This is a genomic window from Gordonia hankookensis (assembly GCF_014673215.1).
GTDB classification, from domain to species: Bacteria; Actinomycetota; Actinomycetes; order Mycobacteriales; family Mycobacteriaceae; genus Gordonia; species Gordonia hankookensis.
On the sequence record NZ_JACWMS010000002.1, the window covers coordinates 1,373,866 to 1,430,890 of the forward strand.

The 57,025-nt window shown below is 64.8% G+C and carries 57 protein-coding genes (2 of these 57 running past the window's edge); 27 read left to right on the forward strand and 30 right to left on the reverse strand.

All coding sequences use genetic code 11. The features are described from left to right. From IDF66_RS13445 to IDF66_RS23820, 5 genes are all read right to left on the reverse strand, one after another. Positions 1-43 carry the 5' portion of a hypothetical protein gene (locus IDF66_RS13445; protein WP_190267209.1) on the reverse strand. It extends 575 nt beyond the left edge of the window, so only the first 43 of its 618 coding nucleotides appear in the window; it begins with the start codon at positions 41-43; the stop codon falls past the left edge of the window. A gap of 1,049 nt (positions 44-1,092) precedes the next feature. Next, entirely contained in the window at positions 1,093-1,509 is a 417-nt protein-coding gene (locus IDF66_RS13450; protein ID WP_317628687.1) for a DUF6054 family protein, read from the reverse strand. Beyond that, positions 1,494-1,877: a hypothetical protein gene (locus IDF66_RS23815; RefSeq protein ID WP_223309446.1), complete on the reverse strand. Its 384-nt coding sequence runs from the start codon at positions 1,875-1,877 to the stop codon at positions 1,494-1,496. Before IDF66_RS23815 ends, IDF66_RS13450 begins: the two co-directional genes overlap by 16 nt. 477 nt (positions 1,878-2,354) lie before the next feature. Then, positions 2,355-4,733, reverse strand: a complete 2,379-nt coding sequence (locus IDF66_RS13460; protein ID WP_223309447.1) for a TPR repeat region-containing protein — start codon at positions 4,731-4,733, stop codon at positions 2,355-2,357. Next, on the reverse strand, positions 4,730-5,053 hold the full coding sequence (locus tag IDF66_RS23820) for an invasin (RefSeq protein ID WP_223309448.1): 324 nt from the start codon (positions 5,051-5,053) through the stop codon (positions 4,730-4,732). The genes IDF66_RS13460 and IDF66_RS23820 overlap by 4 nt, the downstream gene beginning before the upstream one ends. A gap of 855 nt (positions 5,054-5,908) precedes the next feature. Here IDF66_RS23820 and IDF66_RS13465 point away from each other — a divergent pair. Further along, positions 5,909-6,253, forward strand: a complete 345-nt coding sequence (locus tag IDF66_RS13465) for a hypothetical protein (protein ID WP_190267211.1) — start codon at positions 5,909-5,911, stop codon at positions 6,251-6,253. 61 nt (positions 6,254-6,314) lie between these two features. Here IDF66_RS13465 and IDF66_RS13470 read toward each other — a convergent pair whose 3' ends face one another. Further along, positions 6,315-8,123 carry a serpin family protein gene (locus tag IDF66_RS13470; RefSeq protein ID WP_190267212.1) on the reverse strand — a complete coding sequence of 603 codons (1,809 nt, stop codon included), beginning with the start codon at positions 8,121-8,123 and terminating at the stop codon, positions 6,315-6,317. Positions 8,124-8,400: 277 nt separating this feature from the next. On the opposite strand from IDF66_RS13470, the gene IDF66_RS13475 reads away from it, so the two are divergent. Both IDF66_RS13475 and IDF66_RS13480 read left to right on the forward strand, forming a co-directional pair. Beyond that, positions 8,401-9,744 (forward strand): vWA domain-containing protein, encoded by a 1,344-nt coding sequence (locus tag IDF66_RS13475; RefSeq protein WP_190267213.1) that lies wholly within the window; start codon positions 8,401-8,403, stop codon positions 9,742-9,744. 110 nt (positions 9,745-9,854) lie between these two features. Continuing rightward, the gene (locus IDF66_RS13480) at positions 9,855-10,661 is read left to right on the forward strand and encodes a cutinase family protein (RefSeq protein ID WP_190267214.1); all 807 of its coding nucleotides are present in this window, start codon (positions 9,855-9,857) and stop codon (positions 10,659-10,661) included. 183 nt (positions 10,662-10,844) lie between these two features. Here IDF66_RS13480 and IDF66_RS13485 read toward each other — a convergent pair whose 3' ends face one another. The 9 genes from IDF66_RS13485 to IDF66_RS13525 form a co-directional block, all read right to left on the reverse strand. Further along, complete coding sequence (locus IDF66_RS13485; protein ID WP_317628688.1) at positions 10,845-12,335, reverse strand: serine hydrolase domain-containing protein; 1,491 nt, start codon at positions 12,333-12,335, stop codon at positions 10,845-10,847. 70 nt (positions 12,336-12,405) lie between these two features. Beyond that, positions 12,406-13,215 (reverse strand): alpha/beta fold hydrolase, encoded by an 810-nt coding sequence (locus tag IDF66_RS13490; protein WP_223309449.1) that lies wholly within the window; start codon positions 13,213-13,215, stop codon positions 12,406-12,408. Between the two features lie 27 nt (positions 13,216-13,242). Beyond that, on the reverse strand, positions 13,243-14,061 hold the full coding sequence (locus IDF66_RS13495) for an alpha/beta hydrolase (RefSeq protein WP_190267215.1): 819 nt from the start codon (positions 14,059-14,061) through the stop codon (positions 13,243-13,245). Positions 14,062-14,182: 121 nt separating this feature from the next. After that, entirely contained in the window at positions 14,183-15,892 is a 1,710-nt protein-coding gene (atzF, locus tag IDF66_RS13500; protein WP_190267216.1) for an allophanate hydrolase, read from the reverse strand. Further along, complete coding sequence (locus tag IDF66_RS13505) at positions 15,889-16,560, reverse strand: alpha/beta hydrolase (protein ID WP_190267217.1); 672 nt, start codon at positions 16,558-16,560, stop codon at positions 15,889-15,891. The genes atzF and IDF66_RS13505 overlap by 4 nt, the downstream gene beginning before the upstream one ends. Further along, positions 16,557-17,264 (reverse strand): biuret amidohydrolase, encoded by a 708-nt coding sequence (biuH, locus tag IDF66_RS13510; RefSeq protein ID WP_190267218.1) that lies wholly within the window; start codon positions 17,262-17,264, stop codon positions 16,557-16,559. The genes IDF66_RS13505 and biuH overlap by 4 nt, the downstream gene beginning before the upstream one ends. Continuing rightward, positions 17,261-18,304: a cyanuric acid amidohydrolase gene (gene atzD / locus IDF66_RS13515; RefSeq protein ID WP_190267219.1), complete on the reverse strand. Its 1,044-nt coding sequence runs from the start codon at positions 18,302-18,304 to the stop codon at positions 17,261-17,263. The genes biuH and atzD overlap by 4 nt, the downstream gene beginning before the upstream one ends. Next, positions 18,301-19,659 carry a nucleobase:cation symporter-2 family protein gene (locus tag IDF66_RS13520; protein ID WP_190267220.1) on the reverse strand — a complete coding sequence of 453 codons (1,359 nt, stop codon included), beginning with the start codon at positions 19,657-19,659 and terminating at the stop codon, positions 18,301-18,303. The genes atzD and IDF66_RS13520 overlap by 4 nt, the downstream gene beginning before the upstream one ends. Positions 19,660-19,771: 112 nt before the next feature. Continuing rightward, positions 19,772-20,419: a GntR family transcriptional regulator gene (locus IDF66_RS13525; protein WP_317628689.1), complete on the reverse strand. Its 648-nt coding sequence runs from the start codon at positions 20,417-20,419 to the stop codon at positions 19,772-19,774. A 207-nt stretch (positions 20,420-20,626) separates the two neighbouring features. On the opposite strand from IDF66_RS13525, the gene IDF66_RS13530 reads away from it, so the two are divergent. The 5 genes from IDF66_RS13530 to IDF66_RS13550 are packed head-to-tail and all read left to right on the forward strand — an operon-like array spanning position 20,627 to position 26,323. Next, positions 20,627-22,804: an amidase family protein gene (locus tag IDF66_RS13530; protein WP_317628690.1), complete on the forward strand. Its 2,178-nt coding sequence runs from the start codon at positions 20,627-20,629 to the stop codon at positions 22,802-22,804. A 3-nt stretch (positions 22,805-22,807) separates the two neighbouring features. Then, a complete protein-coding gene (locus IDF66_RS13535; RefSeq protein WP_190267223.1) occupies positions 22,808-23,596 on the forward strand; it encodes a 5-oxoprolinase subunit PxpA in 789 nt (262 codons plus the stop codon). Then, positions 23,593-24,975 (forward strand): cytosine permease, encoded by a 1,383-nt coding sequence (locus IDF66_RS13540; RefSeq protein ID WP_190267224.1) that lies wholly within the window; start codon positions 23,593-23,595, stop codon positions 24,973-24,975. The genes IDF66_RS13535 and IDF66_RS13540 overlap by 4 nt, the downstream gene beginning before the upstream one ends. After that, a complete protein-coding gene (locus IDF66_RS13545) occupies positions 24,972-25,325 on the forward strand; it encodes an amidase family protein (protein WP_317628691.1) in 354 nt (117 codons plus the stop codon). Before IDF66_RS13540 ends, IDF66_RS13545 begins: the two co-directional genes overlap by 4 nt. Beyond that, positions 25,322-26,323, forward strand: a complete 1,002-nt coding sequence (locus IDF66_RS13550) for a formamidase (protein ID WP_190267225.1) — start codon at positions 25,322-25,324, stop codon at positions 26,321-26,323. Before IDF66_RS13545 ends, IDF66_RS13550 begins: the two co-directional genes overlap by 4 nt. 216 nt (positions 26,324-26,539) lie before the next feature. Here the strand turns inward: IDF66_RS13550 and IDF66_RS13555 are convergent, their stop codons facing one another. Together IDF66_RS13555 and IDF66_RS13560 are read right to left on the reverse strand one after the other, a co-directional pair. Then, positions 26,540-26,911: a hypothetical protein gene (locus tag IDF66_RS13555; RefSeq protein ID WP_190267226.1), complete on the reverse strand. Its 372-nt coding sequence runs from the start codon at positions 26,909-26,911 to the stop codon at positions 26,540-26,542. Between the two features lie 277 nt (positions 26,912-27,188). Then, positions 27,189-28,019: a DUF1214 domain-containing protein gene (locus IDF66_RS13560; RefSeq protein ID WP_190267227.1), complete on the reverse strand. Its 831-nt coding sequence runs from the start codon at positions 28,017-28,019 to the stop codon at positions 27,189-27,191. Between the two features lie 2 nt (positions 28,020-28,021). Between IDF66_RS13560 and IDF66_RS13565 the strand changes: the two genes are divergently transcribed. Further along, entirely contained in the window at positions 28,022-28,255 is a 234-nt protein-coding gene (locus IDF66_RS13565; RefSeq protein ID WP_190267228.1) for a DUF1214 domain-containing protein, read from the forward strand. Between the two features lie 238 nt (positions 28,256-28,493). Here IDF66_RS13565 and IDF66_RS13570 read toward each other — a convergent pair whose 3' ends face one another. After that, positions 28,494-29,759 carry a vWA domain-containing protein gene (locus IDF66_RS13570; protein WP_190267229.1) on the reverse strand — a complete coding sequence of 422 codons (1,266 nt, stop codon included), beginning with the start codon at positions 29,757-29,759 and terminating at the stop codon, positions 28,494-28,496. A 97-nt stretch (positions 29,760-29,856) separates the two neighbouring features. Between IDF66_RS13570 and IDF66_RS13575 the strand changes: the two genes are divergently transcribed. Beyond that, positions 29,857-30,567, forward strand: coding sequence for an NUDIX hydrolase (locus IDF66_RS13575; RefSeq protein ID WP_190267230.1), 711 nt, complete (start codon positions 29,857-29,859; stop codon positions 30,565-30,567). 90 nt (positions 30,568-30,657) lie between these two features. Here IDF66_RS13575 and IDF66_RS13580 read toward each other — a convergent pair whose 3' ends face one another. The 10 genes from IDF66_RS13580 to IDF66_RS13625 all read right to left on the reverse strand — a co-directional run bounded on the left by IDF66_RS13580 (position 30,658) and on the right by IDF66_RS13625 (position 37,822). After that, complete coding sequence (locus IDF66_RS13580; protein WP_190267231.1) at positions 30,658-30,993, reverse strand: hypothetical protein; 336 nt, start codon at positions 30,991-30,993, stop codon at positions 30,658-30,660. A 156-nt stretch (positions 30,994-31,149) separates the two neighbouring features. Next, positions 31,150-31,395, reverse strand: a complete 246-nt coding sequence (locus IDF66_RS13585) for a YrhB domain-containing protein (RefSeq protein WP_190267232.1) — start codon at positions 31,393-31,395, stop codon at positions 31,150-31,152. After that, positions 31,392-32,789: a toxin glutamine deamidase domain-containing protein gene (locus IDF66_RS24050; protein WP_190267233.1), complete on the reverse strand. Its 1,398-nt coding sequence runs from the start codon at positions 32,787-32,789 to the stop codon at positions 31,392-31,394. Before IDF66_RS24050 ends, IDF66_RS13585 begins: the two co-directional genes overlap by 4 nt. After that, positions 32,786-33,073: a WXG100 family type VII secretion target gene (locus tag IDF66_RS13595; protein WP_190267234.1), complete on the reverse strand. Its 288-nt coding sequence runs from the start codon at positions 33,071-33,073 to the stop codon at positions 32,786-32,788. The genes IDF66_RS24050 and IDF66_RS13595 overlap by 4 nt, the downstream gene beginning before the upstream one ends. Before the next feature lie 18 nt (positions 33,074-33,091). Further along, the gene (locus IDF66_RS24140) at positions 33,092-33,409 is read right to left on the reverse strand and encodes a WXG100 family type VII secretion target (RefSeq protein ID WP_190267235.1); all 318 of its coding nucleotides are present in this window, start codon (positions 33,407-33,409) and stop codon (positions 33,092-33,094) included. A 494-nt stretch (positions 33,410-33,903) separates the two neighbouring features. Continuing rightward, positions 33,904-34,191 carry a hypothetical protein gene (locus IDF66_RS13605; protein ID WP_190267236.1) on the reverse strand — a complete coding sequence of 96 codons (288 nt, stop codon included), beginning with the start codon at positions 34,189-34,191 and terminating at the stop codon, positions 33,904-33,906. Positions 34,192-34,201: 10 nt separating this feature from the next. Beyond that, positions 34,202-34,738, reverse strand: coding sequence for an LpqN/LpqT family lipoprotein (locus IDF66_RS13610; protein ID WP_223309450.1), 537 nt, complete (start codon positions 34,736-34,738; stop codon positions 34,202-34,204). 184 nt (positions 34,739-34,922) lie between these two features. Then, complete coding sequence (locus IDF66_RS13615) at positions 34,923-36,065, reverse strand: hypothetical protein (protein WP_190267237.1); 1,143 nt, start codon at positions 36,063-36,065, stop codon at positions 34,923-34,925. Between the two features lie 132 nt (positions 36,066-36,197). Further along, complete coding sequence (locus IDF66_RS13620) at positions 36,198-36,350, reverse strand: hypothetical protein (RefSeq protein WP_190267238.1); 153 nt, start codon at positions 36,348-36,350, stop codon at positions 36,198-36,200. After that, positions 36,347-37,822 carry an HNH endonuclease signature motif containing protein gene (locus IDF66_RS13625; RefSeq protein ID WP_317628692.1) on the reverse strand — a complete coding sequence of 492 codons (1,476 nt, stop codon included), beginning with the start codon at positions 37,820-37,822 and terminating at the stop codon, positions 36,347-36,349. Before IDF66_RS13625 ends, IDF66_RS13620 begins: the two co-directional genes overlap by 4 nt. Before the next feature lie 274 nt (positions 37,823-38,096). On the opposite strand from IDF66_RS13625, the gene IDF66_RS13630 reads away from it, so the two are divergent. The 13 genes from IDF66_RS13630 (at position 38,097) to IDF66_RS13690 (ending at position 51,915) form a co-directional block, all read left to right on the forward strand. Beyond that, a complete protein-coding gene (locus tag IDF66_RS13630; RefSeq protein WP_164310235.1) occupies positions 38,097-38,867 on the forward strand; it encodes a FadR/GntR family transcriptional regulator in 771 nt (256 codons plus the stop codon). Positions 38,868-39,022: 155 nt separating this feature from the next. Further along, positions 39,023-40,066: an ABC transporter substrate-binding protein gene (locus tag IDF66_RS13635; RefSeq protein WP_190267239.1), complete on the forward strand. Its 1,044-nt coding sequence runs from the start codon at positions 39,023-39,025 to the stop codon at positions 40,064-40,066. An 8-nt stretch (positions 40,067-40,074) separates the two neighbouring features. After that, a complete protein-coding gene (locus tag IDF66_RS13640; RefSeq protein WP_190267240.1) occupies positions 40,075-40,959 on the forward strand; it encodes an ABC transporter permease in 885 nt (294 codons plus the stop codon). Further along, the gene (locus tag IDF66_RS13645; RefSeq protein ID WP_190267241.1) at positions 40,956-41,747 is read left to right on the forward strand and encodes an ABC transporter ATP-binding protein; all 792 of its coding nucleotides are present in this window, start codon (positions 40,956-40,958) and stop codon (positions 41,745-41,747) included. Before IDF66_RS13640 ends, IDF66_RS13645 begins: the two co-directional genes overlap by 4 nt. Beyond that, a complete protein-coding gene (locus IDF66_RS13650) occupies positions 41,744-43,081 on the forward strand; it encodes an amidase (protein ID WP_190267242.1) in 1,338 nt (445 codons plus the stop codon). The genes IDF66_RS13645 and IDF66_RS13650 overlap by 4 nt, the downstream gene beginning before the upstream one ends. Then, positions 43,078-43,773 (forward strand): aspartate racemase/maleate isomerase family protein, encoded by a 696-nt coding sequence (locus IDF66_RS13655; protein ID WP_190267243.1) that lies wholly within the window; start codon positions 43,078-43,080, stop codon positions 43,771-43,773. Before IDF66_RS13650 ends, IDF66_RS13655 begins: the two co-directional genes overlap by 4 nt. Then, positions 43,766-44,716, forward strand: coding sequence for an allantoinase PuuE (locus tag IDF66_RS13660; RefSeq protein WP_190267244.1), 951 nt, complete (start codon positions 43,766-43,768; stop codon positions 44,714-44,716). Before IDF66_RS13655 ends, IDF66_RS13660 begins: the two co-directional genes overlap by 8 nt. A 35-nt stretch (positions 44,717-44,751) precedes the next feature. Next, on the forward strand, positions 44,752-45,216 hold the full coding sequence (locus IDF66_RS13665) for a hypothetical protein (protein WP_164310242.1): 465 nt from the start codon (positions 44,752-44,754) through the stop codon (positions 45,214-45,216). Between the two features lie 86 nt (positions 45,217-45,302). Continuing rightward, a complete protein-coding gene (locus IDF66_RS13670) occupies positions 45,303-46,343 on the forward strand; it encodes a LacI family DNA-binding transcriptional regulator (RefSeq protein WP_317628693.1) in 1,041 nt (346 codons plus the stop codon). Positions 46,344-46,455: 112 nt separating this feature from the next. After that, positions 46,456-47,964, forward strand: coding sequence for an L-fucose/L-arabinose isomerase family protein (locus IDF66_RS13675; RefSeq protein WP_223309451.1), 1,509 nt, complete (start codon positions 46,456-46,458; stop codon positions 47,962-47,964). Further along, positions 47,961-49,457, forward strand: coding sequence for an arabinose isomerase (locus IDF66_RS13680; protein ID WP_223309452.1), 1,497 nt, complete (start codon positions 47,961-47,963; stop codon positions 49,455-49,457). Before IDF66_RS13675 ends, IDF66_RS13680 begins: the two co-directional genes overlap by 4 nt. Continuing rightward, a complete protein-coding gene (locus IDF66_RS13685) occupies positions 49,454-50,902 on the forward strand; it encodes a sugar porter family MFS transporter (protein ID WP_190267245.1) in 1,449 nt (482 codons plus the stop codon). The genes IDF66_RS13680 and IDF66_RS13685 overlap by 4 nt, the downstream gene beginning before the upstream one ends. Further along, positions 50,899-51,915, forward strand: coding sequence for an alcohol dehydrogenase catalytic domain-containing protein (locus IDF66_RS13690; protein WP_190267246.1), 1,017 nt, complete (start codon positions 50,899-50,901; stop codon positions 51,913-51,915). Before IDF66_RS13685 ends, IDF66_RS13690 begins: the two co-directional genes overlap by 4 nt. A gap of 93 nt (positions 51,916-52,008) precedes the next feature. On the opposite strand, the gene IDF66_RS13695 is transcribed toward IDF66_RS13690, so the two are convergent. Further along, positions 52,009-52,653, reverse strand: coding sequence for a fumarylacetoacetate hydrolase family protein (locus IDF66_RS13695; protein WP_190267247.1), 645 nt, complete (start codon positions 52,651-52,653; stop codon positions 52,009-52,011). Positions 52,654-52,778: 125 nt separating this feature from the next. On the opposite strand from IDF66_RS13695, the gene IDF66_RS13700 reads away from it, so the two are divergent. The 4 genes from IDF66_RS13700 to IDF66_RS13715 are packed head-to-tail and all read left to right on the forward strand — an operon-like array spanning position 52,779 to position 56,868. After that, positions 52,779-54,083 (forward strand): MFS transporter, encoded by a 1,305-nt coding sequence (locus tag IDF66_RS13700; RefSeq protein WP_190267248.1) that lies wholly within the window; start codon positions 52,779-52,781, stop codon positions 54,081-54,083. Continuing rightward, on the forward strand, positions 54,080-55,225 hold the full coding sequence (locus tag IDF66_RS13705; RefSeq protein ID WP_190267249.1) for a maleate cis-trans isomerase family protein: 1,146 nt from the start codon (positions 54,080-54,082) through the stop codon (positions 55,223-55,225). The genes IDF66_RS13700 and IDF66_RS13705 overlap by 4 nt, the downstream gene beginning before the upstream one ends. A gap of 19 nt (positions 55,226-55,244) precedes the next feature. Beyond that, positions 55,245-56,156 carry a polysaccharide deacetylase family protein gene (locus IDF66_RS13710; protein ID WP_190267250.1) on the forward strand — a complete coding sequence of 304 codons (912 nt, stop codon included), beginning with the start codon at positions 55,245-55,247 and terminating at the stop codon, positions 56,154-56,156. Between the two features lie 46 nt (positions 56,157-56,202). Beyond that, positions 56,203-56,868 carry a GntR family transcriptional regulator gene (locus tag IDF66_RS13715; RefSeq protein WP_223309453.1) on the forward strand — a complete coding sequence of 222 codons (666 nt, stop codon included), beginning with the start codon at positions 56,203-56,205 and terminating at the stop codon, positions 56,866-56,868. A gap of 63 nt (positions 56,869-56,931) precedes the next feature. Here IDF66_RS13715 and IDF66_RS13720 read toward each other — a convergent pair whose 3' ends face one another. Continuing rightward, positions 56,932-57,025 carry the final stretch of a hypothetical protein gene (locus tag IDF66_RS13720; RefSeq protein WP_190267252.1) on the reverse strand. It continues 533 nt past the right edge of the window, so 94 of the gene's 627 nt are visible here — the last part of the coding sequence; its start codon lies beyond the right edge, outside the window; its stop codon occupies positions 56,932-56,934.

Consider the following 57,025-nt stretch of genomic DNA (forward strand, 5'->3'; position numbering starts at 1 on the left):
GTGTGCTGGTGATGTAGCTGTCCAGCGTTTCAACCTGGTCCACGAGATCTCTCCTCAACCGCTTGTGGGCGTCCGCAGTGTGATCGCGGACACGGGGGAGACTGTTACCGTCTGACCTTGCGGAACCGACGGCGGCCAACAAGTGACTTCCAGCTTGTCAGGGGGCGATACTCTTCCTGCCGTCTGCCGGGCGATCCTGGTCATCGGCCTGATGGAAACGATGCGAACAAGTCAGTCTTTGGAGAGACACCATGGGCGAGGTCGTTGAGCTCGGCGGCACTGCAGCGATTCTGGCCGTGGCGGTGAACCAGAGGCAGTCCCCCTGCCGACATCTCCCGGCGCACCGATCTTCGACCCTCATTCGTCCGTTCGAAATGTCGGTGCCCTGACACCGTTGACCTGGTCGCGATCAACGAAGCGTCCTGCGGTGTCATTCGCGTGAATGGAGGGTCCTGGACGTGTCGGAGGTCGTTCGCATCGTTGTTAGGATCTGACCGCAGAAGAGAACGGCTGAGCCTGGGGGAGCGAATGCTGGTTGATCCTGAGATCCTGCGTGTCAGCGATCACGTAATTCCCCAGGTTGACGGGGTTGTCCGTCACGTAATTCCCCACCCTGAGGCGTGTCTGCCGGAGTTGGGGTGCTGCTACAGGTTCGCTCCTGACATCTGAGGTGTGTCTGAGTTAATCCGGCCCGATGCCGAATTAAGTCAGACGCAGAACACACGGGTGGGGAACTTCGGTGAGCACACCTGGGGAACTTTCTTGAGCCTCGTCATAAGCAAGCAGCGCGTAAACACCGGCGGTGGCTGCGGCGTCCCTACACCAACGATCGGCATCCAGAAGAAGATCAACCCCGCGCCGTTGACGGTTTAGAGCGGGTCGCAGGCGGAGCCGACCTTCTGCTGCTGACATACTCGACGCAGTCGCGGCCGACGGATCGTTCTGTAGTGTCATCCGCGTGAATGGACCGTCTTCGGGTTCTCTGTTCAATCTCGTGCCAGGCGAATAACACTCGCGTTGCACCACGAGGCGGAGGCTGCACGAGCAGTGGCACCTAGGTTCAAGCAACGCTTCTGTTTGCCCAGGTTGCGGCTAGGAGGACTGGCGTTCGACGATTGTGTCCACAAGTCGAATGAACTGCGACAGGAACGCGTCTTCGCCGTAGGAGTTGACCTTCCAGAAGATCGCCTGGCTGCCGCCGGACGTAATAGCGACGAGGCCAAGATCTCGTTCGTGTCCCACCAGTGTCACTGTGAGACTCAGGCGGTTGGCGCCGACCATGCTGTAGCGCTCGAAGACCATTGTCGAACAACGAACGTCACCGACGTTTAGGTCGCTCGAGTCCTCGAAGCTCGCCGACGAACTACCGGAGAGGACGCCTCGGTGGATTGCGCGTGCGACTTCGTCGAAGTCGCCGGTGAATGTGCGCTCGTGTTTAGCCATGTGCTCTGTCTCCGGGTCAGCGTGGTGCTGTTTCGGCAGGTTGCAAGCGGTCAGGGTGCGGGCCACGCCGGCGATTGGGGCAGAGTGGGAAATCCTTCATCGCCGAACAGCTTCGGGATCAACACTGCGACATCACCATCAGGCGCAATAGGATTCTGGCCGCGGTATGCCGGGATCTGATCGAGCATGCCTGCTGCCCATATCGTGCAGGGTTGCTCGCTGACGGGCGGTTCGGGCGTGCGGGTTGTGGCCCATGGCACTGCGTCGAACTTCCACGGATAGAACACGTCGAATTGCGGTGCACGCGTGCCTGTTCCCGTTGCGGCTTCGCGTTGAACGTTCGCACGCGGATCTACCGCTTGTGGAGGGAGTTTGGCGGTGAAGCTGAATTCGTAGGCACTGAGGTAGTCGCTCTCTGGTTCCGAAGTGGCCACCTCAGCTCTACCGCTGCCCAGGTAACATCCGCGTGCAGACACCTCTGCGTGCGAAGCCCGAATCTGCGCGATATGCGCGTACATGGTGCCGAAGAGAGCGGGAAACGTACCCTCAGGCCCTTTCGGTGGGTAGAGACAACCTATCCTGTTCTCGACGCTTGGCTGTGGAGCGGCGTTGAGAGCGCCGGGGTAGGTGGCCTTCCTCCCATACACAGATAGCTGACAGGACTCCAGATAAGCCCGTGCGAGCTCGGCAGGTCTGCTGTACAGATCAATTCCATCGGTAGCTGACCAGACGACATTGTATGGACCTGCGATGTCAGTGGGGTAGCGGTAATCCTGCGGCGAGACAGGAGTAGGTGCGGTCCTCGAGCTGATCGTGAGCGATTGTTCAGCGGGTGAATCCGGAGTCGCACAAGCGGTCCCAGTAGCCAAAGCCATGATGACTAGCGCCGCTGCGACGCACTTCAACTTCATCTAGCTCGAACCGTTCAGAATAATGTCGTCGTAGTTGTCGGGGTCAGTGGGATCGAAATTCATTGTTCCCTGGTGGTTTCCAGTGCTGGTGCCCGCCCGAAGCGATGCCAACAGCTTCTCGTTTCCTAGTGCGCTCTCCATCGCGCTCAAGAGTTCACCTCGGTCCCCCTTGTGCTCTGAAAGGATATCTGCGAGTGGCTTGAGTTGCCCATCGTCGCTGAACCACTCCGCGGGCGCTCCGGCATCTGGTGTTGCTTGGACTCCTTCGAGAGCGCCGTACACGAGGTGGATCTCGTCCTCAGCTGCCGTGCCGCCGGTTCCGGCAGGCGTCGGGGGTCGGAATTCAAGGTCTCCCGCGGATTCGTCGGGCAAAAGCCAGGGACCCGCGACTGCCCCTGCAGTTCCCGCTGTCATCGCGGCTGGATGCGGGACACTAGTCAATCCGGCAGATGCCGAACTGACTATGTCCCTGATTCGTTTGCTGGCTGCGTTCTCCGCATCCGTGCTCGCATTCTCGTCAATCTGGAGATCGTATTCGGCTCCGTAGAGTCCAGACTGACCTAGTGCGCGAAGATTTGCACTGAGCTCCGCCAACGATCGCGCTCGGTGTGGTTCTGAGGACGCCAGTTCGCCCGCGGCAGTGCCGTTGCGAACTGTCTGATCAAGGATGTCCCGGTAGAGATCCGCGCCCGCGCCAGTGCCGTCTGGGTTCTCCGGTGTCGCGGCGCCGTAGGTGTTGTCGCTCGCGATAAGCGTGAAGAGCCTTGCGGCGCGGCGCTGCAGTTCCTCGGACGGTACGGCCGGATCGAATCCTGGATGGCCATGGGGTCCTGACTCGCCTCCGGCGAGGATGTTCAGATACGGCAGGGATGCCTCGCGGAGGGATTGCGCAATATGTGGATTTATCTTCCCGATGGCATCGCCAGAAGTGTTGGCGTTCATCAGATCTGAAAAATTATTGGAGTCCGCGGTGGAGGTGGTGTAGTCGAATAGTCCACTGAATGCGCGATCTGCGAGCGCGATCTTGGTAGGGTCACCGCTCCCGCCATCATCGCGAATCCAATCGATGAGATCCCCCGCGGCGTCGCCCCCATCATCCCAATCGTGTTTGAGCGCGTACCCGACCATTGTGTCCCTGTCATAGTCGGCAAGCTTCTCGCCGGTGGAGTATTCGCCGGTGAGGATGGCAGCTGACGCCTCGTGGTTTCTGGTACCCACCTCCATGAAGGTCCGAATCGTCGACTCGTAGTTGCGTTTCAACGCGTCCGGGTCATCCCTGCCCGTTCCGTAGACCATTTCGGGATGCTCGATACCCTCCACCGTTCGGCCGGCGCCCCCAACGCTCTTTCGGATGAGTTCGGTGCCGAATCGTTCTCCCGGCGGCGTCGATCCGGAATTGCTCAACAGACCGGCGAGCGGAACGTCGAGGCTCGCGATGCGCCGGTTGTCCATCGAGTTGTGGTTACCCGCCCAGTCCTGCGCCCACCCAGGTAGGTACTGATACCCGGTATTTGCGCCGACGTCCTCGTTCGACAGGGTGAGCAGACCCTGGCCGAGCGCCTTCGACCAGGCGTCTCCGGCGGGTGTCTGCATGCCATCGAACTTGGACTGCAAGTCGAACAGACCGTCTGAACCCACCGAACCGTAGAACATGTGTAGGTACTCCTGGGCGCCGCGCGGGACGTCGTCCAGCTTCTCGCCGTTCAACAGCCGGGCGATCTGCTCGTCGCTCAGACCAGCGGCGCGCAAACTGCGTCCGACCTCGGCGGCTTCTTCGTCCGTCCATCCATCGGCGGCCATCTGGCCGTGGCGTCGACCATCTTGCGCGCTGAGGGTAAGCGCCGGCGGTGCGATGGAATGTAGATTCCCGACGGCAGTCCGTATGTGAGCGGCGTGATCGGACGCGGTGGTCGCCAGCTCGTCAGCCCTGCCCTTCACGAAGTCGGTCATCTCGCGTTCCATATCGGCGATCTGCCCCGGAGTCAGGTCCTCGTCCTCCTTCGGGACGTACCGCATCTTCCACGAGGGGTCGGATTCGCTGACCAGCACGAAGCGCTGCGAGGTGGCTCCAAGAAGGGCGCCGTTCACCGAGGTCTTCGATGAGTCGATAGCCGCGGCGGCGCTGTTCAACGCGGTCTGGAGATCATCGACTTTGCCGGCGACTCTCTTCGCCCATCCGTTCTGGTCACTTGCGCGAACGTTGGCCGCTGACCTGGCATCACCGGCCCAGGACGTGGTGGGCACCTGGTCGACCACGCGTTCAGCGGCTTCGGAGTTCTCTCGTATGGCGTCTGCGAGGTCGGTCAGTTGTACCGCCGCCAGCTCCCATGGCCGCCACGAATCCATGATCGCCTTGGTGAGGGGTGGGTGCCCACTCATCGGGGTGACTCGTTCTCCGGGAGAGTGGACAGGGTGCGAAACTTGGTCGCGTTCTCGTCGTCTGCGTCGACCGAGATCGCCCGAGCGGCGCGTACAGCGGAAGCGAACGTCTCCCACTGTCCGGACACCGCAGTCTGAGCCTGAGTCAGTTTCGTCGTTGCGTCGGAACCGGCGCCGACGAGTGGTGAGTTCGGCATCGCCGCGTTGATGGTTGCGGTGACATCGGGTCTAGGTGCAGATTCGATGAAGTGCCCCATCCCCTCCAAAGCGCCCGCGATGCCGTCCATGGCGCCTGGATTGACGGTGAATTCCCCGCTCATCGTTCCCCCCGATGGTCGTTGTGAGCACGTGGCTTGGTGCGCATTCTACGTCGCCTATCTCGCTCACCGATCATCGGGACGGATCAGTCGCATCCATCTCGGAGGTGGCTTGCACCAGGTCTCCGTCCAGGTCGAAGCCGGTACGCAGCGCCAACATGCTTGGCAAGGCAGCGTGTGGTCGCATCGCCGAACTCCTCCACTTGAACGAACCGATCGAGTCGAATATGCGCATCAGTGTCTGGACGCGAACTGCCGGACGCGGTGGTGGGCGGAACCAAGAGTTGGTCGACCGCCTCGCATCTGAGGCCCGCTCTGAGGGTTCTGTTGAACCGGAGGAGACAGGCTGCCAAGTATGCCGGCCTTGCCTGTGGCGTCGGGGATGTCGTCACTGCTGGCAGTGGTGCAGACGCTTGCCGCGCCACGATTGCCGGTTTGGGTAGTGTCGCCGGCGGGTGGGGATGCGGTGCAGCAGGTGCCGCGATACCGATGCCCGGCGTCAATGTGGTGGCAGCGGCGTTCTCGGCGCGGGTGGCGCGTGGGCGTTCGGTTGAGTTGGTTCTGAGATAGGTAAGGCGGTCTGCTATTGAGTCGCGCTCATGTCACTGACGACGCCGGCTGGGACAACGTGCGAAGGAAGACCGGCGCGCTTGGTATCGTCATCGCGCTGCTCGCTGCCTTCGGAGTGTTCTGGGCGGGTGGTCGGGGCCGTGCTACTCGGCTCCCTGCAGCCCCTCATTGCCGTCGGCACCTGGGGGATCGGCGCGATGCTGGTAGTTGTGGCGCCGGTTACTCTCCTGGCAGTGGCGAAGAACCGAAGGTTCTGGACGTCGGTCCTCTGGGGCGAGGTGGCTGTCTGTGTCGTCGGCGGAATCTGGGCGTGGTCGCTGTGGTGAGGGAGGAAACGCCGAACTTCAGGCACGACCAACCGTCTGGTGGTTCGCTCCGGAGGTCGCGTTCGGCATCGCGATCGTTGTCAGCGTGTCGTTTCAGCAAACAGTTTGCCGAGACAGCCTTGTCCCGCCGGTGATCGCGCTCCTGGCACTCGCTGGGGTGGGACCGCTTGCGTGGCTTGATCAGTCATGTCGTCGTGAGTTCGGATCGATTGCTCGCGCTGGCATCTGGATCGCGGCGACCTCGTCTTTGGTGGTGGAGGTGCTGATCCCGCTGGGGCTGGTGATGTGCGGTTTCAGCGAGCTTTGAGGTTCGGAGAATGCCAGCGAGTACTGTCCGCGCGGTCTGGCATTCTCGACGATCGGCACTCTCAACTCTGCTTTCGAGGAAAGTCGATGGGCCAGCACCAGATTCTTGCACCCTCCTCCGTCAGTCGAGTGTGCTCATTGACGCGGATCAGAAGGTCTGCGTCGTGGCTCCGCCGCACCCGGTACGCAAAGCCCCCATGAGGCGAGAGCCCCGCCAGAGGCGGGAGATTCGGATCGAACTCGACCACGAGGTTCTCGTCGTCCAGCTTTCGCCACCAGGATCGAAGTCTCTTGAGTGCGTCGGCGCTCATGCCCTTCCCCGAAGTCGCCATGTACTCACCATGATCACGAAGCCTTCGGCACGGCACCGACTTGCCGTGGCCGCTCGTCGTCTGCCACGGCCAGCTCTTGTTGACAATCTGACGTGGTGACAGCTGGGCGTCGTAGGTCTTCAAGTGCCACGAAACGGCCTGTCGGGTTACACCAAACATTGCCGCTATCTGAGATTGGTTGTAGCCCTTGGTCTTCAACTCCTCGATCACAGCTTTGCTCAGCCCGCCTTTGCAGTTGCTCGGCAGATCAACCTCGCTGCACACAGTGCTCTGATCGAACGGACTGCAGACCCAACCCGCGACGACCGCGAGACGACTGGGTCGATGCACTGCGAGGAAGCCGAATGGACGCTCGAAACTGACCTCAGCAACCTTGATCGCGTACCGGTCCCGGCTGGGCGCGCCGGTGGGCATGAGAGCAAACGCAGAGACGGCGGCGGCCTCGAACCCGCCACTGTAGAACCGTGCCAACACACTCTGTGCGCCGCGAGAGACGTATAGCGGGACGGCACTCAGCAAGGGAAGGTGTGACGTGGCCGGGTTTGTCACGGACTGCAACCCGAAGAGGTCGGTGTAGTCCAGCAGGTCGTGCCGGGAATTGATGTCAAACGCAGGGAGGCGCAGCCGAAGCTGATTCTCCGGGGTGCTCGCCTGTACCTCCTTGACCGTCAGGCCGGGGGCATCACCGACGAAATCGCTCGCTAGGTCGACCTGGGCCTCACCCGCCAGTTCTCGCAACCCGGCGGATAGCACGTCGCCCGCTGGGAGTGCGCCAACGAGTAAGTGGACGTCGACGTCGCCGTCTCCCTCCACCACAACTCGAGTCACGCCGCCGTCGAGAACAGCGGCAGTCTTGATTTCGGGCGTGGTGCGGTCGAGCCAGTGCTGCTCGGGGGCGTCTCCGTCATCGTCGTGTCGTTTGCGTTGATAGCTGTCGAACGGCGTACGCCATTGCACCCGTGTGACCAGAGCAGAGGCCATCACGAGTTTGCTCTGGGGGCTGACGTCGAGGGGGAAGCGACGGATGAGCCCGTCTGTCTGGTCGGCTGCCCACTGATCGAGCGGCGCCTGTTCGGTCAGCTGACCGAACACACCCTCAGGTAGCTGCGATGTCCACTCGTCACGTAGCGGGATTCCGTTGCGTGCCCAGATGCCGACAGCGGCGTTGGTCGAGGAGCCCGACCTGAGAATGTCGACCAGTTCAAGCGCGTCACGTTGGGCGGAATCTGACGGGCGCTCGATCGCTTCGGCAAGTTCAGTGCTCGCCGGTTCATCGGCAGCTGAGGCAAGGAGTGCCAGCAGTGGCCAGACTCCGGCCCCCGAAACGACGTAGTCGTCATCAGACTGGGACGCGCACCAACGAGCGGTCAGCGTATTCACCGCAGCAACGACCGGGCTGATCCGCGGCGAGTGTGTCGAGTCGGCCGAAGGTGCCGAGTCGCGGCGTGCCTCTTCCGACAGAGCTTGCGAGGGGTGAGACAGTTCAGGACCGTGCTCGATGATCGTGTCCGACAGACTTTGTCGGTGTGCATTGCGCATGGCCGGAATCATTACATGAGCAGGTGACACTGACACGACGTCATGTGCAATTCGCTCGGCAGGTTCAAGAGCTGTCCAGTCCTAGCAGGCGTGACGATTTCAAGGAGTGAAGGGCAGCCGCCTGGGGCGTCCATTGATCGCCAGGCGTTGCCAACGGCTGGTCCGCAGGAGCACGAGGTAAGTAGTGTGCGTAGCCAATTGGTACGAGTGGGCTACAGACATCGCCGCTGAGCTGTCGCTAATGTCCGGTTTCGTGTCTCCTTACCGGCGCTTGGCCGTGGCCGCCGCCATCGGCGTGATTGGTGCAACGTTCGTCGCGTGTGGTTCAAGTGATGGGATGCCAGGGACGACCTCGGCGTCGAATTCAGCTGTCGCAACGAGTCCGACGCCCACGGTGGTAGTGCTTGATGCATCGGATTCGATGAACACAGACGACGCGCCGGGTCTGCGCATCGATGCCGCGAAATCGGCGGTGACCGCGCTGGTGGACTCGCTGCCGGACACCGCAAAGATCGGGGTGACCGTGTTCGGTGGAAGCGTCCCATCCGAGCGGGGCCCGAGAAGGGGCTGCACTGATGTGCAGACTGTGTCGCAGTTGGCGGCGCTCGACACTCGGGATCCGCGACCCGAGATCGCCGCGGTGACGGCTCAGGGATGGTCGCCGGTAGGCGGTGCGTTGCTGGCGGCTGCCCAACCTCTGGCAGGTGCAGAGGGGGCAATTGTCCTTGTCTCCGACGGAGAAGCAACTTGTCCGCCAGATCCATGCGTGACCGCCGAGCAGATCCGGTCAGCGAATCCAGAAATCACGATCAGTGCGATCGGACTGAAGACGGACTCCGAGCAACTCCGTTGCATCGCGAATGCCGGAGGTGGAGTGTTCGTCACGGCTGATAACACCGAACAGTTGACAGCACGATTGTCTACGGTGCAGTCCGTCGACGCAGCGGAAAGCCTGAGTGCCGAGGGGCTGTACGGCATATCGCTGGGAGAGTCGCTCGGCGACATTCAGAAGTCTCATGCCGACTTCCCGTCCGGAGGCGGGGCGGCAGTGGTCGAGTGGCGAGAGTGCAGATGGCACTTCGAAGGCGGGACTCTGACGCAGATCGAGCCGATCAACGATACCGTGACCATCGACGGCGTGAGGCGTGGAACGCCGATGTCACGGCTTGTGGAACTCTTCGGCGCACCGATCCAGGTCGATGAAACCGTCAAGCGTGCGTACTTCACCGCAAATGAGGCACTGGGAACAGCGTTCGTGGTCGACTACGACGGCGACACAAGCAACGGGACGGTACGCGCGATCAGCCTCTGTAAGTGCCTGCCGGAACAGAAGACTCCGGAACTCACGGCGCCGGTGCAGGAGAAGAACTGCGGCCCCACAGCCGCTTTCCCGAAACTGCGGGTCATCTCTTCCGGCGTGAGCTGTCAGGAGGGCCTGCGTCTGATCGAGAGGTACGTGGCCGATCCGAGGACCCAGGCCGGCGACCGGGGTGCGCAGGTAGGCGAATGGGCGTGCAACATTTTCGGCGCAGCGCAGACAGATGCCGGTGAGCCCGTCGTGAAGTGTGAACGCCCAGACGGGGCAACCGTCGACGTGCGAGCTCCACGTGCTCCCGGCTGACATGGACGGGAACTGAGTAACACGCGTCCAATAAGACGGTCCGTCGCGTATTGCGCAGACCACGGGCGGCAAGGACATGAACGGGAACTCCGTTCGGAGAGTGGTGAATGATGGCTGATGACCGCGTTCGACGTGGCCGCCCGAACCTTCGCATGGTGGCTGTGTGCTTTGCCGCCTGCTTGGGAGTGATCGTGCACAGTTCTGCGGAAGCAGCAGCGGCGCTGACGACCAAGCAAACGCAGTGCACCAATCTGGTTGTGCTCGGTGCCCGCGGTTCGGGGCAGGGGATGAATGAAGGCAAGGCGCCGGGCTTCGGGCCGCAGGCATCGGGCGCGGCTCGAGCGGCGGTCGCCCGCGTCACACGCAGCGGTTCGGTCCGCTTCGCGAAGCTTCCTTACGACGCGGTCAAGCTCGGCACAGTCTTTCAGAACATGGCCAACGGAAAATACAACGGGAGCGTCCAGAGTGGAGCGAAACTCCTTCGCTCGGTGTTGACGAGCATTAAGAAGTCGTGTGGCACCAGGACTGCTTTCCTGCTTGTCGGGTACAGCCAGGGTGCCGAAGTCATCAGAACTGCGGTGGCGAGCGGTCTTGCCCGTGACGTGCGTGACCGAATCGCTGGGATCGGACTCATCGGCGATCCCACCTATCGAGGTCTCGCCCGGTCACCCATCGATGCCGGTACACACGACAACTTCGGTGGTCTCGTCGTCGGCAAGGGGCGCCGGAGTGGGGGTGCGATCCCTGCCGATCTGAGCGCCAACACAGTGCATCTGTGTCAACCCCGTGATCCTGTGTGCAACAACGTAGCCGCGCTCAAAGAGGTAGAACACACGCAGTACTATGTCTCAACTGCTTCGCAAGGTCGAATTGGTGCGTCCATCTACAACAGGCTGGCGGCCAACGGTTTCCGTTGACCTGCTCTCCGGAGGGTCGGTGCGATTACTTGCTGAAGCCCATGGCGGACGCCGTCAGCCCATCAGTGGCGGTGGAGGGAATAGCCCGGGCTCTAGTGGATCGGCCGGATCAGTCGAGTCGACCGACGCGCTCCACAGACTGCGACAAGGATTTTGTTGATAGCGGGAGCGTGCGCGAGTGAGTCACCCATCTCTCCTCCCCGGCGAACCGGGCAACCCCGGAACACACGTCACCGCAAAGCAACCCGGATTCCCCTGCAGTGGCGCCCGGAGCGGCTTCGACCCGCATGCGATCACCGTGCAGTCCTTCGGCGCATACGGTCCGACGCCGAGCGCACCCAGCGCCACATTCGGGTCGGCGAACTGCACAGGATCGAAGTTCAGGTTCATCGTCGGCTGATACGGACCAAGAGCTGGGAGTCGAGGCGATCGGAATGCGGCGGCGAGTCGTCGGAAGAACTCATGGTAGAGCTCGCTGTTGAGGCTCGCGCTCAGCACGGTGCCCGGGTCGGGGGAGACGTCGCCGAGGAAGCCGTTCCAGCTCACCAGCAGGCCGAGACTCGGCACGATGAAGTTGTTCTGCTGCAGGAACCCGACCATCGCGTAGGCGTCCGACGGGAGCCCGGCGAGGGGTGCGAGGTTGGACGTCTGTCGCGACGGGAACGACGGCCCGGTACACGGAGAGCTGTTGACCCAGAACAGATATCCGTAGCAGCGATTCGCCGACGACGGCGACCGCAACTGCCGGATGTACCCCGAATCGATGATTCGCTTGCCGTGCCACACGCCGTCGTTGACCATCAGCAGGCCGAGTCGCGAGTAGTCGGCGGGCGGCATGAACAGAAAGGCGTAGCCGTAGGTGTTGCCGCTGCGATCGCGGGTCCAGAAGTAGTCACTTTTCTTGATGCCCAACGGGCCAAACAAGTTTCGCTGCGCGAATGCCTGCAGATCCTCGCCGACGGCATGCTGCACCACATAGGCGAGCAGGTCCGGGCCGTGCTGGGTGTACTCGAAGAACGTGCCCGGACGGTGCTCGACCGGCAGCGCGAGCGCTTCTCTGCCGATGTTGGGGTCGACGTCGAGGCCGGCGGTCAGCGCCTCGCTGATGATCGACTGCCGCAGACCCGACGTCTGCGTGAGCAGATCCCGGACAGTGATCGCGGCGTGCGCCTTGTCGACCTCACCGGCCGGGAGGTAGCGCGCGATCGAGGCACCCAGGTCGAGTTTGCCCTGCGTGTACGCGATCCCCGCCAGCATGGACACGACGCTCTTGGTGGAGCTGAACAGATTCCACGGGGTGTTCCCGGTCAGCGAGTTGAGCGGCCCCGTCCCGACCAGACAGTTGTTACGGAACACCTGGATGTGGGTGCGCATCCGCGATGCGGCGAACGCGATGGCGTCGTCGAGGCGGCGTTTGTCCAAGCCGACCGCCGATGGGGCAGCGGTCTGCGGATTACCGGAGCCGGACGGTTCGGCGCACTGCTGCTGTTGCCGAGGACCGGCGGGGGCAGCGTAACTCTCGCCCGGTGACAGGCCGACGACCATGCCGACAGCCACGAGCAGCGACACTACAAGCGCCGCCAGAAGGCGACGGCCGGGAACACCCCGACGACGAACGCGACCGACCATGAGAACCCCCTCGATGCCGCGGTGCACCATCTCGGATGGTGGCACGTCAGCAGCGTCAGGGTCAGCAGTTCACGAGTATCCGCAGTTCAGAAGGCTGCAATCAGGGAGCGCAGCATCACCCGGCCGCCTGCCGGATCACTCCCGCCACGGCCGCCGGATGCGAGACCAGCGACGCGTGCGACGACGCGATCTCCGTCGTACGTGCACGTATCCGCTTGGCCGCGTCGCGCTGGGCGGCGGGCGGGATCACTCGGTCGTTCGCCGACACCACGTACCAGCTCGGTGTCGTCGCCCATGACGGCCGCCCGCTGAGTTCGAGGTTGGCCGACGCCGCGAACGACTTCTGATGGGCGAGCATCGTCTTGATCGCGGCGGGGCTGACGTCCTGGGCGAAGATCTTCGGGAATGCCGACGCCTCGATGTAGGCGTCGAGGTTGTATCCGCCGACACCCGCCGAGTCACGCACGACCTTGAGCTGTAACGCGGGCGGTAGCAACTGGCTGCCCGGGTACTGCAGCGGGTTGATCGCCGAGGCGATCGGCTCGCCGGCGCCCGGGGCGAACGCGGCGACGTACACGAGACGCGTGACCTTCGGGTCGTGGATGTTGGTGATGACGGCGCCACCGTAGGAGTGCCCGACGAGGACGACCGGGCCGGGCAGGGTGCGGATGGTGCGGTCGACCACCGCCGAATCATGGGCCGGGCCGCGCAACGGATTGTCCACCGCCACCACGCGATAACCCTCTCGCCGAAGGATCGAGGCGACACCGTCCCAACTCGTCTTGTCGGCGAACGCGCCGTGCACCAGCACGATCGTCGGCCGCGGCGCCGCTTGCGCTGTCGGCACCGCGCACGTGAGCGTGATGCCGATGGCACAGAGAGCAACAGTGAGCGTCGCCAGCATGCGGCTCAGACGTCGGGACATGGCATTCTCCTCGGATCGGTGATCGAGCTACGCCTTCGGATCGATGCTATGCGCTGTGAGGAAGGCGAGGGCGTCGGTCGCGAGTTCCTGCCAGCCGCGATCGGCGGAGAGGCTGTGCCCGCGGTCGGGGTAGAGCTTGAATTCGGTCGGCGACGAGCTGCGCTTCTGCACCTTGTACCCGGCCTCGACGGTCGACGCCGGCACCGTGCGATCCTTCCCGCCCGCCATCATCAGCAGGGGACCTTCGCGGCCCTCGAGATCGATCGCCGCCGGACTGTGCCGCTGGAAGTTCGCGAATGCCGCCTCGAACAGCGGGCGGCACGGCGACGGGATGGCGAACTCGGCGAACAAGGCGTCGGACTCGGCGCGATCGACGGCACTGGCGAACCCCGCGTGAAAGGTGTCGGCGGTGTGCGCCCACGTCTTGTGTCGCAGGCCCGGGTGGGCGAGGACGGGTGACGCGGTCTTCAGCTGAACGAGTGGCGGTGGCTTCTTGACGCCGCGGAAGGCCGCCGGTGCGATCGCCACGCACGCCCGCGCGAATCCGCTCGCATGCAACTTCTGTGCGATGAGCCCGCCGAACGAATGCCCGATCACCACCGGCGACGCGGGCAGTGCGGTGATGATCTCTTCGTAGTGCTTGGTGATCGCGTCGATGCCGACATCGTCCTGCGTCGAGGCGTCCGCGCGGGTGTCCGCCGGAGTGGCGGCCTCTCCGGGCCAGCCCGGGGCGACGGGCGCGAACCCAGCATCGGCGAAGAACGTCACCCACGGGTCCCACGACGACGCGTGCAGCCACAGGCCATGTACGAACACAACAGGTATGGCGTTCGGGGATGATGTCATCGCAACCTCCGGGATGCTGAGCTCGACCGCGTCCGATGATCTGGGGACGTTACTCGCAGATGCCGCGTTGCGCTGGGCATATGGCGTCGCCGATCCGGCGACACGCACACAGAGGTTGCCGCTAGACGCTCACCGCACTCACCTGATCCAGATAACTCAACCAGCCGCCGAACGTAGTGATCTCCTCCGCATCGTCCAGAGCCGATGGGCTGCAGGAGAATCCGATAACTCGGCGTCCGTGTGAGAGTTCAACCGATCCCAGCGTCATCGGCTCGGGCAGCTCGCTCAGGAAAGAGGCGAGTGCAGCAGGGGAGAGACGCCAGATCCCGCCGTCGATCGCGCTCTCGACACCGGGGTCGGCCACCAGGCCGGGCTTCGGAGGCGTCGTGTCCAGTGCGTACAGACGGTATCCACGCGCGGTCCGGTCAAACCCGACGAAACGGGCTCCGCGACTGCGCAGTTCGTGCTCCAACGGCTGGCCGGGCAGATGAGCACCGACGACGAACAGGTCCGTCGTCGGCGCACCGGCCGCCTCGATCCACGGGCCGCCCGCGGACAAGGGTGGGGCGCATCCCGGCGCAGCAACTGACTCCGGCGCTTCGTGGACACGTCGGGCGATGTCCAGGGCCACCGCGTCGTGGAACGCCGGAGCCAGGACGGTCACGCCGAACTGCCCGTCGCCGACGGTGCCGGCGGGTACCGCCACGCCGCACATGTCGAAGAGATTCGTGAAGTTCGTATACGTGCCGAGCCAGGCGTTGACCCCGATCGGATCGTCGGCGACCTCGACCGCCGACGGCTGCCCGGGCGCGGTCGGTACGAGGAGTGCGTCGCAGTCGGCGAGCAGCGCCATGCTCTGCGTGCGGAGATCGTCGAGGCGAGCCAGATCGGTGACCATCTCAGACGCACTGATTCCTGCAGCGCGGGAGATGATCTGTCCCACAACCGGGTCCACCTCATCCGGGTGGGCGTCGACGTAGGCGCCGACAGCGGCGTGGCGCTCGGCGACCAGCGCGCCATCGTAGAGGAGGCGTGCTGCTTCGAGGAAGGTCGCAAACAGAATCGGACGTATCTCGACGCCATCGCGGAGCAGATGGTCGACGGTCCGCTCGAACGCCGCGTTCCAGCCTGGTGCCATGTCGACGAGAACATCCGGAATCGCGACACAGGCGTTCGTGGGCGCCGCGAGCGGGATGTCCGAGGGAATCGGCCGGGTGCCGTCACCGCCGGCCATCACCGACATGGCGACGTCGGCGGTGTCGATGTCGCGGGCCATGATCGTGACCGCATCCCATGATCGGCAGGCCGGCAGCACACCGGTCGTCGAGACGACACCGAGGGTCGGCTTGATGCCGACGATGCCTTGGAACGCGGCCGGCACCCGACCCGAACCGGCGGTGTCGGTGCCGATCGCGATGTCGGCGAGCCCGAGCGCGACCGCCACCGCAGATCCCGAACTCGAACCACCCGAGACGAACTCGGGGCGCCGGGCGTCACGGACACCGCCGTACGGGCTGCGCTGCCCGACCAAGCCGGTGGCGAACTGATCCAGATTCGTCGTACCCACCACCGTCGCACCGGCGCTACGCAATCGGGCCACCGCGACCGCGTCCTCGGATGCCGGCGTGGTGGAGAAGCCGGGGCACGCGGCAGTCGTCGGGTAGCCCTCCACGTCGACGTTGTTCTTCACCGCCAACAGCAAACCGGCCAGAGGTCCGGTCGCCGTATCGAACTGGGCGCGGATGGAATCGTGATCGGCGATATGGATCCACACCTCGGGCCGGTCCACCGCGGTCAGGGCGTCGGCGAAAGCGTCCACACGATCGGTCATTGCGGTCTGCTCCTTGCATAGGTGAGGTCGTCGTGCTCGACGAGCCGCCGGTCGTCGAGCAACGGTGTGAAGGCGTTCTGCAGGTGCGCGGCGTGCCCGGTGTCCGGCAGCACGCGATACCGGATACCCGTCAACGTCGACAACGCTTGTACCGATTCGTGCCGCGCGACGGGCGACCACTCGCCGACGGTTAGCATCACCGACGCCGGATCGATCGACGGCGGTCGCGGTTCGAACGCCCGGAACATCGCCAGTTCGCGGCCGACGGTGTCGGCGTCGGCGGTTGTCATGTCCGGATGCCACCTCGGTCCGTACAGCGCACGGCCGAACCCGGTGACGCCGTCGGCACGGAATCCGGCGACCACGTCGTCGAGCAGTCCGGGGGCGAGTGAGCCGGCGGCGGATTCGTGCAGGATCGCCGCAGACATCGGTACCCCGCGAGCCGCGAGCTCGAGCCCGAGCGTGGCGCCCCCGCTGACGCCGATCACCAGCGCCCCGGCACACAACGGTGCCAGGGCCTGGATCTCGGTGTCGAGGTCGCCCGACTGCGGTCGGACCGGGACGTGCACGGTGAAGCCATTCCGCGACAGCGTCATTGCGGTCTGGTCCCACACGGTTGGGTCGACGGCGACGCCGCAGATCAGGATGGCGCGTGGATCACCGTTCACGTCGCGGCAGCGGCCACAGGTGCTCCCACTGCGGACAGTAACTGGGCCGACGTCGCTGTGGCTCCGAACACCCCGCCCTGCATGGCGATCATGCTGAGCGCGGCGAGATGGTGGTCATGGTCGGTGGCACCGGTGCAGTCGGAGAGGACGAGACACTCGTAGCCACGGTCGTTGGCTTCCCGCATCGTGGTGTGCACGCATACATCGGTGGTGATGCCGGTGAGGATCAGATGCGTGATGCCGGCGCTGCGCAGGATCAGATCCAGGTCGGTGGCGTAGAACGCGCCCTTGCCGGGCTTGTCGATGATCGGTTCACCAGGAACCGGGGCAACCTCCGGAACGATCTCCCACCCGGGCTCGCCCCGGACCAGGATCCGGCCGCACGGACCGACCGAGCCGATCTCGGCGCCGGCACGCGCCGAACGCCAGCGCTTGTTCTCGGGCAGGTCGCTGAGATCGGGGCGGTGACCCTCACGGGTGTGCACGACCAACATGCCCTTCTCGCGGCAGGCGGCGAGGACCTCGGCGGTCGGCGCGAGTCCCGCTCGCGTGAGGGACAGGTCGTAGCCCATCGAGTCGACATAGCCGCCCGGCCCGCAGAAGTCGACCTGCCAGTCGATCAACACCAGTGCGGTGCGGCTGATGTCGACCGCGCCGTCGTAGGGCCACGGATAGGGATGTGCATCAACAGGTGTGGTCGTCATGTCGGATCTCCGAGCTCGTAGAGGAAGGTCACGCTGCCGCCGCCGGGCCGGCCCTGATGTTCGGCCCCGCCGGACACGTACACCGCGCCGTCACCCTTGACCGCAGCGGCCAGCGCACCGACGGCGGCGCGCGCGTGCCGTGTGGAGTTGATGTCGGAATCGGTCAGCATGGTGTGGCGCAGACCGCGGATGCTGCCGCTCGGGTCGGCCTCGGCCTTGACGAAGAGCTGTCGAATCGTGCCGCCGCGCTGGTCGATGAGTGCGGCAGCGTCCGTCAGCGCGTCCAGGTCGAATCCGTCCTTCATCTCGGTGTGCAGGGCACGCAACGGATTCGATGCATTCGGACTCTCCGCGACAACGAGGATGTGACACGAGTCGAGCTCCGCACCGGCGCTCGCCGACGCCCGGTTCGACCATGCCGTACCACGCCCGGCCAATGCGTCGCGCGCGGCGTCGACGTCGATCTCGTCGAGCGCCACCGCGATCCCGAGCGAGCTCGCCGCACGCGACCGACCCATCGACTCATACGTGTCCGCCGATGCGGGTTCGATTCCCTGCGAACGCAGTTCGGTGATGTCGGTGGAGGTGAGCAGTGGGCACTTGACCAGGACGAGATGCACATCGGACGTCGCGACCCCGAGGTCGGCGATCATCTTCGCGACAGTGTCACGGACGGCGTCCATCTGGCCTTCCCGCCCGAGGTCGGCGAGCGGGATGGGCGCGGTCGTCGTCGCGGCGGCTACCATGCCGCGGTCATAGTGCTCACCGGAATCGTCGTCGGCAATCAGGAGATTGACGTGTGGGGAGAGCACTCCTTCGGTGCCGCCGGAGAACACTGTCACCGCATCGGGGCGGAGGTGAGGTTCCCAGGCGGCGGCCGACAGGGTTCTACTGAAGTCGTTGACGCACCCGTTGCCCTCGGTCTTGCCGATGACGGCGAGGATGGATGTCGGGTCGACGCCGTGCTCGGCGGCCAGTCGTAGTGCACTGGTGTCGTCGGGTCCCGCGGTGGGAAATGTCAGGAGTCGGACTCCGGTCATACCGTAACCTCCTTGTCAGGTGTGGTTGTCGTCGTGGGGGATTGCTTCTCGGGTCGCCGCCGGCGGCGGGGGAGATGGTGGAAGAAGAGGTTGAGGACTAAGGCGGTGATCACGGCGCTGCTGATCGCGTTGCCGAAGATGATCTGCACCTCAGAGGGGAACTGTGAGTAGATGTCCGACGACACGATCGGGATCATCCCGGCGCCGAGGGCGAGAGAGACGATCAGGAGATTGTCGTTGTCGCGGTAGTCGACCTGGGCCAGGGTGCTGATGCCCGTTCCGGCCACGGTCGCGAACATGAGAAGGCTGACGGAGCCGATCACCACGCCGGGCAGGCTGGCGATGGTCTCACCGAGTTTGGGTATCAGGGCCAGCACGATGAGGAGACCGCCGGCGACGACGACCACCGAGCGTGCTGCGACCTGGGTGATCCGGACGAGGCTGACGTTCTGCGCAAAGATGGTGTCGGGGAACGACGTCCACAACCCCGCCAGAACTGCGGAGGCGCCGTCGGCGGCCAGGCCGCGAGCGATTCGCTTCGGTGTCACGTCGGTGCCGGTGGTTTCTCCGATGGCCATCATGTACGCGGTGGACTCGATGAAGATCACCAGCATCACGATGCTCATCGAGATGATCCCGGCGACCGGGAACGTGGGGGCGCCGAAGAGGAAGGGTTGCGGGATGCCGAACCAGGCGGCGTCGCCGACGCCGGAGAAGTCGGTCAACGACATCAGCGCTGCGACAGCGGTTCCGAGGACCAGAGCGATCAGCACCGCAGCTTGCCGAAGAATGCCTCGGGCGTAACGCATCAGGGCGACCGCCACCAGGATGATGCCGAGCGCGAGGGCCAGATGGGAGCCGCTGGCAGGCTGATCGTCGAAGGTCATGGACACGGCCTTGCCGATGAGGCTGAGTCCGATCATGGTCACGGCAGCGCCGCGGACAGCCGGTGGGAAGTACTTCAGCAACTTCGAAAATGGCACGGCGACAAGCAGTCCGAACACGCCGGCGCCGATCATCGATCCATAGACCGCGTTGATCCCGTACTCCTGGCCGATCATGATCATCGGGGTGACGGCGGTGAATGACGCGCCGGCCACCACCGGCAGCTTGGCACCCAGCACTTTTCCGACACCGGCGGCCTGGATGATGGTGACGATGCCGGCGATCAGCAGGTCGGCGTTGACGAGGAGCCCGATGGTGCGTTTGTCGAGATCCATCGCCGCACCGAACACCAAAGGCACTGCGACGCAACCGGTGTACATGACGAGGACGTGTTGAGCGCCGAAGACGGCGGTCTGCCATCCTCGGAGCCGGCGCTGCTCGGGGCCGGCAGTGGGCGAAGTCGTTGGCATACGAAATTCGTATACGTTTGATGTGTCTCTTGCGTTAGACGGTGTAACCAACACGTAAAACGAGGAGAGTTCGTATACGAAAACGAAGGTCACAGAAGGTCGTGGAGTAAGGTCACAGAAGGTCGTGGAGTAGCGCCTCGTCCTTCTGTACATGTTCGTCCATCAGGTAGCCGGCCTGGACAGGCGACCCGTCGAGGATGGCACCGGCGATCGCGGTGTGATCGCGCCAGCAGCCATCGGCCCGGCTTTCGACGTCGCGGTCGAACACCCACGCGATCCGTCGGAACGTGTGCTCCAGCATGCGGGCGAGTTCGCCGTTCCCGGACGCCTGTGCGACCAGGGTGTGGAACCGCAACACGAGGGGTGGGACCTGATCGTGCTGATGGGTGCGCTCGGCGTGGCGACCGGACTCGGTGACCTGCCGGAGTTCGGCGGCGACGGTCCCCCCGAGCCGCTCGGCCGCAAGCCTGGCGCCGAGCACCTCGAGACCCCGGCGCACCTGCATGAGTTCGAGAGCGTCGACGCGGGAACTGCCGGAGACGGTGGCACCTTTGTATCGCTCCAACGTGACGAAGCCTTCGCTCTGGAGCTGGGACAGCGCTTCGCGGACGGGGACGCGCGAAACGCCGAAGCGCCCGGCCAACATGGGCTCGGGGAGCCGGTCGCCGGGACTGAGCCGGTTGTCGAGAACGTCGTCGCGGATGGCGGCGGCGATCGACTCCCGGGTGGCCGGGCGGATCGCCGTACTGTCGGAACTCACCTCCTCAGAATAGGCCGTCGGGTGCCGGGGTTGGGCCACGGATGTCGAGACCATCAGTGCATCAACACTTCTGGCGCATCTCAGTCGATGGGCGAGGCCCGGATTCGTCACGTAGCCGTAACAGACCCCACACGTCCACGTCATCGGCCGCGCCCACACTCATCCGAGTGTGATCACACATGGCATTCGGATCGGAGTGATATCACAGTGGCAACGGACATACTGACGCCCACCATCGGGGAAAGCGTCTACCAGGAGATTCGACGCAAGATCCTCGACGGTCGGATCGCCCCGGGTACGCGGGTATCCATCAGATCGCTTGCGCAGTCGCTCGGCGTATCCACGATGCCCACACGTGAGGCCCTCAAGCGCCTGCACTTCGAAGGACTCGTCGAGTTCGACCGTCGCGCCGTGACCGTCACCAGCCTGAACGCCCGTGAGATCCGGCAGCTCTTCGCCATCCGATTGACACTCGAATCGCAGGCAACCGAATGGGCCCTGCCGCGACTCGACCACGAATCCATCGTCTCGATGCGCAAGATCCTCGACCAGATGGCCTCATCCGGCATCACCGCTCACGAATGGCGCGAACTCAACCGCGAGTTCCATCAGACGTTCTATGACTGCGCCGACAGCCGTTACCTTGGCGAACTGATCCGGAACACATGGGACCGGGTCCAGCCGTACATGGCGATCTATGCCACCGTGCCACACACCCTCGACGAGGCGCGACGTCAGCACGAGCAGATGTTCGACCTCATGTGCGACGGCCGACTGGACGAACTCCTCGACGCGACACGACACCATCTCGAGCACACTGCAGACGCCATCGTCGGCGCTCTCGACGGCGGACTCGGTTCGGACAAGGAGCACCACGTGAACTATGCGGAACTGACCATCGACGAGCTGCATCGCATGATCCGCAGCGGGGAGACCACCAGCGCGGCGGTGACCGGCTGGTACCTGAACCGGATCGACGACATCGACTCGATCGACAATCCCGACGGACTCCAGATCAACTCGGTGGTGACGGTCAACGACCGGGCACTGCGAGATGCCGCGTACATCGACGAGATCTATGCCAAGACAGGCGAACTCGTCGGACCGCTGCACGGTGTTCCGATCCTGGTGAAAGATCAGGGCGAGACCGCAGGAATTCCCACTGCCTTCGGGTCCGAAGTATTCGCGGACTATGTACCGGATGCCGATGCCGTCGTTGTCCGACGACTTCGCGAGGCCGGGGCGATCATCCTGGGCAAGACGTCGATGTGCGACTTCGCCGCCGGGTGGTTCTCCTTCTCCTCACGCTCAGAGCACACCAAGAATCCGTACGACCCCAGTCGCGAGACCGGCGGGTCCAGTGCGGGTACCGCAGCGGCCGTCACCGCGAACCTCTGCCTCGTCGGCATCGGGGAGGACACCGGTGGCTCCATCCGGCTGCCGTCGTCGTTCACCAATCTGTTCGGCCTACGCGTGACGACGGGTCTCATTCCGCGGACCGGCTTCTCCCCGCTGTTGCACTTCCAGGACACCCCCGGGCCGATGGCGAGGACCGTGACCGATCTGGCGCGCGTGCTGGACACTATCGTCGGATTCGACACCTCCGACGCCTATTCCGGTGTCGCGACCACGAACCCGGACGTCGGGGACTATCGCGCAGCGCTGGACGACGTGGCGTCGTCCGCGTTGGCCTCGTACCGAGTCGGGGTCCTCACGGACGCGTTCGGCCACGGAGTCGGCGAGGACCAGACGAACGCTGTCGTCCGAGCCGCGATCGACGAACTCGCCACATGCGGAACAACTGTCGTCGGGGATCTCGTCATGGGCGATCTGCAGAACTGGATTCGCGAGACCTCGCTCTACAGCTTGCGGTCCAAACAGGACATCGATGCGTTCCTCCGCAATCGTCCGACGGCACCGGCGACCTCGGTCAAGGAGATCGTGGCGGCCGGCGCGTTCCACCCCCTCACCGACCTCATGCGCGACATCGGGGACGCTCCCGACGACGTCGACGACAACCCCGAATACCTGCGCGGTCGTCTGCGGCAGGAGGAATGGCGTCGCGTGCTCGTCTCGATGATGGCCGAGGCCGACGTCGACTTCCTGGTCTACCCGACCGTCCAGGTACCCGCGCCCACGCGTGACGACCTCGCCGCCAAGCGGTGGACCGCACTGGATTTCCCGACCAACACGGTCATCGCGTCACAGACCTCGCTGCCGGCGATGAGCATCCCTGTCGGCTTCACCGACGACGGACTTCCGATCGGGATGGAGGTGGTAGGGCGGCAGTTCTCCGAACGAGCCCTGCTCCGATTCGCCCGTGCCTGGGAGCTGGCCGCGAACCCGAGACGGCCCGCCGTGGCGACCGTGCTCGACGAGGGCTGAGTCGTGGAGATCGACATCAACTGCGATCTGGGTGAGAGTTTCGGCGTCTACGTCTATGGGGCCGACCCGGACATGATGCCGCTCATCACCTCCGCCAACATCGCATGCGGAGCCCACGGGGGAGACCCGGCGGTGATGCGGGAGTCCGTGGATCTCGCCATCGCCCACGGCGTGTCGATCGGCGCGCACATCGGCCTCGAGGATCGCGCGGGCTTCGGACGCCGAGAAATACCGACCACGCCGCAGCAGGCCTACGACCTGTGTCTCTATCAGGTGGGTGCGCTGGAGGCGTTCGTCCGCGTGGCCGGAACCGCCATGCAGCATGTGAAACCACATGGCGCGCTGTACATGATGGCCAATCGCGATGCGGTTCTGGCCGACGCGATCTGTCTCGCAATCCGGAGCTGGAATCCGGCCCTGTGTCTGTATGTGCTACCGGGCTCAGCGCTCCACTGTTGCGCCGTCGAGCATGGTCTGACGGTCATCCCGGAGATCTTCGCCGATCGTCCCTACCAAGACGGCGACGTCCAGATGTATGACCGCACCGCACAACTCATCGGGGGACCCGACGTCGTCGTCGCTCGAACTCTTGAACAGTTGGACGGGCCACACCGCGGAGAGATCCGCACGGTGTGCCTGCACAGCGATACCCCGAACGCGCCGGCACTGCTGCACGCCGTGCGTTCTGCCCTCAACGTCGAGGGCTACAGCTTCGTCTCGCCCAGTGCGGCGCAGATGGAGATGGTCACTCGCCCGAATCACACCGCATTGGCCCAGAAGGGATTCCTATGACCACGCGAATCGAGACGCCATCGACGGCAGAACACGAAGGGCACCATGGACTGGAGGCCGAGTTCGAGAACGTGCCCGTCCCCGACTCCCACCGCAGATCCGTCTTCTCGGTGTCCGCGGTGTGGTTCGGGTTCCCGATGGTCCTCACGTCCGCCATCTTCGGCGGGACCATCGTATACGGACTGGGCTTCTGGAAAGGCATCCTGTCCATCCTGATCGGCAATCTGGTGCTGTTCGCCTATGTCGGGTCGCTCTCCTACCTCGCAGGCAAGACCGGTAAGAACTTCGCGCTCAGTGCCGCAGAGACATTCGGCCGCAACGGCGCCAAGGTCGTCGCCGGCTTCCTGTCGACGGTGGTGATCGGCTGGTTCGCCTTCCAGACTGGACTGACCGGAGCCACCCTCGAAACCTCACTCGGATGGAACGCCACCTTGCTGGCGCTGATCGCCGGACTGCTCTACATCGGCATCACCTTCATCGGTATCCGTGCGCTCACGGTGATCGGCCTCATCGCCGCTCCACTGTTCATCGCGCTCGGAATCGTCGCCGTCGTGATCGCCACCCGCACAGACGGTATCGGCTCGATCGCCTCGTTCCAGGGTTCGAGCAACGCCACGGTCCTGTCGATGGGCGCCGCCATCACCGTGGTCATCGCCGGATTCGTCGACTCGGGCACCATGACCGCCGACTTCACCCGCTGGTCACGCAATGGCCGTGAAGCCGTCGTCGCGACGTTCAGCGCGTTCCCGATCGCCAACATGATCGCCATGGTCGTCGGCGGCATCGTCGTCGCCGCCGGCGCAGCCGTCGACCCCGCGAGTAACGGTGGCGACTTCCTGCCGATCCTGACCGAACACGGTCCCGTGCTGACCGTTCTCGCCGTCATCTTCGTGTTCGTCAACCTCGGATCCGTCTGCGCCCACTGCCTGTACAACGGTGCCGTCGGATGGAGCCAGCTCACCGGCTCGACGATGCGGCTGCTGACCATCATCCTGGGCGCCGTCGGACTGGCGATCGCCCTCGCCGGTGTCTGGAGCCACTTCAGCACCTGGCTCAACCTGCTCGGGATCTTCGTCCCGTCGATCGGTGCGGTTCTGATCGTCGACCAACTGATCACACGCCGCGCAACCCGGCGGGCGGCCACGGCGTTCCGGGTACAGCCGTTCATCGCGTGGATCATCGGTGCCGCATGTGCGTACATGGTGCACCATTGGGCGCCGCAGCTCAGCGAGGCGATCGTCGGAATGGTCTGTGCGGCAGTGGCCTACCTCATCGTCGAAGCAGTTCTCCCGGAGCGGCTCCCTCGATCCGTGGCGACCGCCACCACGGAGATCGAGGTCTCCGAGAAGACGGCGTCGGACGCCGAGGTGTCGCAGTGACTCTCGCAACGGGCATCGACCTGACCCGGGCGTCGGCCGCCTTCGCGGGTGGGGATGACCCTGGGCCGATGCAGGGACCAGAGCTGATCGACTGTCAAATGGTGGATTCGGGCAACTTGTTGGGATTCCTGAACATCTTCAGCGTCATCGGGCAGCCGGTCATCTCGGTTCCCGCCGGCCGTACCGCCGACGGCCTGCCCGTCGGAATGCAGATCGTCGGGAGGCACCTTGCTGATGCCGACGTGCTGGGTGGGGCAGCGGCGTTGGAGCCAGCGCAAGGGTGGCGAGATCGATGGTGTGCGCCGTCGACCCCGGTCGCCGGAAACGTTCAGGCAGGAAGTGGACGATGACAGGACTCGACGGACTCAACCCCACCTCCGGCGCGCTGGTGCTCGGTTTGGTGCAGGCACGTGTTCCCACTGTCTCCGGATCCGCGGACCTCAAGGCGACGGCCGAGAGGCTCGCCGATCAGGTCAGGCGTGCCAAGAAGGGAATGCCGACAATCGATCTCGTGGTCATGCCCGAGTACAGCATCAACGGTCTCGACCCCGACACGTGGCTGGACGACAGCCTGCTGTGCGACCGGGACGGCCCCGAGATGGCAGTGCTGGCCGACGCGTGCCGTGAGGCAGGCGTGTGGGGATGTTTCTCCATCATGGAACGCAACCCGGACGGGGCGCCGTGGAACAGCGGCATCATCGTCGACGATCACGGCAGTGAGCGGCTCTACTACCGCAAGATGCATCCGTGGGTGCCCGCCGAGCCCTGGGCACCAGGCGACCTGGGAATCCCCGTCTGCGACGGACCTGCCGGTTCACGGCTGGCGCTCATCATCTGTCACGACGGCATGCTTCCCGAGATGGCACGTGAGGCTGCGTACAAGGGGGCCAATGTCATCCTGCGCACCGCCGGATACACCTACCCGATTCGTCAATCATGGCAGATCACCAATCAGGCCAACGCCTTTCAGAATCTCGCTTACACGGCATCGGTGGCACTCGCCGGGCCCGATCAGAACAACATCTGGTCGCAGGGAGAAGCGATGGTCTGCGACGTCGACGGCACCGTGCTCGTGCACGGGGATGGAATCCCCGATCGGGTCGTCACTGCAGAGGTCGTTCCGGCCCGTGCCGACGCCGCCCGACGGAGGTGGGGAGTCGAGAACAACATCTACCAACTGGGTCATCGCGGGTACACCGCAGTCGCCGGTGGCGCCGGCGACTGTCCTTACACCTTCATGCGGGACCTGGTGGCGGGCGAGTATGCGGTGCCGTGGGAGAACGAGGTGGAACACGTCGACGGAACCGGGGCGGGGTGGGGTCCTCCGGAGAGTGTTCGGGCGAGGTGAGTGCGTAGTACGGGTGACGCAGGCAGCGATGTCGACCGGGCGACCTGGATGTGGTCAATCGTCGCTCCCTGCGCGTGAATCCGGACTGTTGCGTACCGGGTGGCCCCAGCGTGTCGGAGTGGTTCGAAGGTCATGATCGAGACGTGGCTGTCTATCGGGCATCCGGGTGTCACAGCGACATAGGATGCGCAGTAGGAACTTTCACATCCTGGGTGGCTACTTCGCCCCGTGTCGTTCGAGCCAGCGATCGGCCTCTTTGACCGCGTCGAATTCTTCGGGCGTCAGATACTTCTGGCAGGAGACGATCAAGCCTCCGACGCACTGCCCCAGGAACGCGAAGGCCGCAATGAACAGTGCTCCGCGCGCGACTGAGCTACCCGCCGATGCGGCGTACCCACCCGCCCCGGCCGCGACGCCGATCCCGACGCGCTGGCGGCGTGTCAGCCGGGTGTTGTAGGACATCGGACGTCCTTCCGCCTTCTGCGCAGGCGTGCGTCGCAGGGGGCGCAACCCGAAGTAGAGGCTGGTGAGGATGACGCCCACGCAGATCAGGAGCATCGTGACCGCATACGCAGTGTTGTTCGGCATCTCCGCGACTGAGAGATAGATGAATCCACCGACAATGCCGAAAGAGATTCCGCAACTGACCAGAGCCCAGCAGACGACGTAGGCCCGCCTGATCCAGTACGCAGGTCCGCGGTCATACCAGGTGGTTCCGAGGCTTTTGATGGATTTGATCGGTGGCCGCCGGGTCTCGTCGCGTGTCACCGGAACAAGTCCCTTTCAACCCCTCGACGTCGTTGGACGCCAAGCTCGGCGACCTGAGCACGAAGGAGTTTACAGTTCGGGCGGAAGACCGCGCCCGTCACGTACGGGTTCGTGCGGAATCCTTGACGACGGCTGGTAGCGCGTAGTCGCCTGTGCGTACCGCAGGGCTCGGCAGATACAGCCGCATGATGAGCCAGAACGGACCGTCAGGTGCGGGCAGCCAGTTGCTGGTCCGGGACTCGGGTTCCTTGTGGGAGATGACTATCTCGAGGGCGCCGTCCTCATAAGTGAGTCCAGGCGTCCGGTCACCGATGGAGTATCGGGCCAGCGGATTGTCATGGAGCTTCGCCTCGGGCCACCGGTAGAGCGTCACCGACCAGAAGGCGTCCACCGGTGGGAGGTGCCCGGCGGGAAAGCGAAGAACGTAGGAATTGTTGCCGTGCAGAGGTTCCCCCGCATCGTCGACGAGGGTGTTCGGATAGATGGTTTCCTCGGCGACGTTGCCGGCGTAGCCGTACTTCGCGACCCGCGCGCGTTGCAGGAAGTCGGTACCGTACGTGCCGACACCGGTGGTGGGCATCTCCCAGCCGTTGACGCGGTCGACCTGTTGGGCCTGGCGGGTGATGAGATCCTTGCCGGTCTCGATTGCGCGACGCAGACCCGACGCGACCGCATCGTCGAGCCGGTCGGGGTCGAAGTCGCCACCCGGGCCGATTCCGAGGCGGGCGAAGAGAGCCAGCAGCCCCTCATCGCGTCGTGACGGCGGGTTCTGGGTCATGCCAACTGTCATGGCGCGGAAGAACTCCAGCGAATCCACGACGTCGGCAGGCACCGAGGTCGCCGCCGGTTGTGCGACCGGCAAAGGGGTGGTGTCGCCGATCCAGGCGCTGAGCGGGGTCAGCGTGTAGGAGTCCTGCGTCGCCCACAAACATGGTGGCGAACCCGATCGACCGGTACGGGGTGGGCAGCCTGGGCGATGACATGAACTACGACGACGACGGATCGCTCGAGATCCTCCTGCAGCACGAGATGCCACCTGCGGGCGCGACGAAGAACTGGATCCCGACGCCGGACGGGCCCTTCAACTTGTTCCTGCGTACCTATCTTCCTGGACCGTCCTTCGTCGAACAGGACTACGTGCCGCCGGCCGTCACGCGGATCTGAGCCCGACTCGGTATCGAACCCCGGCTTCGGTGCCGAGGAGGACGCCCGCGGCGCGGTCGAGCTGGGTGGTGATGAGGTCGGTCAAGTGGGTGGTCCTTTTGGGTGCGCGAGGGGAGTGGTCTCGATACGCGGGCTCGCCCCAGGGGCTCGCTCGCTACTCGACCAGCGGTGGGCGTACCGCACCGCTGGCCGAGTACTCGACGCGAGTGTCGAGATCAGCGGTGCGGGACGTCCAGCATCAGACTCGACCGCGCTTGCGGTTTCCCAGGTGATACGAATCGCGCGTCGCCTTGGAAGCATAGATCGCACCGGTGACGTGCACCTGCGCGCCGATCTCGTCGATCATCTGCAGTTCGCTGTCGATGACCGCGCGATCCCCTGGTGCGGCGCAGCCGGCCGCTTCCTGCAGCCGCTCACGCGATGTGCGGAGATGCGCCTGTCCTGCGTCGAGATCGCCGGCCTCGTAAGCCCGTGACGCCTCGAGCTTGGCCGCCTGACCTTCCTGATACAACCGCTCCGATTGCACCTTCGGGTCGGGCATGCGTTCACCGAGCTCGTCGCCCGGAACCACGTTCACCGAGATCGGCAGCGAGACTGTGTGTTCCGTGAGTGATGCAGTCTCGACGTACCGCAGTTCCAGCTCGGCGATCTGCGTGAGTCCGAGCGCGGCGAGTCCGTCGACCTTCATCCGCAGCAGCAACTTGCGACTCTCGAGTGCATACAGATCGCCCAGCTCGATCATCACCTCGCCGTCGCCGATCTGGTGGGCGGGCAGGTCGTTGTACAGCGACAGTGACTGGACCTGCGGCTCATAACGGACGGTCAGGGTCACGGCCTGCGCTGACTTCGCCAGCAGGCCTTCCACTTCGCCGGCGATCGCGGCTCCGGCAGCGTCTGGGTCGTCGGCGAACACATGATTTCCGTTGCCCGACCGGGCAATTGCCGACAACAGTGTCTCGTCGTAGCCACGTCCGTAGCCGAGGGTCGATGTGACGACGCCGTCGGCGGCGGCCTTGGCGGTGATACTCGTGAACTCGTCGAGTTCCTGGATGCCGCGATTGACATGCCCGTCACTGATCACCAGGACGGTACCTCCGCGGACGCCGGCCGCCTTGGCGCTGCGCCGCAGCTCCTGCAAGCCGCGGAGATATCCCGACGACAGGTCGGTGCATCCGCCGGGCACGATCGACCCGATCGCATCGACGGCGCGCTGCTTGTCGGCGAGCGGGCCCGCCGGGACCACCACCTGGGCGTCATCGTCGAAGGTGACGACACCGAACACATCCGACGGATCGAGTTGCGCGACAACACCGCCCAGCGCCTTCTGGGCTCCTTCCAGCGGCGGACCCGACATCGATCCGCTGCGGTCGAGAACCACCTGCAATGCCGTGGGTGCGCGGTCGGTGTCCGGGCCGGCCGGGGCCTCCAGTTCGAGCAGCAGGGTGACCTCGTCGGCAGCCTCGTGGGCGACGACCTCGACGTCGAGAGCGGCGGAGAGTTTCATCGGAATTCCTTCCTCCCACCCGGCATCCGACCGAGGCGGTGACTTTTCGCGTTTGTGAGTTTACTACTTTGCGCAGACATTCGCATAGGGTTGAGTCGTGAACGCTCGCCCCAGCCCGCAATTGAGCGACTACCCGCGTCCGAATGTCGCCGTCGACATCGCGGTCCTCACGGTGGTCGACGGGACGTTGTGTGTGGTGGTCCAGCGCGGTGGTGACTCCGAGGGAGCCGCACTACCGGGCCGGTTCGTCCGAGAGCGCCGGACCGTCGACGAGACGGTGCGCGAAGTCCTCGAACTGAAACTGGGGCTTTCGCCCGATCACGTCCGGCCGCATCTGCTGGCGGTTTTCAGTGATCCTGACCGAGATCCTCGCGGGTGGACGATATCGATCGCGCATGCTGTGGTGTTGCCGGCCGACGACCTGTCGGACGTCGTCGGAGAGTTGGCACCGCTGACGCCGGAGGGCCGTTTGGCGTCAGGGGAGCGGTTGCTCTACGACCACGACAAGATCATCTCAGCGGCCACCGACAAATTGCGCGAGCGCTACGAGGACCAGCCGGATCCTGACAACCTCCTCCATCAGCCGTACACGCTGTCGGAACTGCGGGAGCTACACGAGGCGATCCTCGGGCGGCGACTGATGCGTGACTCGTTCAACCGTCGGGTCCAGCCGCTGTTGGCGGCGGAGATCGATCCGGAGGGCAAGCCGGCAACGCGTGTGGGTGGTGGGCGACCGGCACGGCTCTACAGCAAGGACGCCCCGCCGACGGCGACGTTCGGGTGGAAGTTGCCGAGTGCGGAGGAATGAGTGGAGTGGCGCCACGCCTGCCACGTCAGGAGCCCTTGGTGGCGCCGTCCCGATTCCGGGGTGATCGTCCATGTGAACCGCCTGTCAACCTCATCGTGCCCTCGACACCAGAGGCTGCTCGACTTCAGCCTTGTAGCCCTGGAACTCTCGGTTCAATTCGCGTCGAGTCTCGAAGTCGTTGTCGTATATCACGATGTCGGCGAACGAACGCATTCCGCGGTGCATCCGCCAGTACAAGCCGGACTGATGCTTCAGGACCTCTGATGCTGACGCCGGATCTGTCTCAGCGTCATGCCCTAGACGTGACAGTGCCCTGAGACCTGGCAGGAAGTTCGTCATATCGTTGGCCTGAAGGAGTGTGATCATCTTGTCGATCACCGCCGTCACCGCTGCAACGCGTATGCCGGCGTATTTTTCAGCGAACACCTCTATAGGCCGTAGCGCTTCTGAAATTCAGAGGTCGAGTTCGAATTCGGAACCGCTGCAATCTTTTAGGACCTTGAACGGTAAGCTCCCGGTTGCAACCGACGATACGTTCCTGTTCTCTACAGAATCACGCGAATCGTGTCACAGCCACATGAATTACGGGGCCGCCTCGAGCACAAATCCGCTGCCATCCTTGAATACCTTTATTGGCAGATTTCCGGCCAGTGCAGAGAGAATATCATTCTTTTCGATGAGGTCACGAGAATTGTACGGGAAGTACCAGGCGTCCTCGACTTCCTGCACCGAAGATTCAATGATTACCAATGCAGTCCCGATGTTGCTCCCCATTCTGCCAACTTCGTTCTGTGCAATATTGAGCGCCTGCAGATAGTCAATGGTCATCTATACCTCATTAAGTAGGATTGAATATATCCTTGGTTTCCGAAGGTTCCGACGGACCCGGACTGTCCGTCAAGGAATCGAACGATCCCTCGTTGGTTGACAACGTTGAACACGTGTCCGACCTGATCGGGGCCTCGGTAACCGAACACCACACCGCGAGCACCATCGCCAGCCTTGTCCATGATGCTCTCGATCTGTCCTTGACCTGACATCGGTTTGAACTTCGCACCGAAGTAGTCTTGTAGGTCTGTGACCGGCCTGGGCTCTCCGAGGGCCGCAGAGACCTTCTCACCGTCAAGCATGCGGTCTGTCGTAACCACACAATTCACGCAGTTGGTTTGCCCACCTCCAGGATTTACGTTCCGTATCGAACCTGCAAGGTTGTCGGCCGTGGCGGCACCGGTCTCACCGATGTCATTCACAGCCTGCGTCCCGGCGCGCTTGACCACCGCTTCCTCGAACGGCTTCATCTTCGAGGCGATCTCCACGGCCCGGGCTGCGAAGCCCCGTACCGAGGCCGCGACGGCGCGTGCCCCATCGACAAGGGCCTCGATCACTCGGCGGATCTTTGCGGCGGCGGTTGCGATACGGGTGGCAACGGCAGCTTGCGCGGCCACCTCATCGAGACCGACGGTGAAGATAGCGAAGGCAGCACCGGCAGCCTCGATCGCCGCCGTCTCGATCATCAGCTCCTTCAGAGTGGCGAGGATCTCGTGATGAGCATCGTCGAGATGGGTCGCGTACTCGGCACACGACGATCCGATCCGCTGAAACACCCTCGCCAGCTCGCCGGCGTGAGTGCTGACCGCCGTGCACGCGGCCGAGGCCTGTGCAACCTCTGGACTGCGCTGCACTGAGACCTTGGACGCAGCAGATCCGGCTACCGAAGTGCCGTTTGTCAGTTCTGCTGCAGCGGAGTTCCACGCCGCCTGGGCTGCGTGTAGTCGATCCTGGTGGCCGTTCGGCCAGGCATAGCCGACCAACCCGGCAACCAACGACCACCCTGGCGGCCCGCCGCCGCTACCGCCGCCGGCCTGCGGAAGCCGAGGAGTCGAGATCCTCGCCGCCCTGGGTGCTGCTGGAAACCTCCCACCCCTGCCGCCGACCGTCGACGACGTGTCCGCGTCGGCGTGATTCTGGCCCGTTGCGTGCAGCAACACAGCGACCTGGCCGGTTCCATTGACGAGCCCGGCGGCGGCTTCCATGGCGGAACGGGCCGATTCGTCGTAGGAATGCGACCATTCGGTCCCTGCGTTATCCGATCCACCCATGCCGCCTGAGCTTCCCAAAGCAGCGGCGAGGCCTCGGATCGATCCACCTGTCGTGTCCGCAACCCTCGACATCTGCGTGGCCGCGTCGGCATACTGTGCCGGGTCGACTGCGAGCACTGTCACGGCCACATGCCTTTGTTGGCGGCGACGGCGGCAGAGTAGTTGGTGTGGGCCGTTCGTCCTGTAGCGTCCAGATCGGCCAGCGCGGACTGCATCTCACGCGTTCCCTCGACCCAGCGGTCGTGGGCTTGCTTGTGGGCATCAGCGGCCTTGCCGGTCCACGACACGTGAAGATTGTCAACCACTTTGTCGACGTTGCGACAAATTGCCTCGGCGTCCTTGCCGAACTTGCGCATCAGCGTGACGATCCCGTCCAGCTCCGCGAGATCGACCATGAAATGGTCCATTCCCCCGACTCCCCCCCGCTATCTCAAGTTCAGAAGTGCATGATCTGACGACAGCTCTCTTGTGTTCGCCACTTCCGTTGCCGCATATGTCTGTCCTGCCGATCCGAGTAGGGACGCTGTTGCGTCCAGACCGCCGACAACCTTTCGTGCCCCGTCGAGCCAGAGCTCCCAATCCTCTCGGAAAGCGTTCGCGGCCCGTCCCTCCCAGCCGCTGTCGAGGAACTTCTCAACGCGCGCCTGCAGTTCCCTCACTCGGTCATCGAGGCGATCTGCGGATGCACCGAATAATCGGCTCGTTCGGGCGAGTTCCTCAGGTGAGGCCTCAAGGTCTGACATCGAATCCCCCTGCACTGCGTGTTCGTCCAGTCAGCAGTGTAGATGGAATGGTTATGTCTTCTTGGGGCTGTAGCGAGTCCGTGTTGGTTACGGCCTCAACTCGGATTGCCTCCAAGCCAGGCAAATCCGGCAATCGAAAGACGATCGCGACCGGTACCAATCAGGCATACCGGTCAGGAGTGCCTATGTCGCAAGGCCGCTTCCTGATCCGCATCATCGCGAGCAAGATGTCCGCAGTGCCCTGGAAACCAAAGGATGGATTCGAGCAACGTTGACGACAGCCCTCGGGCCCGTTTGCGATGGGATTTGGACGAACTTGGTGATGGTCGTGCAGTTGCTCGGCTGAATATCGCGGGTTAGCTCGGATTCAGCTCTACGATCTCATCGGTCACCTTCCGACGCGCACGCTCTTCCCACCTCTTGTGCGTCGGGAACGCTTGCACACTGGCCCGCGAGCATCGTCGAAGCCAGCTCCACTGTCAACCAATTCATCGTCATTCATGGAACTGACCCTTGGGTAGTCGTGGACGAGCCGAACCGGGCCAATCTCCCTTGGCGATCACGGTCCACGTGTCGGGAGATGAGGTGAAGTCCATCCAGCGTCCATGGCCCAGGTATAGGGAGTAGAGGTGCTCGTCGGGAAAGTTTCCCATTCGAAGGTAGAGCGGTGTGGTCAAGGTTTCACCGCGAAACCACCCGACGTCGTCTGGGTCTGGCGTGAAAGTCGTCGCCGTGGCCAGCGCGGCCTCGAGATCGGGAACGGTAATTGCGCGCGCAACCATTGAGACCTCCTCAGTCATCGAGATACGCGGACTTCACTGTCCGGAGCAGTGAAGACCAGTGCTCTGCGGTGTCGGACGCTGTGGTGCCAGTGCATTGCAGCAGATAGACGACGTTTCCCCGTTGATAGAGAACATGTTTGGTCACCGCGAATAGCCAGCCCGCCGATTCATCTCGGTAAGAGCCGGCTTGGATGGTGCCACCTTCGTTTCGATCGGTGATGGGAAATCGCTCGGCTTGGTGCTCTGACCAGTCCGGTAGTCGGCGTGCGTCGTTGAACGCATCATCGAGTGCGTCGTTGACGTCGACACCGTGATCCACGATGAAACGAGTGAGCACAAGGACGATGTTGTCGCGCAACGACGCCCACGGGGACTCGGGAGCGATAAGCGTTCTCAAGTAGCCGAGCTGTCGACCACTCGGGTCTTCCTGCCATTCCGATGCCGGTGCGTCTATTCGGATGTCGCCGGCAATGGTGCGCGGGTCGACAACTGGTGCCGCCGTTACCGACATCAGCCGCACTCGTTCATACAGACCGATCTCGCTCAATCGAACGGTCCTCCAACCTGTTTCCCAAGATGACTGCCGGTTTCGGTACCTGCGGCGACGCCGACCGGACCGCCACATATTCCCGACCTCGTCGATCAGCTCGTTGCCCCAGCGTATGCGATCACCGCGCCCGGAGGCCGTCTGGCCGAGTACACCCGCCCGGAGTCGATCCCGCGGCCTCACCTCACCGCACACTCGGCAGTGGAACACCCTTCTTGGCGAGGTCGTCGACCTGAGATTGATTGACGGGGGCCCATTTGCCCTTGCCGAACAGATGAATACCGTTGACGTCTACGCCCTTGAGCGACTGGGCTTCGTACTCGTAGTGGTAGTGGACGGCGACGCCGTCCCCGCCGACCGTGCGCACCGGATGCGAACCGTCGGGCACCGCCCGGACAACACGCAACCGCATCTGTGAACGCCCCTGGACGTCGATCGTGCCGGCCTGGCGTCCGGGGTTGACCTGCCCGCCGGCTCCCGGTGCGGTGTTGGGTTCTGACCCCTGCGGGAGCGGCACGCCGACACCCTGATTGGTCATCGGGTTGGGTGTGATGAGGTTCTTCGAGAAGGTCCCGGTGGCACCGTCGTTGGCGTCGGGGTCGATCACGCGGGGGGTGGTCCGCGGATCACCGCCCGCAGGTATGTCGTCCAGATCGAAGACACGAGTGGTGCCGGTGTGGTGATCGCTCACGATGCATCCGTTGGGGCAATCACCGGGCTCGATGGCAGAGCCGGGCAGATCCGGACTGCCCCCGATGCTCCTGGCATCGACGAAAGGCGCGTCGGGTGTGGTCGAACGAGGGGGCGCAGTCGGTTGCGTTGTCGACGGCTGCGCGGGCGTCGGTGCTGGGGTGTCGGTCTCCGGCGCCGTCGTGTCTGGTGTAGGGGAGGTCGTCGTGCCGGGTTCGGGCGACGAGGACGACGGACCAGATTGCCGGGTCGCCGAGGGCGACTGTGTCCCACCGCCGTCGGAAGGCTGTGACCGCTGCTCTTCCGGGCCTGCCTGATCCGGGTTGTCGTGCGGGGTGTCGGATGACCGATCTGTGCCGCCCGGGGTGATCGGCGCGATCTGATTTCCGGTCTCGCCGGGTGAGAACTTGTGTGGGCTGCGGTCGGGTTCTGCGCCGACCCGCGGATGATTGTCGTTGTTGTTCCCGCCCGGAACACTCTTGTGCGGACTGCGATCCGGCTCGGCTCCGTGACGTACGTGATTGTCGTTGTTGGTGCCGCCGGGAACGCTCTTGTGCGGGCTGCGGTCGGGCTCTGCCGACGCCGCTGCGGCGGGAGCTGCGATCGCGACCGCGACAGCAAGAGCAATGGCAGACATTCGGTGGGCGCGCATCATCGCTTCTCCTGACTCGTGAACGGGGACGGCCCTCACTGGGGCTGCGGTTCACGCTAACCAGGTAGTCAGCCCGCAGAAAGTGGTCTCGTCTGCGCGAATGACCGCGGGAACATTTCACCGTTCCCAAGGCATCGCTGGGTTGGTGACCATCGTGACAACGGTGTCGGCGCGCACCGCCGAGACGAGGCCGAACACCGTGCCGAGGACGGCCAGTATGGAGCGTAGCGTTCGCGGATGTTCCCAGGTCGACGCGGCCACGAACATCATCCGGCCAGGCCGAGATCCTCCCATCGGACGGCTCGCACCACCCATCCCATGGAAACTGCGTTCTGCACGCGGCGTCGTTCCTCGCGCGACATGTCGTCCCGCCGTGCGTCGACGGTCGGGGATGGTGGCACGCCGCGGAGTAATCGGTCGAGGGCTTCGCCGACGTGGTGGATTCGGTTGACCCTCGGCAGGTTCGGGGGTCCGGTGGCGTCGCTGTTGAGAGTCCAGGCCGGCCGACCGGTGTCGGGGCCTTCGCGGATGATGTGGGTCGTCCACTGTCCGACCTCGGGGCCGACCATCCGGTTGTGTTTCGGGCACGCCCCGGCGAGGTCCGAGACGTCAGTCCAACCTCCGTCGGCCCAGTCCCGCTCGGCGTGATGGATTTCCAGGCGGGTGAACGGCTGTGTGCACTCAGGACATGTGCATCCGGCGCCGTCACGAGCGAACAGCGCGAAACGCTGCGACCGGTTGGCGAGCCGCTGAGCTTCGCCGAGATAGAGAATCTCAGAGGTGTGATCGGCGAACACGGCCAGATGATGGTGCGCCTCAGCCGCCAGCTCGATGACGTCCTTGATGGGAAGATGTGCGCCACCGGCAGTTTCGCCCAGTCCGGCGCGCTCGCGCAGCTCGGATTCGGTGATCTTGACGATCAGATGGGGCGGCAGTCCGCGATGGCTCTTTCCTAGTACGCCACCATCGAGCGCCGCCTTGAGCAGAGCGGTGAGAGCGTCGTGGTTGCGCTTGGCCTGCGAGCGCGTATCCCGTTGCGCAGCCTCTTTGAGGCCTTTCGGGTCAGCATCGATCTTGCCTCCGCACGGTGAACTCTCGTCATCAGGATTGTTCATACCTGGTGCGGCCCACGCATCGAGAAGCGTGTCGAACATGGCTCGGGTGATCGGGTCGAGTGCGCCACTCAGCGCGCTCATCGATTGCGAGTCTTGCTTACCGAGAGTCAGGCCGCGCCGACGTGCCCGATCGTGGTCGTCGGTGAGACGTCCGTCGGGATCCAGATGAGCGATCACTTGCGCACCGAGCCGAGCAACGGTGGCCGGATCGAAGTCGCGGGCGTGCTGCGCCAGCAGGGTCTCGGCGGCACTCCTGTCCTCGGCGGTGACCGACGACGGGATGTGTCTCAGCGTTTTCAGGATCTGCTCGACGTGGTCGGGTCCGATGGCTCCCTCGGCCAGTGCTGCGGCGGTCTCCGGGCATGCGGGAGGAAGCAATTCGCCCTGCATCGAGTACATCTGTGCGACGGCTTCCATGTGACGCCTGCGGCGAGTCGGGTTGGTGATCCGCAATCGGGCCGCCATGAATGCGTGCAGCGATCGGTACCCGGCCTTGATGTGCGCTGCCCGGTCGGACACGTCGAGTACTCGGCGGTGTCCGATCCAGCTCATCCGCTTCACGGCGCGTTCATGAGACTCGGCGGCCTCGATGACTTCCAGATCGGAGGCGGATGTGGAAGATGCCACGCAGATTCGGTCGAGAACGTTGTGCAGCTCCGCGTACAGCGCAACGATCTCTGACTGCGAATCTGTCGTGTCCACCGCGCCGCACCCCCCAATGCTGCAATCGAACGTATGTTCGATGTGTCTAGATTATCGGGCATTGTCGGATTGCGCAAGCACGTATTTCATCGGTGTTTTTGAATCGGTGCGGTCAGAAAATGAGTGAGCCTCGAACAGCGGATCTGGCGTCGGAACTCTCCATCGATGCCAACTGGTCAGACCAACTACTCTGACCTTCGTGTCCGAACTCATCCCGCAGGTCCCCGGGGTTGGCCGCAAGTACATGCAGGTGGTCAACCAGGTGCTCACCTCCATCAGCGCCGGCAGGCTGAGCCCGGGGGACCGGCTGCCCAATGAACGTGACCTGGCCGTCGAGTGCGGCACGTCGCGGCCGACGGTGCGGGATGCCCTGCTGGCGTTGGAGTTGTTCGGTGTGGTCGAGATCCGGCGCGGCTCAGGCTGTTACATCACCGAGCGCGGCCATCACCTGCAGAATCCCGCGCTCGGACTGCTCGACGCCACGCCGCAGGACCTTCTCGAGGCTCGGCTGCACCTGGAACCCACCATGGCACGGATGTGCGCCGGACGGCTGGATCTCGACCAGATCCGCCGGCTCGACGCGCTGATCGACGCCTCCGACCTCGGCGACGCCGATCCGGTCCGGGAACGGCGATTCGGCAGCTACTTCCAGCTCAGCCAGGCATTCCACTCGGAACTGGCGGGATACTGCGGCAATTCGGTGATCGCCGGGATGACCAGGCAACTGGTCGATGTTGCGTCGCATCCGATGTGGGCGCTGCTCAACGGATCGAGCGCCACCACCAACCAGTCCGACGTGCAGGCCGACGAGCACCGGCAGATCCTCGAGGCGATCGCGCTCGGCGACGAGGACGGTGCGGCCGAGGCCATGATCGATCACCTGTCCCGGATCGGCGGCGACCTGTTCGGCGGACACGCTGCGACCATCGCCCGGGTGCGTCGGCGACGGGGTGACCAGCCCGGCCACTGACGCCGAACCCCGACCTGAAGCGGACAAATTGGTAAGACCACTTGCGTAATCATCTTTGATTCTCGCGTTACGGTCGGGCAACTACGCCTTCCTACCGTCAATGACGTCGGCCTCACGCCGTACCCACGTCATCAGCGAGATGGAGGAGCGCAGCCATGCGCCGTGCACGATTCACCAAGAGACTGACCACCACCCTGGCCGCCGTCGCGGTCGCCGCGTCGACCGCCCTGGTCGCCGGCTGTGGCAGCGACACCTCGAGTGACAGCATCGTGGTGGCCTCGCCCCAATGCGCCCACTGCCTTTCGATGTCGCTGCTGCCCGACAAGATGCCGGGACAAGACGTCACCTACCAGAACTTCACCAAGCTGTCGGATCTGAGCACCGGCCTCGCGTCGGGTCAGATCAACGTCGGACAGATCGACTACACCGCACTCGTCAGCCTCATCTCCAAGGGACTTCCGATCGTCGCGATCAGCGGGCAGGTCAACGGTGGCTCGGACTTCGTGGTCAGCCCGAAGCTGGGACTGAACGCCAACGACTGGCCCGCCTTCAGTGCCGCGGCGAAGAAGGCCAAGGCCGACGGTCATCCGCTGAAGATCGCATCACAGTTCGGCACCGTCCAGGACATCGAATTGCGTCTGGAACTCCCGATGAAGGGCATCGACCCCAACAACGATGTGGAGATGACCAACGTGCCTTATGAGGGTATGGGACAGGCGCTCTCGAACGACTCGGTCGATGCCGCGATCCCCGCCCAGCCGTTCGCCGCCGAGATCATCGACCAGAAGTTCGCCGAGCACTTCACCTTCCCCTACGACCAGGCCGCAGGTGATCTGACCAACGTCGTGGTGGTCAGCAAGGACTACATCGCCAAGCAGCCCGACAAGGTCAAAGCGGTTGCGCAGGGCATGAGTGAACTGATCCCGTACCTGAAAACACCGGAAGGACAGCAAGACTGGGTCGGTGCGATAAAGAAGTACACCAACGTGCCGCAGCCCGCGATCGACGAGGCCATGACGCAACTCTCGCCGAGCGTCGACATGCCGTTCACCCAGATCAAGGCGATCGCCGACGCCATGTACGCGCAGAAGCTGATCGCCAAGCCGCTGACCGACGCGCAACTGCGTGAGCACATCGACTACTCGATGCTCGCCACCGCAACCGGCCAGCCCTCCACGGAACTGGGCGACGCACAATGAGCGACTCGATGGTCCTGACCGAACCGCAGGCGCAGTCGGCCGCCGACCCGGTTCCCGGTCCGCAACCCCGCGACCTCCGACGCAGAACCGGCAACGCCTCCACGATGATTCGACGGATCGCGGTCGGGGCGGTCGTCCCGATCCTCATCCTGGTCGGGTGGGACGTGGTGGTACGGCTGGAGATCTTTCCCAAGGCGCTCATCCCGTCGCCGTCGACGGTGCTGTCCACCCTGAACGACTGGGCCACCGGATCGCAGGGCGGCATGTTCTACAGCGGCCAGCTGCCGGGCGACGTCGCTGCGACGCTGGAGCGAGTCGCGATCGGCTACCTGTCGGCCGCGGTGATCGGCGTCCTCCTCGGTCTGCTGATCGGCGTATCCCGATGGGCCGATGAACTTCTCACCCCGACCATGCGGATCCTCGGGCCGGTACCACCCACCACCTGGATTCCGGTGTGCATCGTGGTCCTCGGCATCGGCGCCGTCACCAACTACTTCCTGGTGTTCCTGGGTGCTGTCTTCCCGATCGCGGCGTCGAGCACCGTGGCGGTCTCGGGAGTTGCCCGCGATCTGGTGCGTGCTGCTCGGATGATGGGGCGCGGCCGTCTCGGCACCACGTTCGCGGTGGTCCTGCCCGCCGCATTGCCCGGCATCGTCGGCGGGCTGCGCATCGGACTCGGCCTGGCCTGGATGATGGCGGTCACCTCGGAGATGCTGGCCGTACGCTCCGGCCTCGGCTACACCATCTGGAACTGCTACAACTACCTCGACTACCCGGGCGTGTTCGCAGCGATGATCGTCCTCGGGATCTGCGGTCTGGCAACCGATATGCTCCTGCGCGCAATCACCGCATCGGCCCTCCGCTGGCACACCGCAACAGGAGTACGCGCATGACCGCGACCGACACCACGACGTCCACGCCCGTGACCCTGGACCGGGTCACCAAGGAGTACTGGCAGAAGGGACGCTGCACCACCGCCCTCGACGAATGCACACTCGAGATCGCAGCCGGCGAGTTCTTCTCGCTGCTCGGCCCGAGTGGCACCGGCAAGACCACGCTGCTCAATCTGCTCGCCGGATTCGAACGACCCGACTCGGGCACGGTTCGGGTCGGCGATCGCGAGGTGCGCACCGCGGGACCCGACCGTGCGGTGGTCTTCCAGGCGCCGACCCTGTATCCCTGGCTGACCGCAGCAGGCAACGTGGCCGAGGGCCTGCGACACCTGCACCTGTCGCGACGTGATCGCAAAGCGAGAGCGCTGCAACAGCTTTCCGAGGTCGGCCTGGAGCACGCCGCCGGTCGGTATCCGCATCAGATGTCCGGCGGGATGGCACAGCGCGTCGGCATCGCGCGAGCACTCGCCATGCAACCCGACGTGCTCGTGATGGACGAACCGTTCGCTGCGCTGGACGCGTACGTGCGGCGCGAGATGCAGGAGCTCGCCGTGCGGTTGCAGCAAGAGCGTCAGGTGACCACCCTGTTCGTCACCCACTCCATCGAGGAGGCTCTGGTCCTCAGCGACCGTATCGCCACCATGGCCGACGGTCAGGTGACCGAGATCTTCGAGGTCGACTCGCCGCACCCGCGCGATGTGACGTCGTCGGAGTTCAACCATCTCCGGCGCGCGATCGCCGATCGCATCGAGGCAGGCGTGCGTGCCGAACGAGAGCGAGTCCGTTGACCACGGAAACCGCTGTCGACCAGTCACTCTCCCGATACGACGACTATGCGTGGACCAATGCTTTCGTCCACGTCGACGCCGACGAGGTACGAACGGAGGCGACCGTCGCCCGTCCGGGGCCGCTGCACGGCGACCTGTTCAGCGTCAAGGACCTGTTCGCGGTCGCCGGTGTCCCGTCACGTGGGGGCAGTCTCGTCCTCGACGACTTTCGTCCCGACGTCGATGCCACGGCGGTCACCCGGGCGCGCCGGGCCGGTGCGGTCTTCTTCGGAAAGACCAACTGCGCGGAATTCGGTTTCGGCATCGACACCGAGACTCGCCTGGGCGGTCGGGTTCTGCACCCGACACGCGACGACCTCTCACCCGGCGGATCGAGTGGCGGCGATGCAGTGGCCGTCGCGACCGGCATCGTCGACTTCGCGATCGCCGGCGACTACGGCGGCTCCATCCGCTGGCCCGCTCAGGCACTCGGCATCTTCGGCCTCCGTCCGGGCGTGGGCAACGTTCCGACGTACGGCCGCATCGGCGGTCTCGGTGCCGACCGCAGCGCACCGATCGGACTTGCCAGGGCCCCATGGCGACTGGCGAGCGAACTCGAAGTGGTCGGTGTGATGGCCCGGTCCGCCGGCAAGATCGCCGACGTCATCGGTGTGCTCGCGGATCAGCAGGGGCGCGGGGAGCCGACAGGCCGCGTGCTGGTCACCGACGGCTCCGAGATCGCGCCGATCTCCGACGATGTGCGCGCTGCCTTGTCGTCGGTCGTCGAGCGGGCGCGGGAGAGTGGGCTGGTTGTCGACCCGGCAGGCGGACTGTTCGCCGGCGCCCTGGAGGCGTACACCGAGCTGCGCGCCAGGCTCGACGACCATCCGGATGTTCGCGAATTGTCCCGTGGGCGTGAAGAACTCCTCTGCGATTCCACCCGCGCGGTGCTGGAGACCGCGCCGCGGGAGGTGTTCGTCGGCAGCGAGGTCCGCGATGCATGGACGACCGCCATGCGTGTCCGGCGGCGCATCGATGGCAGGTTGCGCGGATACGACGCCGTGATCATGCCGTGCGCGCCGACCGGAGCAGTGGGCTTTGCCGAAGAGGTGCAGGTCGGCGGCGGCTCGTTGACGGGTCATCAGCTGATGGCACATCTGCGGGCGGTGTCGCTCACCGGGCTGGCCGCATTGTCCGTGCCGGTCGGTCACGGAGACGACGGGCGGCCGATATCGGTGCAGCTGGTGGGTGTTCCGGGGACCGAAAGCAGGTTGTGTTCTCTGGCAGAGGGTCTCGCGTCGTCGAATGATACGCAGTTGGTGGGTGCAGGAATGGACGAGAGGAGGAGACGGTGAGCCGACCACGCATCGGATTCGTCGTCCCGTCGTCGAATCCGACCATGGAGCGATTGCTGAACTCGACCGATCTCATCTCGACTCTGGGGATCTCGGCGGTCTGCACCCGAATTCGGGTCCGCACCGTAGGGGAGGGAACCGAATCGGAGAGTCAGTTCGCCACCGACACTTTGGCAGACGCGGCAGAGCTGCTCGCCGACTGCGAGTGTGACGTCATCATGTGGGCAGGCACGACCGGCTTCTGGCTGAGCAGGCACGCCGACGACTCGATCGCCGCAGCGATGCACACGCGCACCGGCACACCGGCGTCGACGTCGTATCGTGCACAGATGGCCGCCCTGTCCGAGGCCGGAACGAAACGGATTGCGCTGTACACACCCAATGCCGATGCCCTGCATCGCCGAGTGCACGAATGCCTGAGCGATCAGGGCTATTCGGTTGAGGTGGACACGGCGGGTGGCATCACCCGCAACATCGATTACCCCAAGATCCCGCAGGCCGATCTGGACGCCACCGTCGCCGCCCTCGCCGGTGCCGAGGGCAGGCCGGTGGCGGTGATCTCCACCAACGTGTCCACCACCGCCGACCACGCGATCGACTCGGCCATCGCCACCGTGTGGTGGGCTGCGCGACTGGCCGGTGCGACGTCGATCACCTACTGCCAGGCGCATCAGGCGGCCCGCGGTGAGTGAACCGTATCCCCGCGACCTGCGCGGTTACGCCGAGCAACCCCCGATGTGGCGGTGGCCGGGAGGCAAGAAGGTCGCGGTCAGCGTGGTGATCAACTGGGAGGAAGGTGCCGAACACAATGTCCTCCACGGGGATGACTCGTCGGAGAACAGTGGTTGCGACGTCGCCGACGGTCGGCCGCGGTTCGGGGCGCGCGACCTGCGGACCGAGTCGATGTACAACTTCGGTACCCGGGTCGGAGTGTGGCGACTCCTCGACATCCTCGACACGTATCGCGTACCCGCATCGGTGTTCGCCTGTGGGATGGCCGTGGAGCGCTATCCGGAACTGGCCGCCGAGTTCGCGTTTCGCGGGCATGAGATCTGCGGGCACGGATACCGATGGATCGACTACCACGACGTCGCCGAGGAGACCGAGCGCGATCACATCGCACGGACGGTGGACGTCATCACCTCGGCGACGGGTCGGCCACCCCTCGGTTGGTACACGGGCCGCACCAGCCCGAACACTCGCCGCCTCGTCGTCGAACACGGCGGCCTTCTCTACGACAGCGACGCCTACGACGACGAACTTCCATACTGGGACAGCGAGTTCGGCAAGCCGCATCTGGTGCTGCCGTACGCGTTCGACACCAACGACATGCGACTGGCCACCACGCCGGGATTGGCAACCGGCCGTCAGTTCGGTGATGAACTGATCGACACCCTCGATGAACTGCTGCTCGGCGGATCCGAGGCGCCTCGCATGATGAGCCTGGGACTGCACCTCCGCCTCGTCGGGCGACCCGCGAGGGCGCACGCGGTCCGGCGTTTCCTGGAATACGCGAGCGCACACCAGGACGTCTGGTTCGCCCGCCGCATCGACATCGCCCGCTGGTGGATGGGACAGAACGAGCTCAGGAGCGACGACGACTCGGTGAGAGCCCGCAGCCAACGGGCGAATTGACCAACTTCTGGTCACTTCTGGTCGATGATCGTGGAGTGTCTCGCGTACGTGTTCCCGGTCGTTCACCGCTCTGGATCGTCGGGGCAGTGGTCGTCGTCGTGGTGATCGTCGTGCTGGTGTTGCACGGCCGATCGACCCTCGAGGACCGCGAACAGCGGAAGACGGAGTCGACCGCGAAGTGTCTCGACGTGATCCGCGCAGACGTCCGTGATCGATTGGCCGAGGCCGGCAGTGGCACGGCAGCGTCGCAATCGGCAGCCGCAGGGTTCTCCGATGTCACGACCCGCACCACCAGTGTGGGGCGCGACGACGAGTCCGCATTGCGGGACGCGGGTCGTGAACGCTCGTCGGTGGCCACCGAATGGGCGGTGCGGGGATCGGTGTCGGTACCGGGTGATCTCCCGGGTGCCGCGCGTCTCGGGCCGACCAACACCTTCGTCTGCAATGCGGTGGTCCTCACCGATGACTCGGTGCTGGTGACTCATCGGACGATCAACTGACCTCCGAGGCGCACGCGCATCGCTCGACAATCCACCGCCGAGGGCATAATGGGCTGGCAGATGGTCGTTTTCGAGAGAGGTGAGTGGTGGCACGGAGCAGGGAATCGCGCCGCGGCCGACCGGATCTGGGCGTCGCCGCGGTCGCCCGACTGGCGGGCGTGTCCACTGCGACCGTGTCGAACACCCTGAACCGGCCGGAGATCGTGGCACCCGCCACCCGCGACCGAGTGATGGCCGCCATCGAAGAACTCGACTTCGTCCCGAATCGTGCCGCCGGCGCACTACGCACCGGTTCCAATCGCCTCATCGGACTCGTGGTGCCCGACATCGTCAATCCGTTCTATGCGGAGATCACCGATGCGGTGTGCGCGGCGTCGTCACGCGCGGGGTACGCGGTGTCCCTCTGCGTCAGCGGCGACGATCCGGACCGGGAGAGAGACCATTTCGCGGCGTTGGCCGAGCTCCGCGCCGCGGGTGCGATCGTGGTGACCTTGAGCGCCGATCAGCAACGGCTCGAACGCCTGCGGTTGGTGGGAAGCCATCTGGTGCTCGTCGATCGGCGGGCGTCGGTCTCCGAGGGATGCTCGGTGGCCATCGACGACGTCCTGGGGGGTCGTCTCGCGACCGAACATCTGCTGCGCCTGGGAGGTCCGCTCGCGGTGGTGAACGGTGACCTCGGCATTCCCCAGTGCGCCGAGCGTGACGAAGGTGTGCGGGAGGCGCTCGCCGCACATAAGGTCGACCCGGGGGCGGTGATCATGCGGCACGTGACCGAGATGACCATCGACAACGGGCAGCAGGCCATCGAGGAGATCCTCGAAGCGGATCGGCCCCGGGCCATCTTCTGCACCAACGATCAGTTGGCCGTCGGGGTGGTGCGCGGACTGAGTGCCGCCGGGCTCTCGGTACCCGATGACGTTGCGGTGGTCGGCTACGGCGATCTCCCGCTCGCGTGGCAGTCGCTGGTCCCCCTCACCTCGGTGAAACAGCCGAAGAACGAGCTGGGTGAGCTGGCCGTATCGCTGCTGCTCGATGAACTCGAGGCCGAGAGCGGCGGCACCGAACACGCCCATCAGGCGCAACGTCTCTCGCCCGAACTGGTGGTCAGGGAGTCGGCGCCGAACTGACCCGCCGGACGTACACCACTCTCACCCGGGGGTTGTGATGCAGCACACCTCGGTGATTTAATCGATTAAATCCACCGCGGTGGAGCTGATCGACCCAAGGAGAGAATCGCGAATGACGCAGCTCATGGACAGTTTTCAAACCGCATTGCCCCCGGCGAAGACGCGCCGCAAAGCGCGCGTCGGCCTGGTTGCGGGAGGCCTCGGCACCTACTGGCCCCAGTTCCCCGATCTCCTGCCACAGCTCGAGCAGTCGGCGGAATTCGTTGCCGAACGTTTTCGGGAATTCGACGCCGACGTGGTCGACGTCGGGTTCATCTCGGACGCACGCGACGGCGACCGGGCGGCCGAGGTCCTTCGTCGCGCCGACTGCGACATCATCGTCCTCTTTCTCACGACCTACCTGACCGCGTCGATGGTGATGCCGATCGCGAAACGGTCGAACGCACCGATCCTGGTGATCGACCTGCAGCCCACCGAGAAGATGGACCACGCCACCTTCGACACCGGCGCATGGCTCGCGTACTGCGGCCAGTGCTCCGTGCCGGAGCTCGGCAATGTGTTCCGGCGCTCCGGCGTGCCGTTCCGCTCGGTCTCCGGATGGCTGAACCAGCCGAGTGCCTGGCGCCGTATCGAGCAGTGGATCAATGCCGCCCAGGTGCGCGCCACGTTGCGGCATGCGCGGCACGGCCTGATGGGGCACGTCTACCCGGGGATGCTCGACGTCTCGACCGACATGACCCTGCTGCCGGCCACCTTCGGATCACATGTCGAGGTGCTCGAGTTCGACGACCTGCGGGTGCGCGTCGCTTCGGTGACCGACCGCGAGGTCACCGAACGCATGGACCTGGCCCGCGAGATCTTCGCCGTCGACTCCACCGTCGACGAGGATGACTTCTTCTGGGGCGCCAAGGTATCCGTGGGCCTCGACCGCCTCGTCGACGATTTCGGGCTCGACAGCCTCGCCTACTATCACCGTGGTCTCGACGGCGAACAGCATGAGCGGCTCGGCGCCGGGATGATCCTGGGCGCCTCGCTGCTGACGGCGCGCGGCATCCCCACCACCGGTGAGTTCGAGCTGCGGACATCGGTCGCGCAGTTGGTCACTCAGGTGGTGGGCGCGGGCGGCTCGTTCTGCGAGATCCAGGCGCTCAACTTCGAGGACGACGTCGTCGAGATGGGGCACGACGGCCCGGCGCACCTCGGCGTCGCCTCGCGTGAGCCCACTCTGCGCGGACTCGGTGTCTACCACGGCAAGCGAGGCTGGGGGGTCAGTGTCGAGTTCGACGTCCAGCACGGACCGGTCACCGTGTTGGGACTCGGGCAGGACGCCGACGGCTCCCTCTCGCTGATCGCCTCGGAAGGCGAGGTGGTTCCGGGACCCCTACTGGCCATCGGCAACACGACGAGCCGGGTCGACTTCGGCCGCGACCCTGGGGAATGGGTGGACGAGTGGTCGGGAACCGGTGTGGCACATCACTGGTCGTTGTCCACCGGACATCGCTCCGGTGACTACCGGGCTGCCGCGCAATTGTTGGGCATCGACTTCCGCGAAGTTCGCGGCATCACCGATCACGCCCGGAGTTCCGATCGTCCGATCACCCGACGGGAGACACACGCATGACGCAGACCATCCACCGCGCCGAGACGACCGGTGAGTCATCGGCTCCGCATCTCGCCCTGCGGCAGCCACCCGACCCGATGACGCGTGTCGGAGTTCCCAACGCGCGCATCGGTGTCGTCGCCGGCGGGCTGGGCGCCTACTGGCCGCAGTTCGACGGACTCAAGGACCGGATCGACGACTCGTCACGGCACGTCATCGCCCGCATCGCCGACCTCGGGGCCACCGTGGTCGACGCCGGGCTCGTCTCCGACGTGACCGAGGGCGTCGCCGCCGCGAGGCTGCTGGCTGCCCAGGATCTCGATCTGATAGTCATGCTGGTACCGACCTATATGACGTCGGCGCAGGTACTTCCGATCCTGCGCGACGTCGACGTGCCCATGGTTCTGCTGTCGCTGCAACCCGACCGCAAGATGGACCATGCACGATTCGGCACCGGGGACTGGCTGGCGTTCGCGGGCTCGGCAGGGCTGCCCGAGATCGGCGTGGCGATGGACCGCATCGGCAAGAAGCCTCGCGCCATCGCCGGCTGGCTCGACGACCCGCGCGTGTGGCGGAAGGTCACCCGGTACGTCGCGGCAGCCCGCACCACTCGTCTGCTGCGTACCGCACGACACGGCATGATGGGCCATCTGTATCCGGGCATGTACGACATCGCGACGAACATCACCAACGTGGTCAAGGTCCTCGGCGGCCATGTGGAGGTGCTCGAGTTCGACGATCTCCGAGTGCGTTTCGAGAAGGTCGAACGTCAGGCGATCGACCGGGTGATGGCCGCGGTGGAGTCGGGATTCGAGCTGGCGCCCGGCGTGGACACCGACAACATCCGCTTCCAGTCACAGGTCTCGGCGGCGCTCGATCAGCTCGTCGACGACTACGCATTGTCCACGTTGGCCTACTTCCACTTCGGTCAGCCAGGTGACATCTACGGAAAGCTCGCAACGGGGTTCCCCATCGGGGCCACCCTGTTGACCAGCCGTGGCATCCCGACCGTCACCGAATACGAACTCCGCGCGGCGATCGCGATGCTCGTGACCTCCGCCCTCGGCGGCGGTGGAACCCTCACCGAGGGACAGGCACTCGACTTCGATGCGGGAGTCGTCGAGCTCGGCCACAACGACGCGGCCGACCTGGCGATCACCGAGCACCGGCCGGTGTTGCGCAACCTCGAGGTCTTCCACGGCAAGGGCGGTGGCGGCGCGTCCATCGAATGCGGTGTGGCGCTGGGTCCGGTCACACAGTTCTCCATCACCGAGCGTGGTAACGGCAGGCTTCGATTCATCGCGTCAGAGGGCGAGGCCGTGGATGGTCCGCACATCACCATCGGCAACACCACCACCCGCATCGACTTCGGCTGTGATCCGGGGCTGTGGACCGAGGAATGGGCAATTTCGGGATCCACCCACCACTGGTCGATGGCGCGGGGACATCTCGCCGCGGACCTCGAAGTGCTGGCGGACCTCGTCGGCGCCGAATTCGAAAGAGTGCAGCCATGACCGAGACCTTGACACGAGTGCAGCCGCCCAAGGTGACGGCCTTCTCCATCCTCGTCGCCGTCGGCGCGAGCCTCGGCGGACTGCTCTACGGCTACGACACCGGCATCATCGGCTCCGCCTTGCTGTTCCTCCAAGACGATTTCGGCATCAGTGACGATCCGGGCCTGTTGTCGGTCATCACGTCGATCACGTTGCTGGGCGCGATCTTCGGTGCCATCGGGACCGGTCCGCTGTCGGAGCGACTCGGTCGCCGTTGGACGGTGGTGCTGGTGGCGGTGGCGTTCATCGTGTTCGCCATCGGATGCGGACTGGCCCCGAACGTGGCCGTGCTCATCATCTTCCGGTTCCTGCTCGGACTCCCGGTGGGTGGCGCATCACAGATCATCCCGACCTACATCGCCGAACTCGCTCCCAAACATGTCCGAGGCACCCAGGCCGTCCTGTTCCAGGTGATGATCTGCGTGGGCACACTCGTCGCATACGCGACCGGGCATGCACTGGGGACGCACGCCGCGTGGCGGGAGATGCTGGCGTTCGCGGCCATCCCGGCAGTCGTCTTCCTCATCATCATGCTGATGCTCCCGGAGAGTCCGCGATGGCTGATCCTGAAGTCTCGTGAAGACGATGCGGCACAAGCGCTCGCGCGAGTGCGGCCCGCCGGCTATGACGTCTCGGCAGAGCTCGACGAGATCAGGTCGGTGAGTGAGCCGAAGACCGGCTCATGGCGCGATCTCCGGACACCCTGGGTGCGGCCGGCGTTGGTGGCCGGACTCGGCGTCGCCTTCTTCTCCCAGGCGACCGGGATCAGCGCCATCATCTACTACGCACCGTCACTACTGGCCCTGGCAGGATTCGGGACATCTGCCGCCACACTCGCCTCGATAGGTGTCGGCGTATCGCTGCTGGTGTTCACGCTCGTCGGCATGGCACTCCTGGAACGCCTCGGCCGACGGCAGCTGGTCTTGTGGGGGCTGCCCGGTGCCGTGGTGGTGCTCGCCGTCCTCGCCATGGTCCTACCGTGGACGGCCGGCGCCGGAGCCGAACTGAGCATCGGACTCCAGGTCCTCGTGATGATCTGTCTGGCTGGATATTTCGCCTTCAACGGGGGCAGCCTGTCGGTGATGACCTGGCTCTACATGGCGGAGATCTTCCCGCTCGAAGTTCGCGGCCGGGCGGTCTCCCTGTGTGCGTTCTGCCTGTGGGTCACGAACTTCCTCGTGACACTCCTGCTGTACTTCGCCGCGGACAAACTCGGCACCGGGTTGGTGTTCGGTGTCCTGGCGGTGGTGAACGTGATCGCCTGGCTGTTCGTGTGGCGCTGGGTTCCCGAGACCAAGGGCCGCAGCCTCGAGGAGATCGAGAGCTCACTCAAAGCCGGCACGTTTGCACCACGAGTCCACATCATCGACGCGCCCGCGTCGGACGAGATCGGAGCACGCCCATGACCGCGGCACACATCCCCACCCAGATGAGAGCCTGGGTGCTGCACGGACCCGAAGACATCCGGATCGACGAGCGAGCCGTACCCGGCATCGGGCCATCGGAGGTGCTCGTCCGTGTCGGCTCGGTCGGGGTCTGCGGGAGCGACAAGCATTTCTATCAGCACGGCCGGGCCAGTAGTGATGTCGTCACGGAGCCCGTGGTCCTCGGGCACGAGTTCGGGGGCACCATCGTCGCGGTCGGGGAGGCGGTGGATGACTCGCGCATCGGGGAGCGGGTCGCCGTCGAGCCGCTGGTGCCGGACTGGACCTCCCGCGAGGCGAGGGCAGGGCGATACAACATCGACCCATCCCAGAAGTTCTTCGGTGTGCCCGGGCTGGACGGCGGTCTCGCAGAGTACGTCGCCGTTCCGCAGGGCAACGCACACGCGATTCCCGACACTGTGAGTGACAACGCGGCCGCGATGGTGGAGACGATCTCGGTGGCGCTGAACGGTGTCGAGAAGGCGGCATTGCCGATCGGGGCCCAGGTGCTGATCGCGGGGGCGGGACCCGTGGGTCTCTTCGTGGCGCAGTTGTGTCATGCCGCCGGCGCCGGGCGTGTGGGGATCGTCGAACCGAATTCCGCGCGGCGCGAGATAGCGGCAAAGCTCGGCTGCGAGGCGTTCGAGAGCCTCGACGATGCCTTCGGCGACGTGCACGCGTTCATCGAGTGCACCGGTGTCGAGACGGTGCGGCACGACGGCTTCTACAAGGTGCGGCCAGGAGGGCGGGTGGTGTTCATCGGAGTCGGTGGCGACGACGCGTCGGTGCCGATGTCCCAGGTCATCGAACGGGAGATCACTCTGCACGGCGTGATGCGGTATGCGTTCACCTGGCCGACCGTGATCGGCATGCTGGCCAACGGAAATGTCGACGCCGACTCGCTGGTGTCGCGCGAGCTCAACTTCGACCATGCGGTGGAGGCCTGGACCGATCCCGATGCCGGCGAGATCAAGACGGTGATCAGGGTCGGGTAGGCGAGGTGACTGCAACTCGACCGAACTGACCGATTGTCGTGCCCCTGGGTGATGCGCCCCAGGGGCACGATCAGTTTCTGGTGATCAGCCTGGTCATCCCCGCACCGGTGTCCGCAACGTGCCGATCCCGGCGATGTCGATCTCGACGACGGAACCCGGCCGCAGTACCGCTCCATCCTCGCGGCCGGGTGGCAGATAATCCGGTGTGCCCAAGAGGAATACATCTCCGGGGTGAAGGGTGAACTGCTGGGACGCCCACACGACGAGCGCCTCCGGCCCGGCGTATGCGGCGGAGACCGGCGTGTGCTGGATGGTCTCGCCGTCCACGCGGGTGCGGATGATCGCATCGTCCCAGTCGGGGGCATCGGCGGGCGCGACGAGTCCCGCGCCCAGCGGGCAGAAGCCGTCGAGCCCCTTCGCGCGCGACCAGTGGGCGTCGACATCCTGTAGGTCGCGGGCCGTCACGTCATTGGCGACGGTGTAGCCGGCGATCACATTGCGCGCGTCGTCGGTAGACGTCAGGTGCCGACACCCCGTCCCGATGACGATCGCGAGTTCGCCCTCGCACACGATGCGCTGTGCGACGTCGAGAGGCAGGTGCAAGGGTTCCCCGTCGCCGATCACAGAATGCGTGTTCTTGACGAAAAGCTGCGGGCGGGGCGGGGGAGTCGACGATTCGAGGGTGGGGAAGTTGCCGCCGGTGCCCCAGATCGTGCGGGGCCCGAATGATCCGCTCATCGCCGCTACCTCCGGGTTTGCAGGGTTTACGTACTGGTTACCGCGAACGCTTGTGGATCGGGTCATCAGCACCTAGGTTCTTGGCATACCAACTTGGTATACCAAACTTCGAAGGAGTAGTCCCGATGTCCAACACCCGTTGGCGCATGTTCGGCCTGTTGCTCCTCCTGGTCACGGTCAACTACGTCGACCGCGGGTCCCTCTCCGTGGCGCTGCCGATGATCAAAGAGGACTTCCACATCAGTGCGGAGCTGACCGGTCTGCTCCTGTCGGCGTTCTTCTGGGCCTACGCGGTGATGCAGATTCCCGCCGGCTGGTTGATCGACAGGTTCGGCCCGCGCAAGCTGATCATGGTGGCCTGTTTCGGCTGGGGCGGTGCGACGGCGATGTCGGGCCTGGCGCCGAACATCGGGATCATGGCCTTCGCGCGGGGAGCGATCGGCATCGCAGAGGCGCCGATCATGCCTGCCGGTGGCAAACTCAACGCAGCCTTTCTCACCGAGAAGGAACGCGGCCGTGGCGCAACCATTCTGGACGCCGGTGCACCGCTGGGATCGGCGGTCGGCGGTATCGCCATCACCGGTCTGATCGCTTTCACCGGCAGTTGGCGCTGGGCTTTCCTCGCTGCGGGTGTGGTCACCATGATCCTCGGCATCTGGGCATGGCGGGCCATCCGCGACACCCCGGACGAGCATCCGAAGGTGAATCCGGCCGAGCTGGAGTACCTGACTCGTTCGCACGCCGAGGAGAGCGCCCGACATCGCTCCACGGGGCAGCGCGCGGGACTCGTGCACTATCTGAAGTTCCGCAGCTTCTGGGCGATGTGCCTGGGTTGGCTGGGATTCAACGGGGTCTTCTATGGATTGCTGACCTGGGGGCCGCTGTTCCTCTCGGAGAGAAAGGGTTTCGATCTCAACACGATCGGCTGGTCGACCTTCGTGATCTTCGGATCCGGGTTCGTCGGTGAGATCATCGGCGGTCAGCTCGCCGATCGGCTCAAGGAGAAGGGCTACAACACAAATTTGGTGATGCGGTCCCTGCTGGGCTTCGCCGGCGTCTGCGTGGTACTCGGCCTGGTCGGGGTGGTGCTCATGCCGGGTCCGGTCGCGGCGATCGCGCTGCTGTCGGTGGTTCTGTTCTTCCTGCGATGGGTCGGCCTGTTCTGGTCCGTCCCGGCCATTCTCGGCGGCCGCGAGGACGCCGGTGTGCTCGGTGGCGCAATGAATCTCGCCGGAAACGTGTCCGGCTTCGTCACGCCCATGGCGGTCGGGTTCATCGTCGGCGCGACTGGTGGCTACACCTGGGCGCTGCTCTACTTCGTCGGAGCGGGCATCATCATGACCGTCGCCGTCCTCGCACTCGACTACGCACAGCGACTCGCCCCCAAAACGGGGCAGCCGGCCACCACGACACCAGGAGTAGCGGTATGACCCGGATCGGAATGATCGTCCCGTCGTCGAACACCAGCGTCGAGGACACGACTGCTCGACTGCTGGCCGGGCGCGACGACGTCTCGTTCGTGTCCACGAGAATCCGGGTGCAGGCCATCAGCACCGACGGTGCGGGAGCGGCGTTCGACGTGGAGTCGATGGTGGCCGCGGCACGCCTCCTCGCGGATGCGAAAGTCGACGTGATCGTGTGGAACGGCACGGCCGGTTCCTGGCTGGGCGTTGAGCACGATCGGACCATCTGCGCCGCCATCACCGACCACACCGGTCTCCCGGCGACGACGTCGACGCTGGCAATTCTCCAGGCCTGCCACGATTTCGGTGTCAGCGCACTCGCGTTGGGCACGCCGTACACCGAGGATGTGGTCGAACAGATCGTCGCCGAGTACCGCAGCAACGGCATCGACGTGGTGTCCCACTCGGAGTGGGGCCTGACCGACAATTTCTCCTTCGCGGCGGCCTCCGACGACGAGGTGGCCGACCTGCTCATCGGCGCCACCGAGCAGGGCGATCCACAGGCGGTGGCGCTCGTCTGTACGAACGTCGATGGCACCGGTGTGAGCCGGGCGGTTGAGCAGAAGGTGGGTGTACCGGTCATCGACAGCATCGCGGCCACACTCTGGTGGGCACTCGAGATGGCCGGTGCCGACGCCCGAATCCGGGGGTGGGGAATCTTCCTCGAGCAGGCGGCATTTCGCCACCGTGCCAAGCAGATCGTCACCGAGCTGCGCGAACGAACCGGCTGTGATCGCACCACGGTGCGCGTCGACGACGCCGCGCTCGGACTCCATGTGGACCTCTGCGCGGCCGAATCCTGCGGTGCGGGAATCCGGTCGATCCAGCATGACCCGTCACTCGACCAGCGAGCGCTCGAGACGGTGCGCTGGCTCGACGAGACCCGTCGGGTACTGGTGCAGCCCGCGTTCGTCGAGCCGCCGTTCCCACCGCAGGCGTTGCGCGATGTGTACGGCGTGAGCGCCCAGGTCCTCGGCCCGGTCGAACGCGACGGTGAGGTGGCCGCGTGGCTGTCGGCCCACAGCCTCCCGGAACGGGGCTGGTCCGACGACGACGTCGCCGCCATGAACGACGCCCGCGCCGCGATGGCCGATCTCCTCGGACGCTGAGACAGAAAGAACACAACACATGACTGACAAGAAGATTCAGATCACGGTCGGTATCGACGTCGACTCCTGCGCCGGGTGGCTCGGATCATACGGAGGCCAGGACTCGCCGAATGACATGCAGCGCGGCGTGTTCGCCGGTGAGGTCGGCGTGCCGCGTATGCTTCGGCTGCTCGAGCGTCGCGACATCGTCAGCACCTGGTTCTGGCCCGGCCACTCCATCGAAACCTTTCCGAAGCAGGCGCAGATGTGCGTCGACGCCGGGCACGAGATCGGTGCCCACGGATACAGTCACGAGAACCCACGGTCGCTGAGCCTCGAGCAGGAGCGCGACGTGATGGCCAAGAGCGTCAAGCTGATCGAGCAACTCTGCGGCGAGCGACCCAAGGGCTATGTCGCGCCGTGGTGGGAGATGAGTGAGCACACCGCATCGATCCTCGCCGAGTACGGCTTCGCCTACGACCATTCGCAGAACTACAACGACTTCGTCCCGTTCTACGCCCGGGTGGGCGATCGGTGGACGCCGATCGACACGTCTCAGCCCGCATCGCACTGGATGACGCCGCTCGAGCACGGATACGAAATCGACCTCGTGGAGTTCTGCGGCAACTGGTACGTCGACGATCTGCCGCCGATGATGTTCATCAAGGGACACCCCAACTCGCACGGATTCGTCAATCCCCGCGACATCGAGCAGTTGTGGAACGACCAGTTCGACTGGGTCTATCGCGAACTCGACTACGCGGTCATCCCGATGACCCTCCACCCCGACGTGTCCGGGAGACCGCAGGTGCTGCTGATGCTGGAACGCCTGCTCGACCGGTGGGGTTCGTTCGACGGTGTCGAGTTCGTGACCATGGCCGATGCCGCGGACGAGTTCCGGACCCGCTTTCCCTTCGACGCGCAGGCGCGACCCGAGTTCGTTGGCCGCTGATGCGTTCGCCGGGGGAGTGATGGCCGGGCCGTAAGCTATGAGCGTCATGTCGCCGATCAGTCCCGAAGCCTCGTCCACGAACGTCACCGACAGCGTCTCGCTGAGCGGGCGATTGCTCGATTCGCTGCGCTCGGACGTGATGACCGGCCGTTATCCGCCCGGCTACCGGTTGGTGGAACGGGACGTCGCGGACACCTACGGGGTCTCCCGGCTGCCTGCGCGTGAGGCCCTGCAGGCATTGCGCGCCGAAGGCTTCCTCGAGGTGCGCAAGACCCGTGGCCTGGTGGTCCGCTCGTGGACCGAACGCGACGTGAGTGAACTGTTCGACATCCGCCAGGCGCTGGAGGCGATGGCGTGTCGCGAGGCCGCCGACAATCGGACCGACGACGACGTCGCAGCCCTGCGCGCCGCGGTGGTCGCCGCCGATGACGCGCGCGACGCCACCGCGGCACATGACGCGAATGCGCTCTTCCACCAGCTGCTCGTGACGGCATCGCACAACCGCACGTTGGGGGAGATCATGTCTCCCATCCTGTTTCGCGTGCAGTGGCTGGTTCGGCAGATCCCGGACCCGCACACCGTGTCACACGATCACCACGAGATCGTCGAGGCCATTGCGGCAGGCGACGGTGAGCTCGCGGAGTCGCTCGCCGGGGAGCACGCGGAGCGGAACCGGAGGACGACGTTGGAGGCGATGTTCGGGGCGGGTTGATCAATGGGTCGACCGGGACTCCTGGACCCTCGACCGTTGCCACGCTGGCACGCTTGGCCGGGGTCAATCATCGGAGAACACGGGCAACGGAACGCCGTCAATCCCCGGAATGTCGCGCGCAAAAGCGTCATTCAACTCACGCCAAGAGAGGCTCAGC

What these genes read in the sequence shown, in the direction of transcription:
- IDF66_RS13685 (WP_190267245.1), top strand. Translation starts at nt 49,454, where the DNA reads ATGACCGAGACCTTGACACGAGTGCAGCCGCCCAAGGTGACGGCCTTC.
- IDF66_RS13540 (WP_190267224.1), top strand. Translation starts at nt 23,593, where the DNA reads ATGACCACGCGAATCGAGACGCCATCGACGGCAGAACACGAAGGGCAC.
- IDF66_RS13550 (WP_190267225.1), top strand. Translation starts at nt 25,322, where the DNA reads ATGACAGGACTCGACGGACTCAACCCCACCTCCGGCGCGCTGGTGCTC.
- IDF66_RS13635 (WP_190267239.1), top strand. Translation starts at nt 39,023, where the DNA reads ATGCGCCGTGCACGATTCACCAAGAGACTGACCACCACCCTGGCCGCC.
- IDF66_RS13490 (WP_223309449.1), bottom strand. Translation starts at nt 13,215, where the DNA reads ATGTCCCGACGTCTGAGCCGCATGCTGGCGACGCTCACTGTTGCTCTC.
- IDF66_RS13555 (WP_190267226.1), bottom strand. Translation starts at nt 26,911, where the DNA reads ATGCCGAACAACACTGCGTATGCGGTCACGATGCTCCTGATCTGCGTG.
- IDF66_RS13710 (WP_190267250.1), top strand. Translation starts at nt 55,245, where the DNA reads ATGACTGACAAGAAGATTCAGATCACGGTCGGTATCGACGTCGACTCC.
- IDF66_RS13470 (WP_190267212.1), bottom strand. Translation starts at nt 8,123, where the DNA reads ATGCGCAATGCACACCGACAAAGTCTGTCGGACACGATCATCGAGCAC.
- IDF66_RS13715 (WP_223309453.1), top strand. Translation starts at nt 56,203, where the DNA reads ATGTCGCCGATCAGTCCCGAAGCCTCGTCCACGAACGTCACCGACAGC.
- IDF66_RS13620 (WP_190267238.1), bottom strand. Translation starts at nt 36,350, where the DNA reads ATGATGTTCGTGGCCGCGTCGACCTGGGAACATCCGCGAACGCTACGC.
- IDF66_RS13480 (WP_190267214.1), top strand. Translation starts at nt 9,855, where the DNA reads ATGGCTGATGACCGCGTTCGACGTGGCCGCCCGAACCTTCGCATGGTG.
- IDF66_RS13680 (WP_223309452.1), top strand. Translation starts at nt 47,961, where the DNA reads ATGACGCAGACCATCCACCGCGCCGAGACGACCGGTGAGTCATCGGCT.
- IDF66_RS13605 (WP_190267236.1), bottom strand. Translation starts at nt 34,191, where the DNA reads ATGGTTGCGCGCGCAATTACCGTTCCCGATCTCGAGGCCGCGCTGGCC.
- IDF66_RS13615 (WP_190267237.1), bottom strand. Translation starts at nt 36,065, where the DNA reads ATGTCTGCCATTGCTCTTGCTGTCGCGGTCGCGATCGCAGCTCCCGCC.
- IDF66_RS13460 (WP_223309447.1), bottom strand. Translation starts at nt 4,733, where the DNA reads ATGAGTGGGCACCCACCCCTCACCAAGGCGATCATGGATTCGTGGCGG.
- IDF66_RS13640 (WP_190267240.1), top strand. Translation starts at nt 40,075, where the DNA reads ATGGTCCTGACCGAACCGCAGGCGCAGTCGGCCGCCGACCCGGTTCCC.
- IDF66_RS13700 (WP_190267248.1), top strand. Translation starts at nt 52,779, where the DNA reads ATGTCCAACACCCGTTGGCGCATGTTCGGCCTGTTGCTCCTCCTGGTC.
- IDF66_RS13520 (WP_190267220.1), bottom strand. Translation starts at nt 19,659, where the DNA reads ATGCCAACGACTTCGCCCACTGCCGGCCCCGAGCAGCGCCGGCTCCGA.
- IDF66_RS13565 (WP_190267228.1), top strand. Translation starts at nt 28,022, where the DNA reads ATGGTGGCGAACCCGATCGACCGGTACGGGGTGGGCAGCCTGGGCGAT.
- IDF66_RS13690 (WP_190267246.1), top strand. Translation starts at nt 50,899, where the DNA reads ATGACCGCGGCACACATCCCCACCCAGATGAGAGCCTGGGTGCTGCAC.
- IDF66_RS13675 (WP_223309451.1), top strand. Translation starts at nt 46,456, where the DNA reads ATGACGCAGCTCATGGACAGTTTTCAAACCGCATTGCCCCCGGCGAAG.
- IDF66_RS13645 (WP_190267241.1), top strand. Translation starts at nt 40,956, where the DNA reads ATGACCGCGACCGACACCACGACGTCCACGCCCGTGACCCTGGACCGG.
- biuH (WP_190267218.1), bottom strand. Translation starts at nt 17,264, where the DNA reads ATGACGACCACACCTGTTGATGCACATCCCTATCCGTGGCCCTACGAC.
- atzF (WP_190267216.1), bottom strand. Translation starts at nt 15,892, where the DNA reads ATGACCGATCGTGTGGACGCTTTCGCCGACGCCCTGACCGCGGTGGAC.
- IDF66_RS13585 (WP_190267232.1), bottom strand. Translation starts at nt 31,395, where the DNA reads ATGACCATTGACTATCTGCAGGCGCTCAATATTGCACAGAACGAAGTT.
- IDF66_RS13695 (WP_190267247.1), bottom strand. Translation starts at nt 52,653, where the DNA reads ATGAGCGGATCATTCGGGCCCCGCACGATCTGGGGCACCGGCGGCAAC.
- IDF66_RS13570 (WP_190267229.1), bottom strand. Translation starts at nt 29,759, where the DNA reads ATGAAACTCTCCGCCGCTCTCGACGTCGAGGTCGTCGCCCACGAGGCT.
- IDF66_RS24140 (WP_190267235.1), bottom strand. Translation starts at nt 33,409, where the DNA reads ATGTCAGACCTTGAGGCCTCACCTGAGGAACTCGCCCGAACGAGCCGA.
- IDF66_RS13595 (WP_190267234.1), bottom strand. Translation starts at nt 33,073, where the DNA reads ATGGACCATTTCATGGTCGATCTCGCGGAGCTGGACGGGATCGTCACG.
- IDF66_RS13495 (WP_190267215.1), bottom strand. Translation starts at nt 14,061, where the DNA reads ATGACATCATCCCCGAACGCCATACCTGTTGTGTTCGTACATGGCCTG.
- atzD (WP_190267219.1), bottom strand. Translation starts at nt 18,304, where the DNA reads ATGACCGGAGTCCGACTCCTGACATTTCCCACCGCGGGACCCGACGAC.
- IDF66_RS13705 (WP_190267249.1), top strand. Translation starts at nt 54,080, where the DNA reads ATGACCCGGATCGGAATGATCGTCCCGTCGTCGAACACCAGCGTCGAG.
- IDF66_RS23820 (WP_223309448.1), bottom strand. Translation starts at nt 5,053, where the DNA reads ATGAGCGGGGAATTCACCGTCAATCCAGGCGCCATGGACGGCATCGCG.